This window comes from Ruegeria atlantica (genome assembly GCF_013032505.1).
In the GTDB taxonomy this organism is placed as follows: domain Bacteria; phylum Pseudomonadota; class Alphaproteobacteria; order Rhodobacterales; family Rhodobacteraceae; genus Ruegeria; species Ruegeria atlantica_F.
The window spans coordinates 112,613-168,438 of the sequence record NZ_WQCG01000003.1 but is presented as its reverse complement, the minus strand read 5'-3'; the positions used below and the strand labels follow the sequence as shown (position 1 = coordinate 168,438).

The 55,826-nt window shown below is 56.3% G+C and carries 55 protein-coding genes and 2 tRNA genes (2 of these 57 running past the window's edge); 30 read left to right on the top strand and 27 right to left on the bottom strand.

All coding sequences use genetic code 11. The features are described from left to right. Positions 1–589, bottom strand: the 5' portion of a protein-coding gene (locus GOW92_RS12470) for an MBL fold metallo-hydrolase (protein WP_170561518.1). Its footprint begins 275 nt before the window's first position; 589 of the gene's 864 nt are visible here — the first part of the coding sequence; the start codon lies at positions 587–589; its stop codon lies off the left edge, out of view. Positions 590–834: 245 nt separating this feature from the next. On the opposite strand from GOW92_RS12470, the gene GOW92_RS12465 reads away from it, so the two are divergent. Continuing rightward, positions 835–1,050, top strand: a complete 216-nt coding sequence (locus GOW92_RS12465; protein ID WP_170560932.1) for a hypothetical protein — start codon at positions 835–837, stop codon at positions 1,048–1,050. A gap of 9 nt (positions 1,051–1,059) precedes the next feature. Here the strand turns inward: GOW92_RS12465 and GOW92_RS12460 are convergent, their stop codons facing one another. Further along, the gene (locus GOW92_RS12460; RefSeq protein ID WP_170560931.1) at positions 1,060–1,278 is read right to left on the bottom strand and encodes a hypothetical protein; all 219 of its coding nucleotides are present in this window, start codon (positions 1,276–1,278) and stop codon (positions 1,060–1,062) included. A gap of 160 nt (positions 1,279–1,438) precedes the next feature. On the opposite strand from GOW92_RS12460, the gene GOW92_RS12455 reads away from it, so the two are divergent. Beyond that, entirely contained in the window at positions 1,439–1,705 is a 267-nt protein-coding gene (locus tag GOW92_RS12455; RefSeq protein WP_058272185.1) for a DUF2312 domain-containing protein, read from the top strand. A gap of 12 nt (positions 1,706–1,717) precedes the next feature. On the opposite strand, the gene GOW92_RS12450 is transcribed toward GOW92_RS12455, so the two are convergent. Further along, on the bottom strand, positions 1,718–2,593 hold the full coding sequence (locus GOW92_RS12450) for a hypothetical protein (RefSeq protein WP_170560930.1): 876 nt from the start codon (positions 2,591–2,593) through the stop codon (positions 1,718–1,720). 185 nt (positions 2,594–2,778) lie between these two features. Here GOW92_RS12450 and GOW92_RS12445 point away from each other — a divergent pair. After that, a tRNA-Thr gene (locus GOW92_RS12445) sits at positions 2,779–2,854 on the top strand. Here the strand turns inward: GOW92_RS12445 and GOW92_RS25340 are convergent. Both GOW92_RS25340 and GOW92_RS12435 read right to left on the bottom strand, forming a co-directional pair. Then, complete coding sequence (locus GOW92_RS25340; RefSeq protein WP_368040292.1) at positions 2,817–4,385, bottom strand: recombinase family protein; 1,569 nt, start codon at positions 4,383–4,385, stop codon at positions 2,817–2,819. The two genes, GOW92_RS12445 and GOW92_RS25340, sit on opposite strands and share 38 nt — an antisense overlap. 82 nt (positions 4,386–4,467) lie before the next feature. Then, positions 4,468–4,749, bottom strand: coding sequence for a hypothetical protein (locus tag GOW92_RS12435; protein ID WP_170560929.1), 282 nt, complete (start codon positions 4,747–4,749; stop codon positions 4,468–4,470). 747 nt (positions 4,750–5,496) lie between these two features. Between GOW92_RS12435 and GOW92_RS12430 the strand changes: the two genes are divergently transcribed. From GOW92_RS12430 to GOW92_RS12420, 3 genes are read left to right on the top strand one after another with little or no spacing between them, the layout of a single operon-like run. Next, positions 5,497–5,826, top strand: coding sequence for a helix-turn-helix domain-containing protein (locus GOW92_RS12430; RefSeq protein WP_170560928.1), 330 nt, complete (start codon positions 5,497–5,499; stop codon positions 5,824–5,826). Beyond that, entirely contained in the window at positions 5,810–6,865 is a 1,056-nt protein-coding gene (locus tag GOW92_RS12425) for a hypothetical protein (protein ID WP_170560927.1), read from the top strand. Before GOW92_RS12430 ends, GOW92_RS12425 begins: the two co-directional genes overlap by 17 nt. Before the next feature lie 24 nt (positions 6,866–6,889). Beyond that, entirely contained in the window at positions 6,890–7,855 is a 966-nt protein-coding gene (locus tag GOW92_RS12420) for a hypothetical protein (RefSeq protein ID WP_170529346.1), read from the top strand. 409 nt (positions 7,856–8,264) lie between these two features. On the opposite strand, the gene GOW92_RS12415 is transcribed toward GOW92_RS12420, so the two are convergent. Next, a complete protein-coding gene (locus GOW92_RS12415; protein WP_170560926.1) occupies positions 8,265–8,747 on the bottom strand; it encodes a hypothetical protein in 483 nt (160 codons plus the stop codon). 237 nt (positions 8,748–8,984) lie between these two features. Between GOW92_RS12415 and GOW92_RS12410 the strand changes: the two genes are divergently transcribed. Continuing rightward, positions 8,985–9,070: transfer RNA gene (locus GOW92_RS12410), tRNA-Leu, on the top strand. Between the two features lie 11 nt (positions 9,071–9,081). Here GOW92_RS12410 and GOW92_RS12405 read toward each other — a convergent pair. Then, the gene (locus GOW92_RS12405; RefSeq protein WP_254453020.1) at positions 9,082–9,600 is read right to left on the bottom strand and encodes a hypothetical protein; all 519 of its coding nucleotides are present in this window, start codon (positions 9,598–9,600) and stop codon (positions 9,082–9,084) included. Further along, positions 9,572–10,321, bottom strand: a complete 750-nt coding sequence (locus GOW92_RS12400) for a helix-turn-helix transcriptional regulator (RefSeq protein WP_170560925.1) — start codon at positions 10,319–10,321, stop codon at positions 9,572–9,574. The genes GOW92_RS12405 and GOW92_RS12400 overlap by 29 nt, the downstream gene beginning before the upstream one ends. Before the next feature lie 600 nt (positions 10,322–10,921). Here GOW92_RS12400 and GOW92_RS12395 point away from each other — a divergent pair. The 6 genes from GOW92_RS12395 to GOW92_RS12370 all read left to right on the top strand — a co-directional run bounded on the left by GOW92_RS12395 (position 10,922) and on the right by GOW92_RS12370 (position 20,055). Then, positions 10,922–13,570 carry a hypothetical protein gene (locus tag GOW92_RS12395; RefSeq protein ID WP_170560924.1) on the top strand — a complete coding sequence of 883 codons (2,649 nt, stop codon included), beginning with the start codon at positions 10,922–10,924 and terminating at the stop codon, positions 13,568–13,570. A 128-nt stretch (positions 13,571–13,698) separates the two neighbouring features. Then, complete coding sequence (locus GOW92_RS12390) at positions 13,699–15,645, top strand: type I secretion protein (RefSeq protein ID WP_170560923.1); 1,947 nt, start codon at positions 13,699–13,701, stop codon at positions 15,643–15,645. 251 nt (positions 15,646–15,896) lie between these two features. Then, positions 15,897–17,975, top strand: a complete 2,079-nt coding sequence (locus GOW92_RS12385) for a type I secretion system permease/ATPase (protein ID WP_438826352.1) — start codon at positions 15,897–15,899, stop codon at positions 17,973–17,975. After that, on the top strand, positions 17,972–19,324 hold the full coding sequence (locus tag GOW92_RS12380; RefSeq protein WP_170560921.1) for an HlyD family type I secretion periplasmic adaptor subunit: 1,353 nt from the start codon (positions 17,972–17,974) through the stop codon (positions 19,322–19,324). Before GOW92_RS12385 ends, GOW92_RS12380 begins: the two co-directional genes overlap by 4 nt. A gap of 72 nt (positions 19,325–19,396) precedes the next feature. Continuing rightward, on the top strand, positions 19,397–19,768 hold the full coding sequence (locus GOW92_RS12375; protein ID WP_170560920.1) for a rhodanese-like domain-containing protein: 372 nt from the start codon (positions 19,397–19,399) through the stop codon (positions 19,766–19,768). A 98-nt stretch (positions 19,769–19,866) separates the two neighbouring features. Next, the gene (locus tag GOW92_RS12370) at positions 19,867–20,055 is read left to right on the top strand and encodes a hypothetical protein (protein WP_170560919.1); all 189 of its coding nucleotides are present in this window, start codon (positions 19,867–19,869) and stop codon (positions 20,053–20,055) included. Here the strand turns inward: GOW92_RS12370 and GOW92_RS12365 are convergent, their stop codons facing one another. Further along, entirely contained in the window at positions 20,056–20,814 is a 759-nt protein-coding gene (locus GOW92_RS12365; RefSeq protein ID WP_170560918.1) for an alpha/beta fold hydrolase, read from the bottom strand. 89 nt (positions 20,815–20,903) lie between these two features. Between GOW92_RS12365 and GOW92_RS12360 the strand changes: the two genes are divergently transcribed. Beyond that, positions 20,904–21,278 (top strand): hypothetical protein, encoded by a 375-nt coding sequence (locus GOW92_RS12360; RefSeq protein WP_170560917.1) that lies wholly within the window; start codon positions 20,904–20,906, stop codon positions 21,276–21,278. A gap of 72 nt (positions 21,279–21,350) precedes the next feature. Here GOW92_RS12360 and glyA read toward each other — a convergent pair whose 3' ends face one another. Continuing rightward, complete coding sequence (gene glyA / locus GOW92_RS12355; RefSeq protein WP_170560916.1) at positions 21,351–22,646, bottom strand: serine hydroxymethyltransferase; 1,296 nt, start codon at positions 22,644–22,646, stop codon at positions 21,351–21,353. 168 nt (positions 22,647–22,814) lie between these two features. Here glyA and GOW92_RS12350 point away from each other — a divergent pair, with 168 nt between their 5' ends. Next, positions 22,815–23,576 carry an NAD kinase gene (locus GOW92_RS12350; RefSeq protein ID WP_170560915.1) on the top strand — a complete coding sequence of 254 codons (762 nt, stop codon included), beginning with the start codon at positions 22,815–22,817 and terminating at the stop codon, positions 23,574–23,576. 259 nt (positions 23,577–23,835) lie between these two features. On the opposite strand, the gene GOW92_RS12345 is transcribed toward GOW92_RS12350, so the two are convergent. From GOW92_RS12345 to GOW92_RS12335, 3 genes are all read right to left on the bottom strand, one after another. Then, positions 23,836–25,269, bottom strand: a complete 1,434-nt coding sequence (locus GOW92_RS12345; protein ID WP_170560914.1) for an amidase family protein — start codon at positions 25,267–25,269, stop codon at positions 23,836–23,838. Positions 25,270–25,363: 94 nt separating this feature from the next. Then, positions 25,364–27,253, bottom strand: a complete 1,890-nt coding sequence (gene prpE, locus GOW92_RS12340; RefSeq protein ID WP_170560913.1) for a propionate-CoA ligase PrpE — start codon at positions 27,251–27,253, stop codon at positions 25,364–25,366. 276 nt (positions 27,254–27,529) lie between these two features. Next, a complete protein-coding gene (locus GOW92_RS12335) occupies positions 27,530–29,803 on the bottom strand; it encodes an NADP-dependent malic enzyme (RefSeq protein ID WP_170560912.1) in 2,274 nt (757 codons plus the stop codon). A gap of 186 nt (positions 29,804–29,989) precedes the next feature. Here GOW92_RS12335 and GOW92_RS12330 point away from each other — a divergent pair, with 186 nt between their 5' ends. The 7 genes from GOW92_RS12330 to upp all read left to right on the top strand — a co-directional run bounded on the left by GOW92_RS12330 (position 29,990) and on the right by upp (position 36,389). Then, a complete protein-coding gene (locus tag GOW92_RS12330) occupies positions 29,990–30,694 on the top strand; it encodes a hypothetical protein (RefSeq protein ID WP_170560911.1) in 705 nt (234 codons plus the stop codon). Next, complete coding sequence (locus tag GOW92_RS12325) at positions 30,657–31,760, top strand: cupin domain-containing protein (protein ID WP_170560910.1); 1,104 nt, start codon at positions 30,657–30,659, stop codon at positions 31,758–31,760. Before GOW92_RS12330 ends, GOW92_RS12325 begins: the two co-directional genes overlap by 38 nt. Positions 31,761–31,864: 104 nt before the next feature. Then, positions 31,865–32,257: a cytidine deaminase gene (locus tag GOW92_RS12320; protein ID WP_170560909.1), complete on the top strand. Its 393-nt coding sequence runs from the start codon at positions 31,865–31,867 to the stop codon at positions 32,255–32,257. Positions 32,258–32,261: 4 nt separating this feature from the next. Further along, entirely contained in the window at positions 32,262–33,569 is a 1,308-nt protein-coding gene (locus GOW92_RS12315) for a thymidine phosphorylase (RefSeq protein WP_170560908.1), read from the top strand. Next, positions 33,566–34,777, top strand: a complete 1,212-nt coding sequence (locus tag GOW92_RS12310) for a phosphopentomutase (protein WP_170560907.1) — start codon at positions 33,566–33,568, stop codon at positions 34,775–34,777. Before GOW92_RS12315 ends, GOW92_RS12310 begins: the two co-directional genes overlap by 4 nt. Further along, on the top strand, positions 34,774–35,760 hold the full coding sequence (locus tag GOW92_RS12305; protein ID WP_170560906.1) for an adenosine deaminase: 987 nt from the start codon (positions 34,774–34,776) through the stop codon (positions 35,758–35,760). The genes GOW92_RS12310 and GOW92_RS12305 overlap by 4 nt, the downstream gene beginning before the upstream one ends. Further along, the gene (upp, locus tag GOW92_RS12300; RefSeq protein WP_058274218.1) at positions 35,757–36,389 is read left to right on the top strand and encodes a uracil phosphoribosyltransferase; all 633 of its coding nucleotides are present in this window, start codon (positions 35,757–35,759) and stop codon (positions 36,387–36,389) included. The genes GOW92_RS12305 and upp overlap by 4 nt, the downstream gene beginning before the upstream one ends. A gap of 5 nt (positions 36,390–36,394) precedes the next feature. Here the strand turns inward: upp and GOW92_RS12295 are convergent, their stop codons facing one another. Beyond that, entirely contained in the window at positions 36,395–37,408 is a 1,014-nt protein-coding gene (locus GOW92_RS12295) for a hypothetical protein (RefSeq protein WP_170560905.1), read from the bottom strand. 153 nt (positions 37,409–37,561) lie between these two features. Between GOW92_RS12295 and GOW92_RS12290 the strand changes: the two genes are divergently transcribed. Together GOW92_RS12290 and GOW92_RS12285 are read left to right on the top strand one after the other, a co-directional pair. Further along, the gene (locus GOW92_RS12290) at positions 37,562–38,497 is read left to right on the top strand and encodes a DMT family transporter (protein ID WP_170560904.1); all 936 of its coding nucleotides are present in this window, start codon (positions 37,562–37,564) and stop codon (positions 38,495–38,497) included. Between the two features lie 370 nt (positions 38,498–38,867). After that, positions 38,868–39,575, top strand: a complete 708-nt coding sequence (locus GOW92_RS12285; RefSeq protein WP_170561512.1) for a Hint domain-containing protein — start codon at positions 38,868–38,870, stop codon at positions 39,573–39,575. A 76-nt stretch (positions 39,576–39,651) separates the two neighbouring features. Here GOW92_RS12285 and GOW92_RS12280 read toward each other — a convergent pair whose 3' ends face one another. The 8 genes from GOW92_RS12280 to GOW92_RS12245 all read right to left on the bottom strand — a co-directional run bounded on the left by GOW92_RS12280 (position 39,652) and on the right by GOW92_RS12245 (position 47,482). Next, positions 39,652–41,853, bottom strand: a complete 2,202-nt coding sequence (locus GOW92_RS12280) for a 3-hydroxyacyl-CoA dehydrogenase NAD-binding domain-containing protein (RefSeq protein WP_170560903.1) — start codon at positions 41,851–41,853, stop codon at positions 39,652–39,654. Next, positions 41,846–42,334, bottom strand: a complete 489-nt coding sequence (locus tag GOW92_RS12275) for a cupin domain-containing protein (protein ID WP_170560902.1) — start codon at positions 42,332–42,334, stop codon at positions 41,846–41,848. Before GOW92_RS12275 ends, GOW92_RS12280 begins: the two co-directional genes overlap by 8 nt. Further along, complete coding sequence (locus GOW92_RS12270; protein ID WP_170560901.1) at positions 42,334–43,545, bottom strand: acetyl-CoA C-acetyltransferase; 1,212 nt, start codon at positions 43,543–43,545, stop codon at positions 42,334–42,336. Before GOW92_RS12270 ends, GOW92_RS12275 begins: the two co-directional genes overlap by 1 nt. Positions 43,546–43,556: 11 nt before the next feature. Continuing rightward, entirely contained in the window at positions 43,557–44,195 is a 639-nt protein-coding gene (locus GOW92_RS12265) for a glutathione S-transferase family protein (RefSeq protein WP_170560900.1), read from the bottom strand. Between the two features lie 135 nt (positions 44,196–44,330). Next, positions 44,331–44,543 carry a hypothetical protein gene (locus GOW92_RS12260; protein WP_170417753.1) on the bottom strand — a complete coding sequence of 71 codons (213 nt, stop codon included), beginning with the start codon at positions 44,541–44,543 and terminating at the stop codon, positions 44,331–44,333. Between the two features lie 54 nt (positions 44,544–44,597). After that, positions 44,598–46,379 carry an acyl-CoA dehydrogenase C-terminal domain-containing protein gene (locus GOW92_RS12255; RefSeq protein ID WP_170560899.1) on the bottom strand — a complete coding sequence of 594 codons (1,782 nt, stop codon included), beginning with the start codon at positions 46,377–46,379 and terminating at the stop codon, positions 44,598–44,600. Positions 46,380–46,428: 49 nt separating this feature from the next. Next, positions 46,429–46,830: a MerR family transcriptional regulator gene (locus GOW92_RS12250; RefSeq protein WP_170560898.1), complete on the bottom strand. Its 402-nt coding sequence runs from the start codon at positions 46,828–46,830 to the stop codon at positions 46,429–46,431. 283 nt (positions 46,831–47,113) lie between these two features. After that, positions 47,114–47,482 carry a MerR family transcriptional regulator gene (locus GOW92_RS12245; protein ID WP_170560897.1) on the bottom strand — a complete coding sequence of 123 codons (369 nt, stop codon included), beginning with the start codon at positions 47,480–47,482 and terminating at the stop codon, positions 47,114–47,116. A gap of 117 nt (positions 47,483–47,599) precedes the next feature. Between GOW92_RS12245 and GOW92_RS12240 the strand changes: the two genes are divergently transcribed. From GOW92_RS12240 to GOW92_RS12230, 3 genes are read left to right on the top strand one after another with little or no spacing between them, the layout of a single operon-like run. Continuing rightward, positions 47,600–48,019, top strand: a complete 420-nt coding sequence (locus GOW92_RS12240; protein ID WP_170560896.1) for a PaaI family thioesterase — start codon at positions 47,600–47,602, stop codon at positions 48,017–48,019. Next, positions 48,019–48,537, top strand: a complete 519-nt coding sequence (locus GOW92_RS12235) for a PaaI family thioesterase (RefSeq protein WP_170560895.1) — start codon at positions 48,019–48,021, stop codon at positions 48,535–48,537. Before GOW92_RS12240 ends, GOW92_RS12235 begins: the two co-directional genes overlap by 1 nt. 6 nt (positions 48,538–48,543) lie before the next feature. Next, positions 48,544–49,860 carry an MATE family efflux transporter gene (locus tag GOW92_RS12230; RefSeq protein WP_170560894.1) on the top strand — a complete coding sequence of 439 codons (1,317 nt, stop codon included), beginning with the start codon at positions 48,544–48,546 and terminating at the stop codon, positions 49,858–49,860. Here GOW92_RS12230 and arsC read toward each other — a convergent pair. The 4 genes from arsC to GOW92_RS12210 are packed head-to-tail and all read right to left on the bottom strand — an operon-like array spanning position 49,857 to position 52,016. Next, entirely contained in the window at positions 49,857–50,198 is a 342-nt protein-coding gene (gene arsC / locus GOW92_RS12225) for an arsenate reductase (glutaredoxin) (RefSeq protein WP_170560893.1), read from the bottom strand. The two genes, GOW92_RS12230 and arsC, sit on opposite strands and share 4 nt — an antisense overlap. After that, on the bottom strand, positions 50,195–51,253 hold the full coding sequence (locus GOW92_RS12220; protein WP_170560892.1) for a quinone-dependent dihydroorotate dehydrogenase: 1,059 nt from the start codon (positions 51,251–51,253) through the stop codon (positions 50,195–50,197). Before GOW92_RS12220 ends, arsC begins: the two co-directional genes overlap by 4 nt. After that, a complete protein-coding gene (locus tag GOW92_RS12215; RefSeq protein WP_170560891.1) occupies positions 51,250–51,681 on the bottom strand; it encodes a DUF1330 domain-containing protein in 432 nt (143 codons plus the stop codon). The genes GOW92_RS12220 and GOW92_RS12215 overlap by 4 nt, the downstream gene beginning before the upstream one ends. Next, positions 51,678–52,016: a DUF952 domain-containing protein gene (locus GOW92_RS12210; RefSeq protein ID WP_170560890.1), complete on the bottom strand. Its 339-nt coding sequence runs from the start codon at positions 52,014–52,016 to the stop codon at positions 51,678–51,680. The genes GOW92_RS12215 and GOW92_RS12210 overlap by 4 nt, the downstream gene beginning before the upstream one ends. 108 nt (positions 52,017–52,124) lie before the next feature. Here GOW92_RS12210 and GOW92_RS12205 point away from each other — a divergent pair, with 108 nt between their 5' ends. The 3 genes from GOW92_RS12205 (at position 52,125) to mnmH (ending at position 55,602) form a co-directional block, all read left to right on the top strand. Further along, positions 52,125–53,702: a bifunctional metallophosphatase/5'-nucleotidase gene (locus GOW92_RS12205; RefSeq protein WP_170560889.1), complete on the top strand. Its 1,578-nt coding sequence runs from the start codon at positions 52,125–52,127 to the stop codon at positions 53,700–53,702. 139 nt (positions 53,703–53,841) lie between these two features. Further along, positions 53,842–54,507 (top strand): SOS response-associated peptidase, encoded by a 666-nt coding sequence (locus GOW92_RS12200; protein ID WP_170560888.1) that lies wholly within the window; start codon positions 53,842–53,844, stop codon positions 54,505–54,507. A 42-nt stretch (positions 54,508–54,549) separates the two neighbouring features. Continuing rightward, positions 54,550–55,602, top strand: coding sequence for a tRNA 2-selenouridine(34) synthase MnmH (gene mnmH, locus GOW92_RS12195; RefSeq protein ID WP_170560887.1), 1,053 nt, complete (start codon positions 54,550–54,552; stop codon positions 55,600–55,602). On the opposite strand, the gene selD is transcribed toward mnmH, so the two are convergent. Further along, a protein-coding gene (selD, locus tag GOW92_RS12190) for a selenide, water dikinase SelD (RefSeq protein ID WP_170560886.1) crosses the window boundary here: on the bottom strand, positions 55,593–55,826 show its final stretch. It continues 1,926 nt past the right edge of the window; 234 of the gene's 2,160 nt are visible here — the last part of the coding sequence; its start codon lies beyond the right edge, outside the window; it ends in the stop codon at positions 55,593–55,595. The two genes, mnmH and selD, sit on opposite strands and share 10 nt — an antisense overlap.

Below are 55,826 nucleotides of genomic sequence, written 5' to 3'. Positions count from 1 at the left end.
CATCCGGCAGGCTCAGGATTTTCTGAATCGACTCGAATAACTTCTCCGAAGACCCGCCGGGGAAATCGCATCGCGCTGTGCCGAAATCGGGCATGAATAACGTATCGCCCACAAATGCTGCGTCTCCAATGACATATGTCATGCAGGCAGGCGTGTGGCCGGGCGTGTGAAGTACATCACCGCGCATCTGTCCGACGTGAAAGCTGTCGCCGTCGCGAAACAGGGCATCAAACTGGCTGCCGTCGCGCTGGAACTCGGTTCCTTCATTGAAGATCTTCCCAAAGGTCTCCTGGATCGTAACGATCTGTTCACCGATGCCGATCTTTCCCCCCAGTTCTTGCTGCAGATAGGGGGCAGCCGAGAGGTGGTCGGCATGCACATGGCTTTCCAGAATCCACTCCACCCTCAGTTCATTGTCGCGTACGTAAGCGACGATCTGATCTGCCGAGCTGGTTTTGGTTCGACCCGAAGCGTGATCGAAGTCCAGAACGCTGTCGATGATTGCGCAGGCCGTCCCCTCGGGTTCCTGTACGAGGTACGAGACCGTATTGGTGTCAGGGTCAAAAAACGCTTTCACAATTGGTGTCATCTGGGTCTCCGTCAGCGTGCCTTTAGTCATATATGTTTTTCAGAATATGACGCAACTGGCAATCTTCGATTTGATGCGTGTCAAGGCAAGTTAATCCGAATCCGAGTAGAATTTAATCATTCTGCCTCAGGTTGCCGATGCGGGGTAGGTGGCAGGCAGGTTTCCGCGCGTTTCTTCGTCAGGATAAGCAGGTCTTAAAACCGTTACCTATATCGGCGACAGTGATAGCAATTGGGAGGATTATTATGTCTGCAAGTAGTTTGTACTCCGAAGCCGAACACCTTGAGCAAAAGCTGCAGAATGCCTGTCTTGAGACCCGATTGGCGCTTCAGCCCAGTGTAACCAAAGTGATTGATCGGATGCGTCAACAGGGCGTACATGTGCCTTCGCGACTGCGACATCTGGATGCCGCGCTGTGTGAAGATGTGATGGAAGCGCAGTTCGACAATATGCCTGTCTAAGGCAACGCGTCAGCTGAACGAAATTCCCAGGATCACCAGCATCAGGCCAATCACAGAAAGAAAAAGCGACGCCAGATTCCACGGCAGAACGCTTTGAACAGCAGCGCGCAACTCTTCGTCCGTCAGGCCGGACTTGCGCGCTTTCATCACACGCAGAATACACCAAACCAGGCCTAGTAGGCCGGCAAGCGAAAGGGCGGCACCGCCCCAGGTGATGAATTCGAACATGGTTCCCCACATTTCCTGCAAATGCTGCTTGCGCTTAGCGGATCGGCCGGGCGCACACAAGCCCATCGAGGATTGGATGCTTGCAGCCCACGCGGCGGCAATGTATCCGGCTAACTGCCATTGCTAATGCATCAGATCGCAGCCTTTTGGAGAGATAATTATGGAAGACGTGACCGAAGATCAGGCCGCCGCCAACTACCGTGTAACAGCGGGTGAGCTGCGTCAGTTCGTCGAACGGATCGAACGCTTGGATGCCGAAAAAAAAGATTTGGCGGAACAGCAGAAAGAGGTCATGGCTGAAGCCAAAGCGCGCGGATACGACACAAAAGTGATGCGTAAGGTCATCGCGCTGCGCAAGCGCGACAAGGACGATATCGCCGAAGAAGAAGCGGTGCTTGAAATGTATAAGGAAGCGCTGGGCATGTAAGTCGCCCCGGGGTCAGGGTTTTAGAACCTTCACCCCGGCCATCGTTTCCAGCTTGGTGAGATCCTGTTCGTACAGTTCGGAAAACGCGTCGATGATCTCATCGCTCCATCCGGGCAGGTTCAATTCTTCTTCCATTTTTTCCGGTTGGGCATGGTTTTCCAGAACATCGGAAAGTGTATCCCGAATCTCAGTCCGTGAAAGCGTCGCTTCCTGGTTTAGGACTGCTTGCGCTTCCGCTTGACCTTCCTCGGTCAGCAACGAGATCAGCAGGTCATACTCATCTTTGATCGGAACATCGGAAGATAGTCCGCCGACGCTGCGAACAACGTCACCCCAGATAAGCGGGATGTCCTCATTGCACCACAAGGTGATCTGCACTCCTGGGGCAAAGTCGAGAATGTCTTCGATCATCCTGACCCAGCTGAGGTGACTTATATCATTGTTGCGGATCACGCCCTCGCGCGCCTGTTCTGGCAGGGACATCAGGTGCTTGGGGATAAAACTGCCGGGGTTTCTGAGGGCCAGAAACAATTCCAGCTGACAATCGCCAAAGGACTCTTCCAAAACAGAAAGGCGTTTGCCTGCAAAAGGATAGAATTGCCCATCCGAAAGTACCACGTCTTTCTCGCCGATAAAGTCTTCGCTGACGAATATGGCCCGCTTCACCCAAGGTTGGATTGGCAGATTGCTCCGAATACTTTCAACCTCATCAGGCAACGGGGGGCGTGTATTCAACGCCTGAAATGCTGGTTTGAACACTTGCCGGAAACGGCGAGGACCGAAGACAGCCACGCCATTTTGAGTCAGTAAGTCCCCATTGACTTGCAACGACCTGAGCAGCCGCCCTTCATCGGTAAAAGCCGCACCTGCGTGGATAGCAAACTGCATGTTTGGTTCTTGTCCTTGCATTCCTGAACCCGCCTGTCGAGTTACAGGCTGTGCCGGAGACAGTCAAATCCACACCCACCACTTAAGGGTGAACGGCCGCATCGCAAGGAAAATCCAAAATCCCTAAGTTTGGATGAAAATTGAGGCTTGCAGTCCGTCAAAAGAGAAAGTAATCGACACCCAGCGCCCCTATAGCTCAGCTGGTAGAGCAACTGATTTGTAATCAGTAGGTCCGCGGTTCGAGTCCGTGTGGGGGCACCACTTTCAAATCACTACTCTCAATGAAGCCTAACGCCTTGAAAGGTAAGGTAGTATTTGGAGTTCGAACACCATCAGTTCTGTCAAACTCTATTGGGCCGGAAAATACGAGCCTAAGGACTACTCGTTTCAACGTACAGCTAGCTTTCTCCCATATTTTAAAGGGGTTTGAGAGAAATTGCATGGCGAGTTCGAACATTTCATCAAATGAACGCTCTGGAAATGTCATTCTGTCGATTTCTGCTTCGATTTTGGCCTTTTCAGTTCGCAATCCCATAACTTTGGATTCATATGCCGCAGCAAATTCGTCATTTTGAGTTCGAGCGGCACGACTGAGATAGTTCGAACACTCTTTTTCAATTTGGGTGATGCGTTGCTTTAGCCGTCCGGCTTCTGTCTTTGCCCACGTTCCTCGCCGCTCCCAAGCATCACGAAATACTCTCTCAGCGACTTCAAATGTAGCGGGCGATGGCTCTACAGACTGCAGAAGCGTTTCAAAGTAGCCTTCAAGTCGGTCGCGAGGAACTGACTTTCCCCTCTCTGAGCAGGAACGATATTGGCAAAGGTAATACGGATATCGGACCCCGGTTCCGCTTCTGGACCAACAGGACGTGAGTTTTCGACCGCACTTTGCGCATTTGATGAATCCACGCAGTGGGAAGTCCAAGTCGATGTCTTTTCTTGCTGGCGCGACCGCAGAAGATTTGAGGCGGTCTTGGATGATCAGGTAAGTATCATAGGAGATGAGCGGCTCATGCACTGCTTTGGTCAATGGAATGTTTCTCTCCGGCCGTTCCAGATAACCGGCATACAGCAAGTTCGTCAGAAACTGTTTTACTCTGTCATATTTGACTTCAGTACCCCTGTAGTCCTTCGGAAACTCGCTTTTGGAGTCCAGAAATCGCTTAACTTCGGCTTGGGATTGAAAGCGACCGCTTGCATAGCCCTCAAGCGCTTCGGCAAGAATTGATGCCGTTGGCTCAACACGAACAAGAACTTTGCCCTCAGGACCACGTCTTTTGTATTCGTAGCCAACTGGGGCTGAAAATGTCCAATACCCTGTTTGGAGACGCGCAATGACCCTGTCTCGTGAACGTTCTTTGTTTTTTCCGACTTCCAACTCTCCCAACAGAACGCGAAGCTTCAGTTCGAATATCGAATGTGCTTCCTCAGACATTTTGAACTTTGGGCTTTCAAGGCGTGCACCTGCGGCAACAATTTGCTTGTGCAAATCACTATAGACGGACACGTCGCGCGCAAAGCGATCAATATCATCCACCACCACAACTAGCTTTTCGGATCGATGCATTCTGAGGTACCGAACCAACGCTTTCGTACCGGTACGTTCCCCTGCCGTACCCGAGACTATGTCACTGAAGACTTCTACGACCTCATAGCCGTTCTCTTTCGCGTACGAGCGGCAGCTTTGCTCCTGACTAGATAGACCGGACCCTTCGTTAACTTGTTTCGCAGAGGATACGCGTACGTAGATTGCGCATTTCTGTTTTGTTGGTTCAACATCATTTTTGTCCATAACTCATTCACCCTTTATTGCTTGGAGACGAACAGCAGATTGCGCCCGCTGCTCGTAGGCCTTCGAAACCGATCGTCCGACGCTAAGCCGCATCTTTGAAATGCTGTTCAATTGAACCGACTGTTGTTGCATCAAGGTCATTAGGTATGTCGGGGAACTGGGTCGGGTGCAGTCCGTAGCCCAAGTCGATGAATCCCGAGAGCAGAGTCCAAAGGGCATCAAGAAACTCTTTTCGTTGCTTAGACGTCAGGTCGAAATTGCGAAGATGGTCTTCGTATTGGCTCAAATCAGGCCGGGCGCAGGGATTAACGCCCTTTGCTGTAGGGAATGGGATAACGTTTGAGCTATTGGCGATGTTTGACATGTTCGAACTCTCCTTATTTGCTGACTTCAGTACTCTCTCGGCTGACGTCCGAGGGATACGATCAGAATAGTTCGAAGATTAAGCTACTGAAAAGGTTAGAATAAATGACACGAATTTTGGAAAATAGCACATCGGGGAATCTGGAAAAACGCACATTTTGAGCGTTCGAACTCAACGTTTCTTGAGGCACTCAAGTTGCGAACTGGAAAAACGCACATTTGAAATTTCGGAAAAACTCACATGTCACTTTCCGTGACACTCCTGTTGCAGCGAATCGCTTCATTTTTTGGCTCGAAAATTTAATTATCGCTGAGAGCAATAATTGACTTGAAGTCGACCTCGCCACCGCCTACGTTGAAGGCGTGATGAAACTTGCATGTGCAGAACCCGACAAAGGCTGGGGCCAGAGGCCCTGTGAAGGCTTAGAGCCTTCGTCTAGTTCCTGTGTCTCTGGATGGACCGTGGCAGCGCGCCGCGCCCGCCCGGGACCGGGCGCGGCATGGAAGGGGTCAAACGTCGCTGATCGCATTCCTCGTTCCCACGGGGGCCAACGCTTGTGTTGGCCGGAACAGAGGAGCAGTAAGCATGCGAGAAAAGAAAGTTCATCGCCAGCGGCGGCATCGCAAAAAACCATCTTGGCGGCGATACATTTGGATCGCTGTCGTCAACATCCTTCGGGTCCTGGACCTGTTGATGTCATGGTGGGAGTAAGTGATGACCCCTTTATAGCCCTTACTGGAAACTCAAATGGCTGATCCTCACAAACAGATGATCAACGAAGCACTTGCGCTTGCTCGTATGTATTGGGGCTATTCCCAGCAAGAGATGGCAGACGCCTTGGGTATGTCGCAAGCCATGGTTTCAGAGATAGAGCGTGGAACGAAGTCTGTTACGCTCGAAACACTTGATCGGTATGCCGTAGCCCTCGGAGTCAAGAAATCTCAATTGATGTTCTTCGCAGAGGAGATCGAAGGGCAAGGGCCTGTTCGCAAAGGGCGATTGATAGTCGCTGATGCAGCGTTGCGCGTTCTTCGAAAGCTCAAGCCTGTGGAGCCAGTTGATGCGGAAACGGTATAGGCTCAAGTCCGGAGAGAAATATCCTCTTGAACGATCCCCATTTGCTCAAAAACCCTCGCAACGAGACATTGCTGAGCTGGTTCGGGAAAGCAAGGACGATTTAAATAGACTGGCGACACCGCGTTATAAGGAGCAATTTCTAGTCCGGCGAACTATCGAGACGAATGGAAAAACGCGTGATTTGGTCTATCCGGAAGGAAGGCTACGTTCCGTACACGAACGATTAAAGTACCATCTGTCCAAGATTGCCCAACCTAGTTACCTCATGAGTCCACGTAAGGGACGTGCTCAGCGAGACAATGCAGTTGCACATCTGGAAGCGGCGCAGTTTCTCACACTCGATCTGAAACAGTTTTACCCCTCGACTACACGGCAGATGATCCGAAACTCGCTAATGGAACAGTTTAAGATGGAGGCGGATGTGGCGGGGCTTATCGCACACGTTGCGACAGCAGACGACCGCGCCTGTTTCGGCTCACCTCTAACGCCCGTGCTTGCTTCGCTGGTACACCGCCCGATGTTCGACAGAATTGCGGATCGTTGCGTTGAAGATGACCTAAGCTACACAGTTTGGGTTGATGATTTGACCATTTCTGGTTTGAGGATCACGGGAAACTTTCGTGCCGACGTGAGGAAACTCGTGGCGCAGAGCGGTCTCAAATCTCACAAACTCAGAACCCAGACCGGCAATCGGCCAGTCTTTGTTACCGGAATTGGGATTGTTGGTGCGAATCTGATTGTACCGAAGAGGCTTGAGTTGCGTTCAAAGGAACTTTGGACCGAACTAAAAGCCGCGCAGACACAAGAAGAAATGGAAGCTTGCTCGGTCCGACTTCTTTCGCACTTAGGCGGTATCCGAGCGGTTGTGGGGGCCTCCAGTCATCGCGGTCAAAAACTTGCCAGCGAAATGAACTCCATTCGTCAAAAGCTTTCAAAGGCACGGCGTGAAAACAAAGCAAGACTAGCAGAAGAGAAAGCTGCGGCTCAGGAGATTAGTAGGGTTGATCCCGATAACGAAAAGGAGAATATCCCCTTCTAGTCAAATACCTTACCGGAGACTCAAGTGTCTGCTTTGTTTGAGAATGCCGTTACTTCAATTCGTTTAGGGATAGAGGATTTTGAAACTGGTGAAGACGACCGAATGATTTCGGCGGCTCGCAACTACTACGCCGGTGTTCTTTTACTTGCCAAAGAGTGTTTGGTGCGTGCTGCCCCAGTAGCGGACCCACTGCACGTAATCGGTGCAAAGGTAAAGCCAGTCTCGGACGGCGCTGGAGGTGTGAACATCGCCGTGGTCGGATGGAAGACCGTCGATTTTCAGGAAATGAAGGGCCGTTTCAAGGATTTTGGTCTCAAATGGCCAGAGGGTGACTTTGATAAGCTTCGAAAACTCAGAAACGAAGCAGAGCACCACCACCTTACCCAACCTGTTGAGGCTTTGGCGGAAGCAATTGCCTCTTCATTCCCGATGGTAGTCGATTTCTTCGATATTCTTGAAGAGGATCCGAAAGAAGAACTTGGTGATGCATGGGACGTTATTCTTGAAAAGCGCACAGCATATGAAAAGGTTCAAAAGCGTTGCCTAAGTGAGCTAGCGTCTATCAATTGGCCTAAGCAAGTTACTGGCATTGATAGAATGATTTGCGACAACTGCGGATCATCTCTAGTCGGCCAAGAAGACCCCACCAATAAAAACCCAGAGAACTTCAACGCCAAGTGCGCTCAATGTGGAGAAGTGCATAGCTCTGAGGCCTCTATTGCGATGGCTGTCGTCGCCTCTTTCGGGGCGGATGACTATATCGCCGCAAAAGAGGGCCTAGAACCAGTAATCCACGATTGCCCATACTGTGACTCCAGCAACACCTTCGTGCAGAACAGTGAGGTCAACATGTGTTTCGATTGCGGTTTCGTTCTGGATGAATCCTGTTCGATTTGCGGGACGAGTCTCACGCTGGAAGAGTATACTATGCTCGACAACGGATACTGTGGTTCCTGTTCTTATGGGATGGCAAGGGCTATGCGAGACTAGCCTGCTTGCAAGCCTCGCCTATACACTTTGCAGGCGACAGAAACCTGTCACCAGAACGGACGCCTATCTAGAATTCATAACTAGCGAAAGCGACGCCTCACATCGGGCCAATTCTATGAATAGCGAGTTCGATGTTTCTCCCTTTAGGTGCACCACTAAATCTCCAAACTTAAAAACGCTGAGGCTTACCGGCCTGACCATGCTAACGAACCGGTCCCGGTTGCATAGCGCGAAACATGTTCATTCATGGTGGTTGGTTCTGATCTGAGGTCCCACGGCGCCAAGGCTCCCGGGTTCTGGGAAATTTGCAGGGCATTGACTGACGCGGCGCAACAAATAAATGTATTGCCGCATTGAATTCTGACAGGAGCCGTTTGGCTACAAAGTCGCCCAGTTCGATACTTGCGGATCAGCTTAAGCCTATAGTGATTCCAAAGACGTAAAGACTGGAGGGCTCAGTGATCTTTTGCATGAACTCGACCCAGTCCTCACTATACATCTGTTCGAAATGAACAGGGTAGGCCCAAACCAGGTTGTGAAAAGTGAAGGTTGTCAGCAAGACTCCAACGGTGCTGGCACTTGCGAACTCTTTTTGTTTGTCTCTCAGAAACATAGAAATGACCATCCCCGCCAAGCTGGCCATTGCGATACCGATGAAATCCTGCGCGTTCACGTTGCCAGCTTCCGGCACGCCCACCATTTGAAATTGAATGAAGCGGGTCAGGAAAACCACCACGGACCCTAGTGCAAATGCACCCACGAACGCGCCAGGATACGCGAGGCGTTTCCAGACGCTTTCGGTTTTGGGTTTGGGTCTCTGGCTGGCTGTTTCTTCCGTGCGTTTGTTAATTTGCGCGATACGATCCTCAAAGGACTTGTGCTCGGTGCTCACGATTAGACTCAATTACTTTTCTGCTCTGCGGCACGAACTTAACCGTAAGCGGATGTTAGGCAAGTGTCATGCAACCCAAAAGAAAGTGATCGAGGTGTTATTGGGATGCGTAAGAAGGAAAAAGTCTAGCAATGCCTCAACGTTTTGAATCCGAATTTTCCCGGGCGAAACACATTGTATTCATCACCTGATGGCCTTACTGAGTTCCTGAGGTCCAACGTCGGCCCGGCACGCTGAGCGGGCGTGATGGAATGGTAGACATATCAGACTTAAAATCTGAAGGGCGTACGCCCGTGTGGGTTCGAGTCCCACCGCCCGCACCAGCGCACAACTTTTAGGTCGGAAACCCAAGATCGTTGATTAGTTTCCACATATCCCGGTTTGCCACGGATAGCTGATCGACCACTTTTTCGATTTCCTTCATCGCGACCTCATCAACGGTATCCTGACGACCCAGTTTGATGTCCGTCTTCCGATCTGCAATGCGCATCAGGATGGTTTTGGGGTTCCCGCTGTCGGGGTCGAAGGAATAGATGCAATGGTTGTATCTGTTCCGAATGCCCGACAGCTTGCTGAGGCGCTGCGTGTGCTTAAGGATCGGGTCACGTATGTCTGGCGGGCGACCTTCCATCTTGGCCAGCCGTTCGACCAGATCGATTCTCGCGCGGGTCGTGTTCAGCGTCAGAAAAATGATGACCGAAATATCCTTACTAGTTCGGGTCAACCCGGCAATCAGGTGGATCAACAGGCTTTCCGTGTTGGTCCACATGTAGTTCAACTTGCCGACCATTAGGATCAGGCGGTCAAAACGGGCTTCGAAATCGTCAGTCAACGGGCAATTCTCGCGCTTCATCCGACGCGACCTCGAAATAGAATTGTGCGGCTGCGGTCCGGTTGCTGACACCGATCTTGCCCGCCACATTATGCATATGAAGTTTGACTGTGTGTTCGGTGATGCCGAGGTTTGATGCGATGATCTTGTTGCTTTGACCTTTCGACACCAGTTTCAGCACCTGTTTTTCCCGGCGCGTAAGTTTTGAGTATGTCGGGTGAAGATCGCTTGGAGTAGATGCCGCTGCCGCAACGCTATTTGAAGACGTGGGGGCGTGCGCAACGCAATCTGCAAGAAAACATGGAAGATAAAGCTCTTCATGCAACAGCAGCCGCAATATGGATCGCCACACATCCGGTGCGACGTTCATCGGCAGGTATCCGATGTCGCCGAATTTGCCGCGATCCCATTTTTCAAACGCCAGTCGGGCCGCTTCCTCTTTGCGATAGGCAAAGGCCAGGCTTCCTGATCCAGCAATTTCCGTATAGGCCTTCGGTCGGTTTAGCAGGTCGTCCAGCATCATCTGATCGACGACAACCACCTTTCCGGCCCCTACGTCCGAGCCGCTTGACGCAGGCAGCGCGTCAATTGTTTCGATCCGGCGTGTGATCACGCCGAATTCGGTTTGAACACCATGAATGGTTTGGTCTGAATAGAAGAGTTCTTTGCCGACGAAATTGATCGAGAATTCTTCGGGATTAGAATTGTTTGGAACAGCACTATCCTGAAACGGAATGCCCATTATTCCCCCCTTAATTTACCCACACCGCGAAAAAATGCGGCGAAATTGTAACCAGTACACGTAGTGCAGAATTTGAAGTGATTAACAGTATAGAGCTGTGACTATAGCGGAAAGTACAAGTTTCATCAACGCCGTCGGTAATCGTGTCAAAACAGTTCTAATACTTTCGATTAGGTTACTTATACCGCTTCCCGCTTAAGTAGAAGAAATCGTTAGCTTTCCTAAACTGCTGGTTTCATTCTTGCCGCGCAGGCTGGCAAAGCGGGCTTTTTCATCCACTGAAGTTTTAGGGCAATGAAAACAAGGCACTGAGCGTTCTAGTGCTTTAGGGTAGCTATTCAGCTCGCCCTCGGCCTGCAAACATGAGGCTGCTTCTATTTTGAAGTCATAATTCCTGAAGTGTCGGCGAATCGCGCATTAACGCGAGCCATTTCTGCAGACACGAAGTCGGCTAAGCCGAGAAAGGAGGGTGGGAGATACTTCACTAAACGAGACCGCACCAAGCGCGTTTTGCGCCTGTGTGTTTTTCCTAGTTCAACCGCGCCAGTAGCCGTTTTGTAGATGAATGATGGCCCGTGCGCTTTATAAGTGGAAAATAATATGTCACGTGGACGTAACAACAATCAGAACAACGTTGTAGACGTAGAAGAAATTAACACCGGCGATGTCTATATTCCGGTAGAAGATGTCAACATTAAAGAAGCCGACATCGAACTTGAAAACACCGAACAGAAGACCAAGGTCGACAACGAACAGGGCCAAGGTCAGGATCAAGAGCAAGCTCAGAAGACCAAGGTCGACAATGAGCAAGGCCAAGGTCAGGACCAGGAACAAGGCCAGGGTCAGGATCAAGGCCAGCACCAGGGTCAAGGTCAGACCAACGGTGACAACGAAAATGACAACTCAAACTGGGTTCACATCGATTTCGGCGAAGAAGGTATGCCGAGCGATGATGATGTCGTTGACATCGACGCTAACGGTTCAGAATTTGGTGATGTGATCACCGCTGGTGGCGATATCGACTACGATCCCGGCGATGATCTGAACCTGAACATCGACATGAGCGGTACAACAACCGCAATGTCGGCGATCAACAGCCAGTATGCCAACCTGAGCGATGACGATACTCTTGAAAACGCCGAAGTGAACAACGACGGTACCTTCAAGCAGATGGGCGATGCCAAAGGCGGCGACGCAACTTCTGGCGACGGCATCAGCGCAGGTGCTGATGGCGGAAACTCTGGCGATGGTGGCGAGACCACTGCCGGTGACGCTTATGGCGAAACCTACGGCGGGCACACAGCGGCCTTTGGTGGTCATAGCGGTGATGCCGACGGTGACGGCGATGGCGGAAACGGTGGTGACTCCGGTGACGCACTGAACTTCGGTCTGGGAGTCGGACATTCTGCAGCAGATGCGGATGGCGACAGCACCGGCGGTGAAGGTGGCGACGCAGACGCTGAATCGGATGCCGAAAATGAAAGCGAAACCGAAGTCGACATCGATAGCGATGGTGGCGACGGCGGCAACGCTGGTTCGATCGGACTTGGCGTTGGGCTTGGTCTCTCCGGAGCAAGCAATGACGGTTCTTCGGAAGGTGGAGACAACGACTCCGAAGCCGACACTGAAGTCGATTCCGAAGCTGACAATGAATCGGAAGCCGATGACGCAAACGGCGGAAGCGGTCTGGCTGGCAACCTTGGCGGTGCTTTGAACGAAAGCGAAACCGAAGCCGAAAACGGTGACTCCACATCTGGTGGTAACATCGGTCTTGGCCTTGCGGGTGCAGGTTCGGAAGCAGATGCAGATGCTGACGGTGGTGACGCTGATGGCGGCGACGGCGACGGCGGGGACGGCGATGGCGACGGCGGTGACGGCGGTGATGCCGACAGCGGCAACGGCGACGGCGGCAACGGCGGCGACGGTGACGGCGGCAATGGCCCAGGTGGCGACGGCGACGCTGGTGAAGTAACTGCCGGTGAAGGCGATGGCGGCGACGGTGACGGCGGCGACGGTGACGAAGGCGGCGACGGTGACGGCGGCGACGGTGACGGCGGCGACGGAACTGGCGGAACGTCCGGTCAAGTCGACGGTGCGCTTGCAGCTCTGAACCAGCAGAACGGTCTGATTGGTCAGAACAATGGCGCAGCTGGCGCAAGCAACGGCGGTGGTGACACCAATGGTGGTAACCCTGGTGTTGGTGGTGCTGGTGACGGCGGCAACGGCCCTGGTGGTGATGGCGGCGACGGCGACGGTGGTGACGGTGCTACTGGCGTTGGCGGCGCTGCCAACGGTGGCAACGGCCCAGGCGGTACGGGTACCGGTGGTACTGGTGTCGGCGGTGCCGGTGCTACAGGTGTCGGCGGTGCAGCTGACGGTGGCAACGGCGACGGTGGCGACGGCACAGGCGCAGCTGGTGTCGGTGGTGCCGGAGGCGATGCTGGTGCAGACGGCGGTGAAGCTGACTCGCAAGCCGATGCTCAGGGCGTAGGTGATCAGGACGCCAAAGGTCCGGTCGTTACACAATCGCCAGGCGACGCCAACGGTGAAGCCGACAACAACCAGAGTGCGGAAAACAATGCCGGTGACGGTGGAACCAACGATGTCGATGGTTGGGCACAGTCCAATGGTACCGGTACTGCGACCGCTGACGGTGTTGGTGGAGGCGGCGGTGCTGTCCAGCAGGACGCGACGTCCACGGGCACAGGTGCCGGTTCTGCAGATGCGGTGAACACCGCCGGTGACGGTGGAATGTCCGACGTCTTCTCGGAAGCTGACACTGATGGTTCGGCTGACAGCATGGCAGAGGCCATTGCCGGGTATGGCGGTGACGCGATGTCCGACAACGACGCAACCTCGACCGGAACGGGCAGCGCCACTGGTGCAGCACAATCAGGTGTCGGTGGCGGCGGCGGTGCCGGTGCCGGATACGGTGGAACCTCTGGCAGTGCAGCAGGCACGGCTAACGGTGGTGAAACCTACGGCGCTGACGTCGATGGTGGCGCGGCCTCGGGTGCATACTCGGGTGCTGGCGGTGCTGGCGGTGACGCTGGATCGTGGGGCTCGGGCAATGCCGGAGACGGTATCGTCAACGGTGAGTCCTATGCTTCGGCAGCGGCCGTGGTGGACACATCGGCATTCAACCAGTCGATCGTCATGGGTGCCAACGTGCTTGGTAACTCGGTCGATACGACCATGGTTGGTGGCGCGATGACCGCAACCCACAACAGCGACGACACTGACGTGTAAGTTGCAGTCAGGGCCCGAATTATCGGGCCCCGACCATCTGACGAAACTGCCGAGGCCGCGACAGGCGGCCTCGGTACAACAAACCCAAAGCGGAAATTTTAGGCCGGGGCGGGGAAAAGGAAACCGATATGTCTCTCGACAGTATTACAGAAACGATTGCGCATTTTGTTGGAACCTTTGAGCTTACTATTGAACAAGTCCGTCTGCGGGAGCAGTACGAAGAATTTACCGCGCTACGGCGCAAGAACGATCTGGACGAACTCGAAGACCCGATCACCATCAAGGTCAAGGCAGATCTGAAACTCGATCCGGGTCAGTACGAACCACTTCCGTATAAACTTCTGCCGCCGCCTCCTGATCTTCCCCTGCCGCCCATACCTGATGGGCCACTTGAAACGAGCGAGATGTTTTCCGGTCAGGCTTTTGGACCAGCCTCATACATCCCCGATGCGCAGTTTGGTGAAGCGCAGACAGCTATATTGATTTTGGACCCACAGGTCCCGCCGCTCATCATCGGATCAGCCGTAACCTATAACTTCCAGACAATTGTCATGAGCGACAACGACGTGGTTGGGCATGGCGATTTCCGCGATGTCGAAATCCAGATTGCGCAAGGCCAGCAGATGCTGGATGTCGCCTTGTCGATGCATGCAATTGCAACGCCATCTTTGAACATTGAAGACTATAAGTCGCTGGAATACCTCGAAAGCCTGGCTGATCAGATGCAGTCGCCGATGATTTCTCAAATCGAAGGCGTAACCATCCACCAGTTCCACGGCGAGGACGCGCTGGGCGTTATCGTGAATGGCGAAGTCGTCGAAGAAATCCCGGACTGGAACGACCTTCTGCCGGCGCACCATCAGACTGAAGATGAAGACGAAGAAGAGAATGATGCGCCGGACATGATGCCGGCCGAATGGGATCGTTCGGATGACGATGAGTTCGGCGAGGGCCACACAGTTATCGCGGGCGGAAACCTCGCCGTGAACCAAGTCGCCATCACGGTGGCATGGGTGGATGCTCCTGTTATCGCAGTGGGCGGAAAATCCGTTAACCTTACGGTGGTCAGCCAGGTGGCAGTCGTTTCTGACATCGATCAGGGTGGCCCCGGCGTTCAAAGCGATACCAATGTGGTTCAGGCCTCATATATCGGGACGGAATCCAGCGAAGAATGGTGGCAAGACGACAGTGTAGCGGAGCCGGGTGCGGATCCGATTGTCTCGGTTACATGGATACAAGGCGATTTATGGGTCACGAACTTTATAAAGCAGGTGATCGACGCCACTGATATCGACAAAATCAGCACGGAAATCTCAGCTTCGACCAGCTTGTTCACGCTGGGTGACAACGTCTTGTCCAACGTGACCAACATCGTTCAGTTGGGTAACTTCTATGATCTGATCATGATCGGCGGAAACATGGTTTCGGTCGATATGCTGCACCAGACCATCGCGTTGTTGGATGACGACGTATATGGAAATGGCAACACGCCGGAAGAAGGTGACGACAATCTGGTCATGAACCAGGCTTCTCTGACGACGACCGGCGAAGACACGGTTGAAGAGCTGGACATGGCCCATGCCGAGGCCATGCCGCTGCAGCAGATTGATCGCGAAGCGTTTGAGGACGCTCTGACATCCAATCCCGACTATGCCGGTATGGAATTGATCCGCGTACTGAAGATCGAAGGGGATCTGGTGCAGATCAACTCGGTCGAACAGGTTACATTGCTGCAGGATCAGGACGATCTTTCGGTTGATGGTGCTGCCGCCGTTGATGCGGTGGTCAACGGTGCCGGAAACGCGCTGTTGAATGCGGCCAACGTCACCAAGGTTGGTGTCGATTCAACCGTCATGGCGGCTGGTGGCGAGTATTCGGAACTGCTGTTGCACCAGGCTGAGTTGCTGGACATCCCTGAAGTGCCAGACGCTTCTGAGTTGGCCAATGAAGCCATTGCCATACTTATGGAAGAGACAGCAGCGGCTGGCGAAAACGCTATTGCTCAGGCCCAATCGGACCTTACGCCTTCCGAGATTGCAAGCACCGATGATGCGATGCAAAGCATGTTGGCGTGAATTTTCTATCCGTTTTGGTCAATCCGTGTTAGCGTAAAGATTGTATTTGTTACGAGTGCTCCGAAAGTTTTAAAATGTCGATTGTTTTTTCGTCGCGTCGTTCTCTTGATGCCAGCCCGCTTGATATTGAGGGCGTTGGTGCACCAACGCAGCCAAATGGCAGCGATGGCCCCCAACCAAAAACAGCTAAAGCGCAATGTTTGCGTCTGAACAAAGAAATGCGTGTGCCAGATCCAAAGGACAGTCCCCAGATGACTGCGAAAAAGGATGATGCGGTCGCCGCAAAAGCTGTGAAGCCCAATAAGTCGGCGACCAAACCCAGATCGGAACCACCAATTCGTGCCGCAGCTTCCCCCCGGCGCGAACAGTCGCAGCCCGCTCAAGATCAGAATGCCCAGGGCCGCGACGCTGGGGTGGCCGAAGAAGCCCAAAGCCCCGATCCTAACACCGCCACGGAGACGACAGCGCGGGTGACCCCCCAAACGCGCTCGAAGGGTGGTGAACGCATAGGTGCCACTATCGAGGCTAAGGCGAACGAGCCGATGCAACTCCGAAAAACGGGCGGAGGTGACGGCAACGGGCCACCCCAGACATTTCACAAACGCACGCCGCCAGAGGATTTTCAGAACACTCTGCGTACCTCTTTAAAGGCGATTTGGCGCAATTTAGCATTTGTTTTAGTTCTGACCTGTGCAACCAACATCCTGATCCTTGCGATCCCGATCTACCTGTTTCAAATCAGCGACCGGGTGCTGACCAGCCGGTCACTGGATACGCTCATCATGCTGACCGCTATTGTTGCGGGGGCAGTGATCTTCCAGGCGGCCTTTGACGCGGTGCGTCGCTTTATTCTGATGCGCACAGCGGTCGAGGTTGCCGCGCGGTTGGGTGCACCCGTGTTGAGTGCGGCAGCCCACGCGTCGCTACATGGCAACGGCCGCGAATACCAGACGCTGGGCGATCTGCAGCAAGTGCGCGGGTTTCTGGTGTCAGGTACGCTGATCTCATTTCTAGACGTGCCATTCGCGCCGCTGTTCATCCTGATGATCTTCCTGGTGCATCCGCAGCTGGGATCAATCGTTATTGTCACGGCGCTGTTGCTGATGATTATCGCGTTGATTAACCAGAAAATGACCGCCAAACCATTTGCTGAGGCGAACAGGTCCCAATCCATGGCGAATCTGCACCTCGACTCTATGGCACGTAACAGCCAGATCATTAATGCTCTGGCAATGATCCCAGAGGCGGTGCGCATCTGGGGTCGCGACACGGCTCAATCCCTGACATGGCAGGTGCGGGCGCAGGACCGTAACGTGATTTTTGCGGCCATCTCACGCGCTGTTCGCCTGTTGACACAGATTGCCATCCTGGGCTGGGGCGCGTTTTTAGCTCTGCAGGGTGAGATAACAGGTGGTATGGTAATTGCTGCCTCGATCATCGCCGGGCGCGCATTTGCACCCATCGAAGGGTCGATCGAAGGCTGGAATACATTCCTACTGACGCGCGCAGCCTTCGGGCGCATCAAGAACCTTCTGTCCAATTCGGCGCTGCAGTTTGAAAAGCTGCGCCTGCCGCGTCCCGAAGGACGCATGGATGTGGAACGTTTGCTCTATGTTCCGGGTGGCACCAAACGTGTTGTCCTGAACGGGATTAGCTTTTCGCTCAACCCTGGTGAAACACTTGCCGTAATCGGTAATTCCGGGGCCGGCAAAACCACATTGGGCAAAACGCTGGTTGGGTCGATCCTGCCGACATCCGGCAGTGTCCGTCTGGATCTGATGGATATCCGAAATTGGGATCCGCGCCAGTTTGGTGAAAGTATCGGTTACCTGCCGCAGGACGTTCAACTGTTCCCCGGGACGATCAAAGACAATATCGGTCGGATGCGTGCAGATGCGACAGATGAGCAAATCCACGACGCCGCTGTTCTGGCTGATGTACACAACATGATCGCCACGCTGCCGCAAGGCTATGAAACCGTTGTTGCGGCGGATGGTTCGCCGTTGTCGGGCGGCCAAAAGCAACGGATCGCACTGGCGCGCGCGTTCTTTGGCAATCCGCGCATGGTGGTTCTGGACGAGCCGAATTCGAACCTGGACGTTGCCGGTGATCAGGCGCTGTCGCGGGCAATTGCACAGGCCAAGGAAAACAAGATTACCGTTGTGGTGATCACTCAGAAACCGACGCTGCTGAGCGTCGTCGACAAGATCATGCTGCTGACGGATGGTCGCGTGGCGCTGTTTGGTCAACGTGAACAGGTGCTGCAACAGTTGAATGCCTCTCGCGGGAACAGACCCGGCATTCAGTCACAGCAGGGGGGACCGGCATGAACGAACTTGTACCCGTAAACAACGATCCCAAGGACCCAACTGTTTGGTATGCCGAGGTACCGCGTACGATCCACCGCTTTGTTGTCATCGGAATAATCATGCTGGTGGTTTGCTTTGGCGGATTTGGCATCTGGTCCTTCCGTGCGCCGTTGGCTGCGGCGGTGATCGCACAAGGCAGCTTTGTTGCGACAGGCCAGAACAAGATCGTACAGCACCTCGAAGGTGGGATTATCGAGGATATCAAGGTTATTGAAGGTCAGTCCGTTATCAAAGGGCAGGTGATTATGACCCTCGACCAGACCTCGGCCGAGTCAAATGAACGCGAACTGTTCATCCGCATGACCCGTCTGCAAGCCATGTCTGAACGCCTGTCCGCTGAAAACAATGAGCTTGATCGGCTTGAGTTTTCTCCTGAACTGATTGAAGCATCAGACGATGTCGAAGTGATGGCAATCCTGGACGGGCAAAAGATCAGCTTTGATGTATCCCGCAAAACATTGTTGAACGATATCGCTTTGTTGCAACGCAATATGGAAGCGCTAAAAATACGCTCAAGCGGGTTTGAAGCACAGCTGGAAAGCATGGTGCGGCGCTCGGAAATCCTGCAGGAAGAGTTTGAAACCAAACAAGCCCTGTTCGAAAAGGGATTGGTGCGCAAGGGCGATATCAACACGATTCGCCGTGTGCAGGCCGAGGCCGAAGGCCAGCAGGCGCGATTGACGGCTGAAACGGCTGAAATCAATCAGATGATCCTAAAATACGAAGAACAGATTTCCCGCACACGGTCCGCCTATCGCGAGGCGGCGCTGGACGAATTGGGCGTGATTGCCGCTGATTTGGAAAGCGTTCGCGAAAAATCCCGGCAAGCCCGCAGCGTTTTGAACCGTGCGGTTGTACGGGCTCCGGTGACAGGCACTGTAGTGCGATTGCACTATCACACTGCTGGTGGCGTAATCGAAACTGGTGAACCGATCGCGGAAATCCTGCCTAAGGATGCGCCGCTGATTATCGAAGCGCAGATCCCCCGGACCGAAATCGACAGTGTCGTGACCGGTCAGCAGGCAACGGTTCGACTGGTCGCACTGAATCAGCGAACCACTCCTGTACTCAGCGGCGAGGTCTACTATGTCTCGGCGGACGCGTTGGTCGAAGATTCGGCAGGCGTCATCCAAGAGGTCTATCTGGCACGCATCTCGTTGGAACCCGACGAGATGGACCGTGTACGTGGGTTTGTTCCCACACCCGGCATGCCTGCTGAAATCATGATCCAGACCGAGGAACGCACCTTTGCGGCCTATATCGCAAAACCTGTGACAGACAGTATGTCGCGCGCGTTCCGCGAGCATTGACCGCCTTATCGGTCTGCTCTTTCCCGAATAAGCGTGTTAGCCTCTGGTGAAATTCACCAAAGGGGGCACTTTATGCCATTGACCGTAAGTCAGATGATGGAAGCAGCAAACGCTGCCGTTGAACGGATCGATACAAACACCGCAAAAGACCTTATCGGCCAGGGCGCGTTGTTGCTGGACGTGCGCGACGCGGTCGAGCTGCAGCAATCGGGCCGCGCACAGGGCGCGTATCATATCCCGCGCGGTATGCTCGAATTCCGCGCAGATGACGCCTTGCAGTCTCATGACCCTGAGTTACGAAAAGACCGCGCAATCGTGCTGTATTGCGCGGCAGGTGGTCGAGCGGCGCTGGCGGGCAAGTTGTTGAAAGATATGGGGTATGAAAACGTCTATAACGTCGGTGGTCTGGTGGATTGGGTCAATGGCGGCGGCGAAGTATCCTGATTTTTGGCCTCGTACCGTCAAATTCTGACGCAGATCAAGGCGTATCAATTCCCAGTTGTTTAATGTGATCGTCAGGCTTCAACAAAGAAAGACGGACGATGATACGCCTTGCCTCTATTCTGTATACTTTGATCGCAACTGCTTTGGCCGGGTCAGCCGTAGTTGCGGTGTTGTCGGCGGGCCTGATGTCGACAGTCGCGATCGTATCAGCAGCCGCTGCGGGCAGTGTGGCCGCTATACCGGTGTCCTGGTTGATCGCGAAGCGACTGTACCAGAACGCGGCCTGATCAGGCGTTCAGATAGGTCCTGACAGCGGCTTCAAACTCACGAGGTTTCTCGGCGTGCAGCCAATGGCCCGCGCCGGGGATTTTCGCAAATCGTGCCGCGGGAAACAGTGCGCGGATTGTGCTGCGATACTCGGGTAGGACGTAATCGGAGTCTCCGCCCGACAAAAACAGGGCCGGGCCTTCCCAGGTCGCGTCCGTTTCCGGAAACCCCATGATCTTTGGCATCTCGGTCGCCAGCGTGTCGAGGTTCAGAAGCCAGCGTTTGCCTTTGATATCCAAAGATTGGGTAAAAAAGCTCTGCAGTGCCTTTTCCACGCCCTGCGCGGCCAACTGTCCCTCGGCGTCCGAGCGCCTTGTGATCGTTGAAAAGTCTACGGCGCGCATGGCTTCGATGAACTGTATTTGACTGTGCGAATATGTGACCGGCGCGATGTCGGCCACGATCAGTTTTCGCACCAAGTCGCCGTGACGCAGCGCCAGCGTCATCGCTGCTTTGCCGCCCATTGAATGGCCGACAATATCTGCCTTGCCGCCATGGTGTCGGATTACCTCAGCCAGATCCTCGGCCAGGTCGGGGTAGCCATGCTGATCGGTCCACTCGCTGTAGGCGTGATTACGCATATCAACTGCAATGACCTGCCTCTCATCAGATAACCGGCGCGCAATAACTCCCCAGTTTCGGGCTGATCCATACAGCCCGTGGGCGATCAGCAGAGGAGGGTTCGAGGTCGGTTCACCGTGAATAATCGTGTTCAGCATTTTGGTTTGATACCTGCGCGCGTTTCAAACGACCAGCCCCATTGTCGCCCCTGCGGGCTGAGGTTAGATTGCGCCGACAGGAGGCCGTTATGTCGCAAAACACAGATATCCAAAGCCAGATCGCGCAGACGGTGGAATTGTTGCGTCAAAAGCTGGGTGTAAAGGACCAGACGCTGACAGCTTCGGTGCGCAAGGCCAAGCGCCGGTTGCCACGCCGAATCTACAAACAGGCAATGATGCTGGCCGGTGCCGAACAGATGGCCTCACATCCCAAATTGCGGTTGGTGCTGGACACACCGAAATTGGTTAAAGCTTCTGAAGAGGTTCAGACACATTTGAGCGGCATTAACCTGGCCGATCGCCGCTGGGGCTGGTTCCTGAGCTTTCTGGCTTCGCTGGCATTGGGTTTTTTGGCGCTGGCAGCGTTGGCGGTTATTGTCCTGCGCTGGCGCGGCTATATCTGATCGCGTTTGCGGCAATCCCAACGAAAAACGGCGCCCATTGGACGCCGTTTTGATTTGTGATCATCGTGTAGACTACAGGTTCGGATAGATCGGGAACTTCGCGCAAAGGTCTGCGACTTCGGCTTTGACCTTGGCTTCGACCGCGCCGTTGCCGTCTTCGCCATTGGCAGCCAGACCGTCGACCACTTCGATGATCCAGTCCGCGATCTGACGGAACTCGATCTCGCCAAAGCCGCGCGTGGTGCCCGCGGGGCTGCCCAGACGGATACCGCTGGTGATGGTTGGTTTTTCAGGGTCAAACGGCACGCCGTTTTTATTGCAGGTGATATGCGCCCGGCCCAGAGCCTTTTCGGTCGCGTTGCCCTTGACGCCTTTGGGGCGCAGGTCGACCAACACCACGTGGGTGTCGGTACCGTGGGTCACCGTGTCCAGACCGCCCTTGATCAGCTGATCCGACAACGCCTGCGCGTTGGTCACAACCTGCTGGATGTAGCTTTTGAATTCGGGACGCAGCGCTTCGCCAAAGGCCACCGCCTTGCCTGCGATCACGTGCATTAGCGGGCCGCCCTGAATGCCAGGGAAGATGGCCGAGTTCACTTTCTTGGCGATGTCTTCATCGTTGGTCAGGATCATGCCGCCACGTGGACCGCGAAGTGTCTTGTGCGTGGTGGTGGTTGCCACATGCGCATGCGGGAAGGGCGAGGGGTGTTCACCTGCTGCAACCAGACCAGCAAAGTGCGCCATGTCCACGTGCAGGTAGGCACCGACCATATCGGCGATCTGACGCATGCGGGCAAAGTCGATCTGGCGGGGGATGGCCGAACCACCGGCGATGATCAGCTTGGGCTGGTGCTCTTTCGCCAGCGCCTCGACCTGATCGTAGTCCAGCATGTTGTCTTCCTTGCGGACGCCGTATTGCACCGCATTGAACCACTTGCCCGACTGGTTGGGGCGGGCGCCGTGGGTCAGGTGACCGCCTGCGTCCAGCGACATGCCCAGAATGGTGTCGCCGGGTTGGATCAACGCCTGAAATACACCCTGATTGGCTTGGCTGCCCGAGTTTGGCTGTACGTTGGCGAACTCGCAGCCGAACAGTTCCTTGGCGCGGTCGATGGCCAGATTTTCGGCGATGTCCACGTACTGGCATCCGCCATAGTAGCGACGCCCGGGATAGCCTTCGGCGTATTTGTTGGTCATAACCGAGCCCTGCGCTTCCATCACGGCGGCAGAGACGATGTTCTCGGATGCAATCAGTTCGATCTCGTCGCGCTGACGACCCAGCTCGGATGTGATCGAGCCGAACAGCTCGGGATCACGGTCGGCGAGGGACTGGGTGAAAAATCCGGTATCACGGAGATTGGCGTTCATGGGCGCTCCACATGGCTGGGTAACAATATTGCGGATTTCCTATCGGAAACGGCACATGCGCAAAAGCTGTAAAGCGACGATTTGGCCCGCTGCGGCGTCAAGTCTGGCCTATCGGGGAAAGGTATGGTTGTTTCGGAACCAAATGTGCAAGACCGGAAACCACAACAAATGATTCAGAGAATCGCTTTTCTTGCCAGTGACGTCAAAGTGGCCCAAACCGCCCGCGACGTTTTGGTGAAACGTTATGGCAACGCCGCTCCGCGTGATGCAGATGTAGTTGTGGCCTTGGGCGGTGACGGGTTCATGTTGCATACGCTGCACAACATGCAACACCTGGATACGCCGGTTTATGGCATGAATCGTGGCACGATCGGCTTTCTTATGAACGAATTCCACGAAGAGGACCTGATGGCTCGTCTTGGTGAAGCCGAAGAAGAAGTCATCAACCCACTGGCCATGCGCGCAATGGATCAGTCCGGCAAGACGCACGAGGCGCTGGCGATCAACGAGGTGTCGCTGCTGCGCGCCGGGCCACAGGCAGCGCGCCTCAGGATTAGCGTTGATGGACGGGTGCGCATGGATGAACTGGTCTGCGATGGTGCTTTGCTGTCCACGCCCGCCGGATCGACCGCCTACAACTATTCGGCCCACGGCCCGATTTTGCCGATCGGATCGGATGTTCTTGCCTTGACGGCGATTGCCGCGTTCAGGCCGCGCCGTTGGCGCGGAGCGCTGTTGCCCAAGATTGCCAAAGTACGTTTCGACGTTCTGGATGCGGACAAACGCCCGGTAATGGCAGATGCAGATTCGGTGTCTTTTGCGGATATCGACTGGGTCGAGATTCGTTCTGAACCTTCAATCCAGCATCGCATCTTGTTTGACCCCGGCCATGGGTTGGAAGAGCGCCTGATTTCCGAGCAATTCACCTAAATTATCGGACTTACGAAATTTTTAGAACTTGTGTGAAGCAGTTCACATGAGGTTCATTAACTTTCCGCTAACCTGATCTTGCCTGGAGAACACGTCTCGGTGGGAGTGAGTGGCCACCAAACGGCGTTTTCGAACGACTGCGCAGTTTTAGCGCTGGCGAGGGTAGGTGGTGCTACGCTCGTTAATGATATCCAGGCATATTTTAGTATGCGGACCCCGGGCACAATAACCCGGGGTCTATTTTCGTTCAGGAGTCGGTTTACACGCCCATCTTCTCCCACAATGGCAGGCACATCTGACCGACACGCACCTCAATCGCGGCGGCAGCGTCTACGGCCATGTCTTCGCGCCAGCGGCGGGCCGCGATCTGAACGTTGATCGGTTGCGGCCCCTTGGGCAAATCCGCCAGTCTGGCCGGAACACAAGCAGCAGGCAGCCCAAGGAAGTTCATCGCATAGGAGTAGACGGCGCAGCCAAGTACCTCATGTACGCCTTCAGCGCCTTCCGTATCCCGATCCGGCTTGAAGAACGGTTGCGGCAGGAAAGGCGACAAAACCAAAGCATAGTCTTCCATAAATAATGACCATTCACGGGCGAAATGGCTGCGCCTGGCCAACATCCGGATCAGGTCGGTTTCCACTATCGGCGGAAACTCCTGAAAATAGACGTCAAAGATTTCGCGGATGGTCTCGGACCCCGCTGCTTTGATGTCTTTTTGCATCAAGGTCAGCACTTCGCCCATCAGGGCGCGATAGCCTGACCGCCCGCATTCGAAGACGTCGGGCGGGTCGATCTCTTCCACCTGATAACCTGCGTCGACCAATGCGTCACGGGCCGTATCCAGCGCTTTGTCGACCTCGGGGTGCAGCGCATAGCCGAAAGTGTTCTTGGTGAATGCCACTTTGATCGGGGCTTCCGCGGCCTCTCCGCGCCACGGCCTTGAAACATGGAACGGATCGCGCGGGTCGGGTGCGATCAGGCTGGGCATAGACAGATGCAGGTCGGCAGCTGATCGTGTGATCAGCCCTTGCACCGACATTGATTGAGCCAGAATTCCGCGCTCGGCTTGCTGGCTGGGGTTCCACGCAGGGACACGCCCCAATCCGGGTTTCACCGTGACCGCACCATTGGCCGCCGCTGGAAACCGCAGGCTGCCGCCGATGTCGTTGCCATGCGCCAGCGCGCCGATCCCGGCCATTACTCCTGCACCAGCCCCGCCCGAAGACCCGCCGGGAGAGATATGTCGTCCCCAAGGGTTGTGTGTCCGGCCATGCAGCGGGTTGTCAGTATCGGCACGGAATGAGAATTCGGGCGTGTTGGTCCGCCCGATCACGATGGCCCCGGCATTCTGCAGATTGCGCACAACCGGCGCGTCGTCGGGTGCGATCACATCCTTCAGGGCAACAACACCGTTCGAGGTCGCATGCCCCTTTTGGTCGACGTTGATCTTGATAGTGACGGGAACGCCATGCAACGGCCCTGCAGGTGCACCGCCCGCCACGGCCGTATCCAGTTCCCGCGCACGCTCCAGCGCCTCGGTGCTCAGGTCTTCGACCACCGCGTTCAGGTCTGGGTTGGCCTGATGCATTCGGTCGACTGCATTCTGAGTGACCTCCAGCGCGCTCAACTCACCGCTGCGGGTCAAGGCGGTCAGGTCGGTGGCGTTCAAACGCCAGATATCGGTTTGTGTCATGGGCCCTCGCTGTCTTGGGACGACAGTAGGGGGCTTGTTTCAGGTTGCAAGAGAAAGACAGGCGGCGGGCGACGGATCGTCGCCCGCTGATCTGTTATTGCGCGTAGCCAATAGATTTCAACGCGTCAGTGATTTCATCCAGAATGGCGGGATCATCAATGGTCGCTGGCATCTTGTATTCCTTACTGTCTGCAATCGATACCATCGTTCCACGCAGGATCTTGCCTGACCGTGTCTTGGGAAGGCGGTCGACCACAACGGCCAGTTTGAACGCTGCAACTGGTCCGATCTTTTCGCGCACCAGTTTGACCACGTCCTGAACGACTTCGCCATGGTCGCGGTCGCAGCCCGCGTTCAGGCAAAGAAAGCCCACCGGCATTTGACCTTTCAACTGATCCGTCACGCCGATCACTGCACATTCAGCGACGTCGGGGTGAGCAGCCAGAACCTCTTCCATCCCGCCGGTCGACAGACGGTGACCCGCGACGTTAATCACGTCATCGGTGCGCGCCATAATGTAGAGATACCCATCCTCATCAATCATGCCTGCGTCGCCGGTTTCGTAGAATCCGGGGAACTGATTCAGGTACGAACTTTTGAACCGCTCCTCGGCATTCCAAAGCGTCGGGAGAGTGCCGGGGGGCAGGGGAAGCTTTACGGCAATCGCACCCAGTTCGCCGGGTTTCATCGGGTGACCGCCCTCATCCAAAATCTGCACATCATAGCCCGGCATCGGTTTGGCGGGTGAGCCCAGTTTGATCGGCAGTTCCTCGATGCCCAGCGGATTGCCGGCGATGGTCCAGCCGGTTTCGGTTTGCCACCAGTGGTCGATCACCGGAACCTTCAAAGCGTCCTGAGCCCATTCGATCGTGTCGGGGTCGGCGCGCTCACCTGCCAGATACAAGGCGCGCAGACAGGACAGGTCATACTTCGCCAGCATTTCGCCTTTTGGGTCTTCGCGTTTGACCGCGCGAATTGCGGTCGGGGCCGTGAAGAAGCTTTTGACCTTATGCTCGGAAATCACCCGCCAGAACGTGCCTGCATCGGGGGTGCCGACGGGCTTGCCTTCAAACACAATCGTCGTGTTGCCGTGGATCAGCGGAGCGTAGCAGATATAGGAATGCCCTACGACCCAGCCCACGTCTGAGGCCGCCCAGAAGACATCGCCCGGATCGACGTCGTAGATGTTCTTCATCGTCCAGTTCAGAGCGACTAAATGGCCTGCGGTTGGGCGCACGACGCCTTTGGGCGCTCCGGTCGTGCCGGACGTGTAGAGGATATACGCCGGGTGATTGCCGTCGACCGGTACGCATTCTGCTGGTTCAACACCATATTGAAAGCCGTGCCAGTTATAGTCGCGGCCTTCGACCAGCTGGGCCACTTCCTGTTCGCGCTGAAAGATCACGCAGAACTCGGGCTTATGGTTGGCCAAATCGATGGCCCCGTCCAGCAGTGGTTTGTAGTGCACCACCCGGCCCGGTTCCATCCCGCAGGAGGCTGCGATGATAGCCTTGGGCTTGGCGTCGTCGATCCGTACGGCCAGTTCGTTGCTGGCAAAGCCGCCGAATACGACCGAATGTATGGCGCCCAGTCGGGCACAGGCGAGCATGGCCTCCAGCGCTTCGGGGATCATCGGCATATAGATGATGACACGGTCGCCTTTTTGAACGCCCTTGGCTCGCAATGCCCCAGCCAAGGTGGCGACACGATTGCGCAGCTCCACGTAAGAAATCTCGCGCTTGGTGTGGGTGATAGGGCTGTCATAGATAATGGCGGTCTGCTCGCCCCGCCCATTTTCAACATGTCGATCCACTGCGTTCCAGCAGGTGTTGACCTTGGCATCGCTGAACCACTCATACAAAGGGGCGTTGTCGTCAAACAGGGCCTTGGTCGGCGGCTGGACCCAGTCAATCGTCTTTGCAGCGTCCAGCCAAAACGCCTCCGGGTCCGATTTCCAGCCTTCATAGATGTCCTGATATGCCACGGTGAACTCCTCCTGAAACTTCTTGAGAAGTGTGTTAGGTGGCTAAAAGACACCGCACAAGCGAGCGCTGTGACGGAGCGTCACTTTATCGCGAAAAATTTGCAAGAATCCGCGTTTGAGCCTGCAAATTTTTGCAAATCATCACTTTTTGGCTGCTTTTTTTGACTATTTTTGCGTTTTTGCAAAGTTGAATAATTTGACGTGCAAATTTTCCTGTCGGCTTTGAAGCGAGCAGGGCGCCGATGCTAGCGCCCTGAATAGCGTGTTTCGGTTAATTTAGCCGTAATGCGCGACGGGGGTGCCTGCGATTGCCGCCATGTTCAGTAATCCACGCGCTGTTATCGACGGAGTCACGATATGCGCCTTATTGCCCATGCCCATCAGGATCGGTCCAACTTCCAGACCATCAGCCTTCATTTTCAGGATATTGCGCACTCCGCTCGCCGCATCTGCGTGAGCAAAGATCAGAACGTTTGCCGTCCCTTTCAAGCGCGAATTGGGGAAAATCCGCGAACGCAGCTCGGGATCGAGCGCCAGATCCAGGTTCATTTCACCTTCATACGTGAAATCACGAGGCTCGGCGTCGAGGATCTCAAGCGCGGCTCGCAACCTTTTTCCGGATCCTTCGGCCTGATTTCCAAACTGGGACTGAGAACAGAAAGCGATATTGGGTTCGATTCCAAACCGCCGTACATGGCGCGCAGCGCCAATAGTCGACTCGGCCAGCTCTTCCGGAGTTGGTAGCTGTCGAACATGGGTATCGGCGATGAACAGGGGGCCGTCCTCGAGGATCATCAGCGACAGCGCTCCATGTGGACGCAGATCGCCATCGCCCAGAACCTGATTGACGTAGTTCAGGTGCCAACGATACTCGCCAAAAGTGCCACAGATCATGCTGTCTGCCTCGCCCCTTTGCACCATGATCGCGGCAATTGCGGTGTTGTTCGTGCGCATGATGGCCTTTGCCAGATCGGGCGTAACACCGCGGCGCTGCATGATTTCGTGATACGAGTTCCAGTAGTCATAGTAGCGCGGGTCGTCTTGCGGGTTCACGATCTGGAAATCTTTGCCGGGACGGACGGTCAGCCCCAACCGCTCGCACCGGGCGTTGATCACCTCGGGGCGGCCAATCAGGATCGGGGTTTCAGTTGTTTCTTCGAGAATGGCCTGCGCAGCACGTAAAACGCGCTCGTCCTCGCCTTCGGCAAACACGATCCGGCGCGAGGCCACGGCCGCAGCCTCAAAGACCGGGCGCATCAGCAGGGCAGACTTGAATACGGACTGATTCAACCGCTCTTTATATGCCTCGATGTCATCGATCGGGCGCTTGGCCACATCACTTTTCATCGCGGCTTTGGCAACGGCCGAGGACACGACACCAACAAGACGTGGATCAAAGGGTTTGGGGATCAGATAGTCGGGGCCAAAAGTCAGTTGTTCGCCCTTATACGCCGCAGCCGCTTCGGCGCTGGTGGTTGCGCGTGCCATTTCAGCAATCCCATCCACGCAGGCGATCTGCATTTCGTCGTTGATCTCAGTCGCGCCCACATCCAGTGCGCCCCTGAAGATAAAGGGGAAACACAAAACGTTGTTGACCTGATTGGGAAAGTCGCTGCGGCCGGTGGCGATGATGGCATCCGGTGCAACTTCACGCGCCGCCTGCGGCAGGATTTCCGGTGTCGGGTTGGCCAGAGCGAAGATGATCGGGCTCTTGGCCATTTTCTCGACCATCTCGGGTTTCAGGACGTTCGGTCCGCTGAGGCCAAGGAACAAGTCTGCATCGTCAATCACATCGTCCAATGTACGCAGGTCCGACTTTTGCGCGAATTGGTCTTTGTGCGGGTTCATATCCTCTTCACGGCCTTCGTAGACAAGCCCGTGAATGTCGCACAGCCAGATGTTCTCGCGCTTGACGCCCAGTTTAACCAGCATCATTAGGCAGGCAATTCCCGCTGCGCCACCACCGGTTGAGACCACTTTGACGTCTTCAAAGTTCTTGCCCGCAACGTGCAGCGCATTCTTGGCCGCAGCGCCTACGACAATGGCAGTCCCATGCTGATCGTCGTGAAAGACCGGGATGTTCATCCGTTCCCGGCACAGCTTTTCTACGACAAAACAATCGGGTGCCTTAATGTCTTCAAGGTTGATCGCGCCAAAGGTCGGTTCAAGCGCGCAAACGATATCTGCCAGTCTCTCGGGGTCGGGTTGGTCGACCTCGATGTCAAAGCAATCGATCCCGGCGAATTTCTTGAACAGAACGGCTTTGCCCTCCATCACAGGTTTAGAGGCAAGCGCGCCGATGTTTCCCAACCCCAGAACAGCTGTCCCGTTTGAGACGACCGCTACCAGGTTCCCGCGGGCGGTATAAAGCTCGGCATTGGCCGGATCCGCTTTGATTTCAAGGCTGGCCTCGGCTACGCCGGGCGAATATGCGCGCGCCAGATCGCGACCGTTCGCCATTGGTTTTGTCGCTTTGATTTCAAGCTTACCGGGCTTTGGATGAGCGTGATATTCAAGCGCGGCCTGCCGCAGGCTGGGTGTATCCGACATCGGCGATTCAACTCCTCAGAAAATTTGATTTAGTGTTAAACTATTTCTCTGACCTTGGCTACGCTACGTCATTTTGCAACAGTTTCGCTAAAACTTCGCAAGCCATCCTTTGAAACGGAGCACAAAGATTTTATGTTCCGGAAACTTTGGAGCCAGCCTAGACCTGTCGAGCAGCGAAAACCATATATGAGCTATAAAGATGAATTTCAGGCCGGGGCCGTTTTCCCGGCGGGTCAGGTTTCACTTGGCCCGAAGCGTGCCGTTTACGTTTCGGTCTTGCTGATTGCCACCCTTGTCCTTGTCGCCGTTAGTATTTGGCCCGTTCAAGCCCTTGCATTGAACGATGAAGGAGGCTTGTTCGAAACGATCTCGGCCGCTGCACTAATTGCCTCGGGCGTGGCCGCGCTGTGGCGTTATCCCGGGATAACCCGCCTTTACATCGCGCTGGTCTGTCTGTTGCTGGCAGAACGAGAACTTGAGGCCGAAATTTACCCAGTGGATAGCCTGCCTTATTGGGCTCTGAATGGTCTGGACAATTTGCTTGATATGACGCTGGTCCGGATCGTTTTGGCCGTCGTCGTGATTGGAGGTGCTCTGTGGCATGGCATTCCGACCGCTTGGCAGGCGGTAAAGCGCCGAGCGCCCTATTTCGTGATTTTCGTACTGGCAGGACTGCTGGCGGTGATCGCCCAACTGCTTGAGGAAGTTTCCGGAATCTATCAAGCCGACCTGTCTGCTATCATGGCGGTGCGGTTTTTTGTTCTCGAAGAAACGCTTGAGATGTTCTTTTCGATTGGCATTTTGGCGTCTGTTCTGATCGGATGGCCAAAAACCGATGCCGAAGAGACTCTGAATGACCTCGACCTTGAACAACAGCCAGACGCGCGCTGAAATCCGCCTGCCGACAAGCGAACTGCGCGACGACATCCCATTTTACACGAAGGTGCTCGGTATGAGGATGGATATGATCTATCCCGCCGACGATCCGCGTGTTGCCGTGTTTTCCGGCCACGGGTTGCGCCTTCGGGTCGAGAAGGACGCGCCCGAGGCTGCTGGTTCGATCCGCATCCTGACAGAGGACCCTGACGGTTTTGCTGAAGGGCAGCGAATTTTGGTCGCGCCCAACGGCACGCGGGTTGAGATTGATGAACTGAACCCGCCGATGGTGATGCCCGAAACGGTGCATTCCTTCGTGGTGCGCAGGCTCAAAGATCAGGCCCCCTGGATCATCGGGCGGGCAGGGATGCATTACCGCGATCTGGTACCGGATCGGCTGGGTGGTTCGATCATCGCCAGCCATATCCGCATCCCCGATGGCGGCCCGGTGCCGGATATGGTGCATTTTCACAGGGTCGGGTTTCAACTGATTTTCTGCATTCATGGCTGGGTCGACGTAGTTTACGAGGATCAGGGTGACAAACTGCGCCTGACGGCCGGGGATTGCTTTATTCAACCCCCTGAAATTCGCCACCGTGTTCTAGAAGCATCGGACAATGTTCAGGTGATCGAAATTGGTGTTCCTGCCGAACACGTCACCGAAATCGACCACGATATGAAGCTGCCGACACCACACCTCCGTCCCGAGCGTGAATGGCAGGGGCAGCGGTTCGTCTATAACAAAGGTGATGATGCGGAATGGGTCGCGTTCCGCCTGCCGGGTTATATCTGCCGTGATACAACGATTGCCGAGAATACAAAGGGTGTTGCGGGCGTGCAGGTCGTGCGCAAAGGGCAGGGTGATCCGGTTTGGGCGACACATGACACGGATATCCATTTCACTTTTGTCATGGCGGGCGAAGTGACGCTGGAAGGTGAAGGGCGCGATCCTTACCCTCTGGAGCAAGGGGATGCCTTCGTGATCCCGCCGGGTATGCGCACCAAACTGTCCGATCCTTCGGATGATGTCGAATTGCTTGAGGTCACCCTGCCGGGTGTCTTCAACACCAATCTGGATTAAGTGCGTTTTTGCCTAGGAAACTTGTACACCGGGGGTTCAACTCTGCGGGCAGTTTCATTTAGGGTATGGTTTTCTGACCAGTTGATCAAAAATGGGGATTCGTCATGACTTTGAAAGATGCAGCTCTGTCTGTCCGGGAAAATGCGTATGCGCCTTATTCCAACTTCAAAGTTGGGGCCGCAATCCGGTCTGCCAACGGCGAGGTATTCTCGGGCTGCAACGTGGAAAACGTGGCTTATCCCGAAGGCACCTGTGCCGAGGCCGGGGCAATCGCCGCGATGGTGGCCGCGGGCGAACAGGAACTGTCCGAGGTTTATGTCGTCGCCTCAAGCCCGCAACCCGTTCCCCCATGTGGCGGGTGCAGACAGAAACTGGCCGAATTTGGCAAGCGGGACGTCAAGGTGACCCTTGCGACCGTTGACGGCGCTGAGTTCGAAACCACGATTGGACAATTGCTGCCGGGCGCATTCGACGCCTCCCATATGGAGGACGTGTGACCTCATGGACGCCCGTTCGATCATTGCAAAACTGCGTAGGAACGAAGTGCCGACTGGCGATGAGCTAAGCTGGTTCGCGCAAGGTTTGGCAGATGGCGGTGTCAGCGACGCGCAAGCGGGCGCTTTTGCCATGGCCGTTTGCATGGGCGGATTGGGGGCGCAGGGACGCGCCGATTTGACGACCGCCATGCGTGACAGCGGCGATGTGCTGAACTGGGATTTCGATGGCCCGGTCATCGACAAACACTCGACCGGCGGCGTGGGGGACAGCGTAAGCCTTGTGCTTGCACCTGCACTGGCCGAGTTGGGAGCATACGTTCCCATGATCTCGGGTCGGGGGCTGGGTCATACCGGTGGGACACTGGACAAGCTCGAGTCCATTCCCGGTGTCAGCACTCAGATCGGTCAGGATCGCCTGACGCAAATTCTGCGGGAAACGGGTGCGGCTATTGTCGGGGCCACAGGACAGATCGCCCCTGCGGACAAACGCCTTTATGCGATCCGCGACGTGACGGCGACCGTTGAAAGCCTGGACCTGATCACAGCCTCGATCTTGTCCAAGAAACTGGCCGCCAGCCCCGAGGCTTTGGTGCTGGACGTCAAAGTCGGCAGCGGGGCGTTCATGAAAACGCTGGACGACGCGCGCAAACTGGCGCGCGCCCTTTCGGAAACTGCGAATGCGGCAGGTTGCCGGACCTCAGCGGTGATCACCGATATGCACCAACCTTTGGCTCCTGCGCTGGGGAATGCACTGGAAGTGGCCGAGGTGATGAAAGTCATGACGAAAGACCACTACGCGCCCCTGGCTGAAATTTCGGCCGAGTTGGGTGGAGTTCTGCTAGTGGATGCGGGGATGTTTGCAACCGCCGAGGAAGGGCGCGACAAAATCACAGATGTCATCCGCGATGGTCGCGCGGCTGAACGCTTTGGGCGCATGATGGCGGCTGTGGGCGCGCCTTTGCAGTTCGTCGACAACTGGTCCCGCTATCTTCCAGAGGCCAGCGTGATCCTTGAGGTCACAGCACCGACCAACGGACACGTTACTGCGATTGACGGCGAAGCGCTGGGCTTGACCGTTGTTGCACTGGGCGGCGGACGACAGGTCGAAGATGACGTGATCGACCCGGCGGTTGGGTTGTCCGGCATCGTTCGTCTGGGCGACAAAGTCGAGAAGGGTGCACCACTGGCCGTGGTTCATGCCGCGCGCGAAGACGCTGCGCGACAGGCCGCAGATGCCGTTTTGAAGGCGATTACAATTGGTGACGACGCCCCGATGGAACCTATACTCATCCACGAAAGGATCACGCCGTGACCCGCGCGTTCTTGGTGGTGATGGACTCGGTCGGTATCGGGGGTGCGCCGGACGCGGATCGCTTCTTCAATGGCGAGATACCGGATACTGGCGCAAATACGCTGGCCCATATTGCACAGGCCTGTGCCGAGGGGCGCGCCGAAAAGGGGCGCTCAGGTCCGCTGCACCTGCCAACCTTAGATGCGCTTGGGCTAGGGGCCGCAACGCGGTTGGCATCGGGGGCCACAACACCGGGATTGGATGCCGAGCCGGCTGGGCTCTGGGGCAGCGCACGCGAATATTCGCCGGGCAAGGATACGCCTTCGGGCCATTGGGAGCTGGCCGGATTGCCGGTGCCGTGGGATTGGCATTACTTCCCCGATACGACGCATGCTTTCCCTGCCGAATTGCGTCGCGCTGCGGCTGAGGCCGCCGGTACAGACGATATACTGGGCGACTGCCACGCCTCGGGCACGACCATCATTGCCGAATTGGGGGCCGAGCATATGCGGACCGGCTGGCCGATCTGCTATACTTCGGCCGACAGCGTTTTCCAGATCGCCGCGCATGAGGAAAGCTTTGGCCTGGACCGTCTCCTGAACATGTGCAAGGCACTTGCCCCACATTTGCATGAGATGAAAGTGGGCCGAGTCATTGCGCGACCCTTTGTAGGTTCAGTCAACGATGGCTTCACCCGCACGACCAACCGCAAGGATTTCGCCATACTTCCCCCCGCGCCGGTCCTGACCAACTGGGTGCAGGATGCGGGGCGTCGGGTCCACGCGGTGGGTAAGATTGGCGACATCTTCTCGATGCAAGGAATCGACACGTTGCGTAAAGGCTCGGACGCTGAGTTGATGGGACACTTGTCCGATCTGGTCGAAGAGGCCGAAGAGGGTAGCCTGACCTTTGCCAATTTTGTTGAGTTCGACAGTCTTTATGGCCATCGCCGCGATATCAGCGGCTATGCCAGCGCCTTGGAATGGTTCGACCGTGAAATTGGAAAGATCCTGAATAAGCTGCGCCCTGGTGATATGATGTTGCTGACCGCCGATCACGGCAACGACCCCAGTTGGGTTGGCACCGACCACACACGTGAACAGGTGCCTGTTCTAATTGCTGGGCAAGGCTCTGGCCAAATCGGGGCCGTAGATTTCGCCGATGTCGCCGCCAGTATCGCACACCACCTGAATGTTCCGGCACAAGGGCCGGGAAAGAGTTTTCTATGACCGTCGCAGACCTACCCAAGATCGAACTGCACCTACACCATGAAGGTGCAGCGCCGCCTGATTTCATCCGTCAGCTTGCGCATGAAAAGCGCATCGACCTGAGCGGAATTTTCAAAGCGGATGGAAGCTATGACTTCCGTGATTTCGCCCATTTCCTCAGCGTGTATGAGGCGGCCTGCGAGGTGCTCAAATCGCCCGAGGATTTCCGTCGCCTGACTTTGGCCATTCTGGAAGAAAGCGCTCAGAACGGGGTGGTCTATTCGGAAACCTTCCTAAGCCCTGATTTCTGCGGTGGCGGTGACGTGCACGCCTGGCGCGACTATTTGAACGCGATTCAAGACGCCGCGGATGAGGCCGAGCGCAAGTTCGACATTACTTTGCGCGGGGTTGTCACCTGTGTTCGTCATTTCGGGCCCGAGCAGGCAAAACAAAGCGCGCATTGCGCCGCCGAGACTGCGGGTGACTGGATCACCGGATTTGGAATGGGCGGAAACGAAGGCGTCGGCACGCAGGGCGATTTCAAATGGGCCTTTGACTGCGCTCGCGAAGCGGGGCTGAGCCTAACCACCCACGCCGGAGAATTTGGCGGCCCCGAAAGCGTTCGCGATGCTGTTCGGGACCTCGGTGTTGAACGGGTCGGTCACGGCGTTCGGGCCATCGAGGACGACGACCTGATCCGGGAACTTGTCGATCGTGACGTCACGCTCGAGGTCTGCCCCGGCTCGAACGTGGTTCTGGGCCTGTTCCCCGAATTTTCTGCACATCCGATTGCCCGGTTGCGCGATCACGGTGTGAAGGTCACAGTATCCACTGACGATCCGCCGTTTTTCCATACCACCATGCGGCGTGAATATGAGATGCTGAACCAGGCCTTTGGCTGGGACGCCGAAGACTTTGCAGCCCTGAACGACACCGCCTTGAACGCGGCGTTCTGCGATGATGAAACCCGCGAACGGGTTAAGAAAAGACTGGAGAGAACATGAGCGAACACCTGACCGTCGTTGATCACCCGCTGGTGCAGCACAAACTGACGCTCATGCGAGACAAAGGCACCTCGACCGCCGTGTTCAGACAGTTGCTGCGTGAGATCACGTTGTTGCTGGCCTATGAAGTCACACGCGAACTCAAGCTGACCACCCGCCACATCGAGACACCGATGGAGGAGATGGACGCTCCCATTCTGGCCGGTAAGAAGCTGGCGCTGGTGTCGATCCTGAGGGCGGGCAATGGAATGCTGGACGGGGTGCTGGAACTGGTCCCATCGGCTCGTGTGGGCTTTGTTGGCCTCTACCGGGATGAAGAAACGCTGAAGCCTGTGCAATACTATTTCAAAGCGCCGGAGGGCTTGAAGGATCGTCTGGTCATTGCGGTTGATCCGATGCTGGCAACCGGCAACAGCTCGGCCGCGGCGATTGATCTGCTGAAAGAGGCCGGGGCGACCGATATTCGCTTTCTCTGCCTGTTGGCCGCGCCCGAAGGTGTCGCCCGCATGAAAGAGGCGCATCCCGACGTGAACATTGTCACCGCGTCTCTGGACCGTGAATTGAATTCTAAGGGCTATATCATGCCGGGTCTGGGCGATGCCGGTGACCGGATGTTTGGGACAAAGTAATCGGTCTATTCGCCACAGATATTCTGAAGTCGGACCCAATCGCGGTCCGGCAGCACTTGTGATAGAGGGCGCCCGGCCATCGGGTCGGCCTCGATCAGGCCCAGAGTGGTTTCTCCGGTAACATCCACCGCATAGGCATATGGCGTTGACGGCAGCGCCGCCTGCGCGAATACTTCTAGCAATTCCTGATCGGATATGGACGGGCGCGGTTCTGACAGGACCTGTTCGCTATAACTGTCAACGATCTGGGGCGTCAGCTCTCCAGTCGTTAGCAGTCGGAACGCCGTGGTTGGTCCGGTTCGGTCCAGCACTTCATCCAAAGGATCCTTTGCGGCGGCCCGCGCGCGTTCGGCGATGATGTAACCGGCAGCTACGGACGGGTCTTCGTGATCTTCAACCAAAGAGCGGTTCAGCAGAATGATCCCACCGGGCAAGCTAAGGCTGGTTTGCACTCCAGCGGGTAGGATCACGACCTCACGCACTCCGGTTCGGGTCGCCAGTTGGTCCAACGCGGCTTGCGCATCCTCTGATGTACACGCGACCCCCGAAACCCGTTCGATCCGGTGCAGGATCGCGTCCCCGATGTCGTATCGCTTAATCTCGGGTACAACGGAAACGACGTGGCTTTGCAACGCGACGGGAACCCAGAGCAGCAATAGCGCGGCAACTGCAGCCACTACACCCGCAACACTTAACCAGCGCAAACGTCCGGGATGCGGGCGCGACCGGTCAATCGCTTTTTGCAATCGATCAATGGCTGCGATCATTGTGGTTTCAGATTCTTCCAGCTCGAGCGTCTCGTCCGGGTCGCCATCCGGGTTGAAGATGGCGGGATAGCTTCCGGGATTCTGACGCTCCAGCGCAGCCAGAGACCAATGGGTCAGGGCCCGGTCGTTGAAATCCGAAATCGTCAGCGTAGCTTCGCCAATCGACACTACGACCTCTCGCCTCTGCACGTCGGGCGAGGGGCGCCACAGACCGGTGGCTTCGATCCGCTGGAACTGTTTCAGAGCCGTCATCAAGGTGAGGTTTGCTCGTTATTATTTTGTCTCAGCTTAACATGGTAATTTCCAAGGGCGCAAACCAGTTGCGCCATCTACGGTAAATGTGCTGGATACAACGGCGCGCAAGGGGACGTTCTTTTGCGCCGAACCGAACTACCGAGGCGAAAGATGCAGGCGGACAATCAGACCTCACCCATATTGGCGTCGGTGCTGATGATCAGCGCGATGGCGATTATTGGGGTGATCGACAATGTAGTGATCCTGCTGGCCGAACAAATTGGCCTTTGGCAGTTTCATCTGAGTCGCGCGTTGCTGATGTTGCCGCTGATTTTTGGCCTGTCGCTTTTGGGGCTGGGCGAAATGCGTCCGAAACGATTTGGTCCGGTGATTCTGCGCAGCGTGCTGATCACCCTGGCTATGTTGTTCTATTTCGCGTCGCTTGCTGTCATGCCAATTGCGCAGGCGCTGGCGGGTTTGTTTACGTCGCCGATCTTTGTTCTCTTGATCTCAGCCGTTGCAATGAAACAGCGGATTGGTCCCTGGCGAATTCTTGCGGTTCTGCTGGGTTTTGTGGGGATCCTGTGCGTGCTGCAACTTGATCCCTATGATTTCGATACCCGCAGTCTACTGCCCGTCGCAGGTGGTCTTTTCTATGCGCTGAGCGCAGTTATCACGCGCAGCCATTGCTCTGAGGAAAGTACCGTCGCACTGCTGGCCGCAATGATCATAACGTTGGGATCGGCCGGGGCGATCGGCCTTTTGGTGCTCGAACTGTTCCCGATGATCTCGCCAGACGGTCCCGACGGCTTTGCCACGCGCGGATGGGTCTGGCAAATGCAACCCGCATTGCCGTGGATTGCGGTACAGGCCGTTGGTTCCACGATTGCGGTATTCATGCTGATCAAGGCCTATCAGGTGGGCGAGCCGTCTTATGTCGCGGTCTTTGAGTACTCGGTCATGATCTTTGGCCCGTTGTTCGCGTTCGCGGCCTTTGGACAGGCGATTGGGCCCATGCAGATCGGCGGTATTGGTTTAATTGCCGTTGCCGGTGCCCTGTTGGGGTGGCGTGCCGGACGCGAGGCTGCCCGGCCAGAACCGATTTAGCCAATTCCTGTTGCCAATAGTTAGTTTGGGTGGGCCTGCACGGATCATTCAGTCCAGAGACCGATTGGCACTACGCCGCCCAAGCGGTTTCAGTCAGGAGTTCAGACAGATTCGGCGCCACAGGTGATCGTAAATGTTGATTATAGTTTCCAAAATTCTGCCAATTTTGCATTTTTGCGCGGTGTTGTTCAGGGAAATGTTGTTTTTTACTGCTTTAAGAGCCCAAATCGGGCCGTAATGTGTCTAAATTAAGTCGCCCATGCTTACGTTGTGCTAGCCGTTATGAGTAGTTGTTTTGTGTCAGAAGTGGGTGCGACACGTGTTAAAAGTACAGAGTGTTCTGAGTTATGAAGACGTTCCGAGCCGTGAAATGCGGAACAACCCTACTGTTTCGCTGAATGCGCGTCGTGGCGGTTTTGTCCACGGTACAAAGATCTCGACAGATCGGGGATGGCAAACAGTTGAAAACCTTCAAGCCGGTGATTTGATCCGAACATTGGACAACGGGTTCAAGGCTGTCTCGCGGGTTTCGACGGATTGCATCGCAATCCCGGCCAGTGAAACGAAACCGGAAAACTTGCCCGTACGGGTGCCATCAAACACTTTGTATAATGGAGCCCCGGTTTGGTTGATGCCAGAGCAGGGCGTCGCATTGGACAACACCAAATTCAACAGCGGTCCAATCACACTGCCCATCAGCATGCCTGTCGTGCCTGCACGGGTACTTAGTGGTACGTTCCGGCTATCGTCCAGCGCGCCGTCGCTTCTGTTTGAGGTTTGTTCGCTGTTCTTTGAACAAGACGAAGTGATTTATATTGAGGGTGGACTGCGGGCCTTCTGTCCTGCGGGACGCTTCGGGTCGAACAGCCGGCCAGCAAACGCCTCATATAAGGTGGTCGATGCAGAGCGGACCGAGGATCTAATCGATATGGTCGCGCATTGCAGGGACATTGCTGTTCTGGCGAATTCACTGGGCGCAGTACCGGCACCGATCATGGAGCACCCGATATTTCCGGTGCGGCCTGTAAAAGGCGCGCGTCGACCTGGTCGGCCGGGACGGCCTGCCCCGATATTCTAATTTTTTAAAGTCGTTGGTTAAAGATCATTGGTTAAAGAATGGCGCTGGCGCGGTTTCCCGCACCAGCGTCAATTTTTTAAGCAGCCTTCGCTTCGGGATCAAAGCGGCCATAGAAGCTCTGACCTTTGTCGGCCATCTCGCGCAGCAGCGGCGGGCAGGCGAAGCGTTCGCCATACTGCGCAGCCAACTGATCACAGCGCTCGGCCGCGTAGGGCGTACCGATGATGTCCAGCCAGCTGAGCGGCCCACCTGACCAAGGGGCAAAGCCCCAGCCAAGGATCGCGCCCACGTCACCTTCGCGGATATCTTCCAGAACGCCTTCTTCGAGCGCGCGGACCGCTTCCAAAACCTGAGCGAACATCAGACGTTCCTGAACTTCGATCAGATCAGGCTGGTCTTCTGCATGCGGGTATTTCTCTTGCAGGCCTTTCCAGTATTCGGTGCGCTTGCCCTTTTCGTCGTAGTCAAAGAAGCCCGCGTTTGCTTTGCGTCCCAGACGACCCTCTTCCTCCATCCAGAAGATCAGATCGTCGCCCGGGTTTTCCGGATAAGCATCGCCCATCGCGGCTTTGGTCGCGCGAGCAATCTTGGCACCCAGATCAATCGAAGTCTCATCATTCAGCTGGATTGGCCCAACGGGGAAGCCCAACTGACGCGCGGCGTTGTCGATCAACACTGGGCTGACGCCCTCGGTGATCATGCGCAAACCTTCGTTGATGTAAGGAATGATGCAACGGTTGGCATAGAAAAAGCGTGCATCGTTGACCACGATCGGCGTCTTGCGGATCTGGCGCACATAGTCCAGCGCCTTGGCCACCGCGCGATCACCGGTTTCCTTGCCCTTGATGATCTCGACCAGGAACATCTTCTCGACCGGCGAGAAGAAGTGGATGCCGATGAACTGATCCGGACGCACGGATGCTTTGGCCAGATCGGTGATCGGCAGAGTCGAGGTGTTCGAGGCAAAGATGCAGTCCTCGGGGATGATCGCCTCGACCTTCTTGGTCATTTCGGCCTTGACGCCCACGTCCTCGAAGACAGCTTCGATGATCAGGTCACAGCCTTTGAGGTTGTCCAGATCCGGGGTCGCGGTGATGCGGGCCAGCATGGCCTCTTTCTTCTCAGCCGTGACTTTGCCGCGCTTCATGCCCTTGTCCAGATAGGTCTCGGTATAGGCCTTGCCCTTGTCAGCAGCTTCCTGGTCGCGGTCCACAAGAACCACTTCCATACCGGCCTGAGCCGACACCAGCGCGATACCAGCCCCCATCATGCCCGCACCCAGAACACCGATCTTCTTGACCGACTGATCCGGAACACCCGCCGGACGCACAGCGCCTTTTTCCAGCGCTTCCTTGTTCAGGAACAGCGAACGGATCATCGCACCCGAAGAGGGGTTCATCAGCACGGAGGTGAACCAACGCGCTTCGATCTTCAGCGCCGTGTCGAAATCGACCAGCGCGCCTTCGTAGACCGCGCTCAGCAAAGCTTTGGCAGCAGGGAATGCGCCTTGGGTCTTGCCGTTCACCATCGCCGAGGCACCGACGAAGTTCATGAAGCCTGCAGGATGGTAAGGGGCACCGCCGGGCATCTTATAGCCCTTCGCGTCCCAAGGTTTGACCAGATCGGCATCCTTGGCGTTCAACACCCATTCCTTGGCTGCGGCCATCGGGTCGGCTGCGATCTCGTCAATATAACCCGCGCCCTTGGCTTTTTTGACGTCCAGCATCTTGCCTTCCAGCAACAGCGGAGCTGCCGCAATCGCGCCAACCTTGCGAACCATCCGCGTGGTGCCGCCTGCGCCGGGGAAGATGCCAACCATGATCTCGGGCAGGCCGTATTTCGCCTTGGGGTTTTCGGCCGCAAAGATGCGGTGCGTGGACAGCGGCAATTCCATACCGATGCCCGCTGCAGTGCCGGGCAGAACGGTGGCAATCGGCTTACCGCCTTTCTTGGTCTTGGGATCCATGCCCGCCATCTCGATCTTGCGCAGCAGGGCGTGCATTTGCATCGTGCCCTCGAACAGACCTTTTGCCGGGTTGTCGCCCGCCTGTTCCTTCATCACTGCCAACAGGTTCAGGTCCATGCCCCCAGCAAATGACCCTTCCTTGCCTGACGTGATGACGATGCCTTTGACATCTTCATCCGCCAGCGCCTGATCAATGCAATCGCTCAGTTGCGCCAGCCCATCAAAGGACATCACGTTCATGGTTTTCCCGGGCACGTCCCAGGTAATAATGGCGACGCCGTCTGCGTCTTTGCTCAGAGTGAAATCAGTCATTGTCATCTCCAATCTGGTCAGCCGTCAGCGGGCTGCCATCCTTGCGGGTGAAGGCGAATCCGTTCTCGTCATCCTTCACCATCATGTCTATGTCGCTGTAGTAGCCGGTCTCGGTCGGGGTCCGTGTGCCCACTACCAGAAAGGTCGCGGGCGCATCGGTTTTGTTCACAAGGTGGTGACCATTGGCCTCACCTGCGGGCCAAGCGGCGCAATCGCCGGGCTGCATCTCATGCTCACCATCGTCATCGATCAGCACGCAGGTGCCGCTGAGCATGATGGCAAATTCGTCCTGCTCCATATGGTAATGGCGCAGCGAAGACATGCCCTGCGGCTCAAGCCGCACGATGTTGACCCCGTATTGGGAAAGTCCGCCTGCATCACCCACACGCTGCACAAAACGACCCGCGGTCGCCTCGGCCAGTTTGCCGGGATAGGCCGAGCCGCCCTGAAACGGGATCTGAGAGAGATCCAGCTTGGGCATCAGACCCGCTCGATAATGGTTGCCGCACCCATGCCGGATGCGATGCAGAGCGTGGCCAGACCGGTTTCCTTGTCCTGACGCTCCAGCTCATCCAGCAGCGTGCCGATGATCATCGCACCGGTTGCGCCCAGCGGGTGACCCATCGCGATCGAGCCACCATTGGGGTTGACCAGCGCCGGATCCACGTCAAACGCCTGCTGGAAGCGCAGCACGACCGAGGCGAAGGCTTCGTTGACTTCGAACAGGTCCAGGTCGCCGATCTTCATGCCGTTGTCGGCCAGGATCTTCTCGGTCACCGGAACCGGGCCGGTCAGCATGATGGTCGGGTCGGTGCCAATCTTGGCGGTTGCCTTGATGCGCGCGCGCGGCTTGAGGCCGTACTTCTCACCAAATTCCTTGTTGCCGATCAGAACAGCCGCCGCACCGTCCACAATGCCTGAGCTGTTGCCGGCATGGTGGATGTGGTTCACGCGCTCAAGATGCGGGTACTTCAGCATCGCAACCTTGTCGAAGCCGGGCATCTGCTCGCCCATCATTTGGAAGGAAGGGTTCAGGGCTCCGAGGCTCTGCATGTCAGTGCCGGGGCGCATGTATTCGTCGCGGTCCAGAATGGTCAGGCCGTTCTGGTCTTTAACGGTGATGACCGACTTTTCGAACCGGTTGTCCGCCCATGCTTCTGCGGCGCGTTTTTGCGATTCAACCGCCAGAGCGTCGGCGTCATCACGCGAGAAACCGTACTCGGTAGCAATGATGTCGGCCGAGATGCCCTGCGGAACGAAATAGGTATCCATCGCCAGCGAGGGGTCAACGGCAATTGCAGCACCATCGCTGCCCATGGCAACGCGGCCCATCATTTCGACGCCACCTGCGATGTAAGCCTCACCTGCGCCGCCTTTGACCTGGTTCGCCGCGAGGTTCACAGCTTCCATGCCTGAGGCGCAGAAACGGTTGATTGCGAGACCGGGGATCGACTGATCCAGATCAGAGGCCAGAACCGCCGAGCGCGCAAGACAGCCGCCTTGCTCCATCACTTGGGTGACGTTGCCCCAAATCACGTCTTCTACGGCGTGGCCTTCGAGGTTGTTACGCTCTTTCATCGCGTTCAGGGTCAGGGCGGACAGGCGCACCGAGGTTACCTCGTGCAGGCTGCCATCCTTGCGGCCCTTGCCGCGCGGAGTGCGCAGGGCGTCATAAATATAAGCTTCGGTCATGGGTCTTCTCCTCAAGCTCGATCCGACGGGTTGCCGGGCATCAGGTCATAGGGGTGTTTCCAGCCAGGTTGCTCGGACAAGCGAGACAGCCAGGCGTCGATGTGGGGCCAGTCGGCGCGGTCAAAGCCGAATGGTTCGGGGTAATACAGATAGCTGCAGCAACTGAGATCAGCGTTCGTGACATCGTCGCCAACAATCCAGTCGCGGCCGTCCAGATGATCGTTCAGCACTTGGTACGCGGCCTTCAGGCGCCCTTGATTGAAAGCGATTACATCGGGATTGCGGTGCTGTTCCGGCAGGAAATTGATCAGGAAGCGGGTCAGGCCGGCCATCGAGCTGAGTTTGTGATTATCCCACAGCACCCAGCGCAGAACATCGTAATTCTCTTCCCGGTTCTTGCCACCAAACTTGCCCGACTTCTCGGTCACATAGGTCTGAATGGCGCCAGACTGGCTCGTGCGGAAATCACCATCGATCAGGACAGGTGCTTCGCCCATTTCATTCACTTCGGCGCGAAACTCGGGCGTGCGAGTTACACCTTTGAAGAAGTCGACAAAGACCGGTTCCCACTCCAGCCCGGACATTTCCAGCGCCAGCGCAGCCTTGTAACTGTTTCCGCTTTCTCCGAAGCAATGAAGCTTGATTGTCATGTGATCGCCCCTCCCAAGGCGCATGGTGCGAAGTCGAATTTCGCGTATCTCAAGAAAGACGAACCATAAGGCTAAGTGCCATTGGGGTTTGTCTTTCTGAAAACACGCCCACCTGATTGAAGGTGGCTGATGTTTTTACCGTTTGCGATCATCCAGCTCCGAATTGAAGATACGCAGGCGGTGGGTCAGGTTGTCCTCGTTGATCACGCTGTTGAAATTCTCGAACAAAAACGACAGTGCTTCTCCTTCGTCCAATCCAGCCTCACGCGCGAATGCTTTGAGCTTGCGATACCCGTCCTCGGTCATTGCGACGGGAAAGCGGCGAGTCAGTCGAAAACGTTTTGGCATATGGTTCCTCCGGTAAGTTGGGTCCGGGCAATGTTACCCGGACCCAGACTGTGATCAGAAGTTCGCTGCGTCCAGAGCCATGACCGTGTCGGCGCCCGTCTGGATCCGCGACAGGTGCATAGCGGTCGCGGGCAGGCGACGAGCCATGTAGAAGCGGCCGGTGTTGATCTTGGTCTCGTAGAACTCTTTGTCCGAGGCACCGCTGTCCAGCGCTTCCTGAGCGGCTTTAGCCATCTGTGCCCACATCAGGCCCAGGCAGACATGGCCGAACATGTGCATGAAGTCATAAGAACCGGACAGAGCGTTGTTCGGGTTCTTCATGCCTTCCTGCATGAAGTACATGCCAGCGGATTGCAGGTCCTTGGACGCTGCTTTCAGCGGTTCGATGAACGCTTTGTCATAGGTTTCGTCATTGCCACCGTTTTCCTTGCAGAAGGATTTGACCATTTCGAAGAAGGCCATGACATGCTTGCCGCCATCCTGTGCCAGTTTACGGCCGACAAGGTCCAGCGCCTGAACGCCATTGGCGCCTTCATAGATCATCGCGATGCGAGCGTCGCGGGTGTATTGTGACATGCCCCATTCTTCGATATAGCCGTGGCCACCATAAACCTGCTGAGCCTGCACGGTCATGTCGTAGCCTTCATCCGTCAGGAAGCCTTTGATGACCGGGGTCAGCAGTGAGATCAGCCCGTCTGCGTCCTTGTCACCTGAACGGTGCGCTTTGTCGATCATGGTCGCGCCCCAAAGAATGAATGCACGTGCACCTTCGGTGAAGCTTTTCTGATCCATCAGGTTGCGGCGGATGTCGGGGTGCACGATCAGCGGATCGGCGGGGCCGTCCGGGTTCTTTGCACCAGTCACATCACGACCCTGCAGGCGGTCCTTGGCGTATTCGACGGCATTCTGGTAAGCGGCCTCGGCCTGAGACAGACCCTGCATGCCCACACCCAGACGCGCTTCGTTCATCATGGTGAACATGGCACGCATGCCTTTGTGCTCTTCACCCAGCAGCCAGCCGGTGGCTTCGTCATAGTTCATGACGCAGGTCGAGTTGCCGTGGATACCCATCTTTTCTTCGATCTTTCCGACCGAGACACCGTTACGCTCACCCGGTGTGCCGTCTTCATTGACGATGAACTTGGGCACGATGAAGAGTGACACGCCTTTGATGCCCTCGGGCCCGCCGGGGATCTTGGCCAGAACCAGGTGGATGATGTTATCGGCCATGTCGTGATCACCGGACGAGATAAAGATCTTCTGACCAGAGATTTTGTAGCTACCGTCGTCCTGCGGTTCCGCCTTGGTGCGCATCAGGCCCAGATCGGTGCCGCAATGCGGTTCGGTCAGGTTCATTGTGCCGGTCCATTCACAGCTGACCATGTTCGGCAGGTACTTATTTTTCTGCTCGTCGGTTCCGTGTGCCAAAATCGCCGACGCCGCGCCGTGCGTCAGGCCCTGGTACATCACGAATGCCTGGTTCGCGGCCGAGAACATCTCGCCAACAGCCGTACCCAGGACGTAAGGCATATTTTGGCCGCCATACTCTTCCGGCATGTCGAGGCCAGTCCAGCCACCTTCCTTCATCTGCTCGAAGGCGTCTTTGAAACCGTTGGGGGTATAAACGATACCATTTTCCAGACGGCATCCTTCGGTATCCCCGACCACGTTCAGCGGGTGCAATACGTTGGTGGCGACCTTGCCTGCTTCTTCTAAAACAGCGCCGGTGAAATCGGCTTCGAGTTCGCTGTACCCCGGAACGTCAGAGTCCGAGATTTTCAGAACATTGTGCAGAATGAACTGCGTGTCTTTGGTTGGCGCGTTGTAGACGGGCATGTGAAGCTCCCTTTAATTCATATGTCCGGGTGGCAGGCAGGCGAGGGGGTTACTCGGCAGCCTTTTTGTCTTGTTTCATCGAGGCGATTACTTTCTCGCCCCAGCGCAACTGTTCTTTCAGGTCGTCGATCGCCTGCGTCAGTTCCTCACGACGCGCTTCCATGTCCTCCAGACGTTCGCACGCAATCTCATAGGTGCGGGACATCTGTGTCAGCTGTTGGTCGCCCACATGATACAGGTCCAGAAGCTGGCGGATTTCTTCAAGGCTGAAGCCAAAGCGCTTGCCGCGCAGGATCAGTTTCAGGCGTGCACGGTCGCTTTTGGTGAACAGCCGTTTCTGGCCTTCACGGATTGGAAACAAAAGCTCTTTGGCCTCGTAGAACCGTAAAGTGCGGGGTGTGACATCATATGTCTCGCACATTTCGCGGATGGTCATCAGATCTTCGGTCATGGTCTTAGCACTCTCGTCACTGGCGTCTATGAAAGTCAGGTGCGCAGTCGATGCGCACGTTACAACACGTAGATGACGTTCACGTAATGTGAACGCTGCGTCACAAAATAAGTTTACGTAACTTCCGCATGCGTCAAGTCGCGGATTGCTGACTTTTTAGCGTTTAACGTAACGGAATTTGGATGTGTCAAACTCGAAAGTGCAGCCCGACACGCACTAAGGTACGCCCGGAAATTGCGGAGCTCGCGTCATTTTTTGGGTGTGCGACGGCACGCCGGCGGAATCACTTGAGTGATTTGGCCGTCTGGTCGCGCATCTGGGTCAGGGCATCAATTGCCTCATCCAGTTGCTGCTTTTGCTGGTTCAGTTCGACGATCTGCTTGTCGGCGACGTCGACAAAAGCACGCATCTGAACCTCGTTGCCCTCGTTTTCATAGATCAACAGCCACTGGCGGATATCTTCCAGCGAGAACCCATATTTGCGGCCACGCAGGATCAAAGTCATGCGTGCGCATTCCCGCGGACCATAATATCGCGACCTGCCTTCTCGGTCAGGTTGCAGCAATTCGATGTATTCATAGTAGCGCAGGGTACGCGGAGTCACATCGAACTCGGTGCACATCTCTTTGAATGACAAACGGTTGTCGGACATTCCTGATCTCCTCTGGCGCAGACTATGTTTTGTCAGCGGCAAGCGCAACCGGCGGGCTTGCTCTTTTGGCGGACACGGGCTCATAAAGGGATAAACCAAAAGAACGGATTCAAGTACATGGTCGACAAAGCCGCAATTGCGCGCCAGTTCATCGAGGCGATCCCGCATGCAAAGGCGCTGGGTCTTAAACTGACCTCAATCGGAAATGGCGAAGCGGGTATAACAATGCCCTACAGCAAAGAGCTTGTTGGCGATCCGCGCACCGGGGTGATCCATGGCGGCGCTGTTTTCGCTGCGTTGGATACCTGCTGTGGCGCCGCTGTCATGAGCCATCCGTCAGCTCCCGGCGGTACGGCGACGATTGACCTCAGGATCGACTACATGCGGGTCGCAACACCAGGGCAGACCATTACAACCCAGGCGACCTGCTATCATATTACGCGGAACGTCGCCTTTGTCCGCGCTACGGCGATGGACGAAGACCAAGGTCTTCCAGTGGCTACTGCTGCAGGCTCATTCACAGTGGAGGGTCTGTAATGGCGCGTTCTCGTCCCGAACCCGTCCAGGTCGTGAAACAGCGCCGGGATGCGGCACTAAATGCGATTGTCGATGGTGTGCCTTACATCCGGTTCCTCGACATCGGCTTTGACCGCCGCGGTGATGAGCTGACCGGTGTGCTGAACTTCGACAAGAAGCTGATCGGTAACCCGTTACTGCCCGCGTTGCACGGCGGTGTCACAGCGGCGTTTCTGGAGGTCACAGCCGTCATTACCCTTAGCTGGGATTTTTTGTTGCCGAAGATCGAAAGCGGAGAGCTGGATGCCAGCGATATCGCTGACTACGAAAAAGTACGATTTCCCAAAACTGTCGATTTTACCGTTGATTACCTGCGGTCTGGTCTGCCGCGGGACGCCTATTCACGCGCGTTCATCAGCCGGTCGGGACGTCGGTATGCCTCGGTTCGGGTTGAGGCTTGGCAGGACAATCACGCGCGGCTTTTTGCGCAGGCTTCGGGGCATTTCCTGATGCCGCAACCCAACGCAGACGGAAAATAACCCGCAATGCAGGACACTTCGGCACCCATTACACATAAGCGGGTGCTCAGGATTGCAGCTCCGATTGTGCTGTCCAATGCAACGGTCCCAATCCTGGGGGCGGTGGACACCGGTGTTGTGGGGCAGTTGGGGCAAGCAGCCCCAATCGGCGCCGTTGGCATGGGCGCTGTTATTCTGGCCACGATCTACTGGGTGTTTGGTTTCCTGCGTATGGGAACAACAGGTCTGGCGGCTCAGGCGCGCGGTGCAGGGGACACGGCGGAAACCGGCGCCTTGTTGATGCGTGGGTTATTGCTGGGCGGCGCGGCGGGTCTGTTCTTTATCCTGACACAGGTCTGGGTGTTCTGGGGGGCATTCGCCCTGTCGCCGGCCAGCCCAGAAGTTGAGTCGTTGACCCGTGCCTATCTGGAAATCCGTATCTGGGGGGCTCCGGCGACGATTGCGTTATATGCCGTGACCGGTTGGTTGATCGCGGTTGAACGCACGCGCGGAGTGTTCGTTCTGCAGGTCTGGATGAATGGGCTGAACATCGTTTTGGACCTGTGGTTTGTTCTGGGCCTTGGCTGGGGTGTCGAAGGTGTAGCCATCGCCACGCTGATCGCTGAATGGACTGGACTGGCGCTGGGTCTATGGTTGTGCCGCGACGCGTTTGCAGGAAATCAATGGCGCGACTGGCCGAGAATATTCGACGCCACACGTCTGCGCAGGATGATGCAGGTGAATGGCGATATTATGGTCCGCTCAGTTCTGTTGACCGGGGCGTTCACCACCTTCCTGTTTGTCGGGTCAGACTTGGGCGACGTCAATCTGGCGGCCAATCAGGTGCTGCTGCAATTCCTTGAGATCACCGCGTTTGCCTTGGATGGCTTCGCCTTTTCTGCAGAGGCACTGGTGGGCAGTGCGGTCGGGGCGCGAGACCGCGCTCAGGTCCGGCGCGCGTCGATCATGGCCTCGCAATGGGGCGTTGGCGGTGCCTTTGCACTGGGTCTGATCTTCTTTTTCGCGGGGCCCGCGCTGATTGATCTGATGTCGACTGCGCCCGAAGTGAGGGTGGCCGCGCGCGAATTCCTGTTCTGGGCCGCGCTTGCGCCGGTGATCGGCGTGGCAAGCTGGATGTTCGACGGCATCTATATCGGTGCCACGTGGACGCGCGCCATGCGGCAGGCGATGATACAATCGGTCGCGATCTATGTGGTCGCCCTGTTCCTGCTGGTGCCTGCCTTTGGCAACCACGGTCTATGGGCTGCGCTGATGGTTCTGAACATCGCACGGGGGCTTACGCTTGGGTGGCGTTACCGCAAGCTGGAAATGCAAATCGCCTAAAGCAGTGACAGCAGGTTTTCGGGCGGACGACCAATAGCGGCCTTATTGCTGGCCACAGCCAAAGGGCGTTCGATCAGGATGGGGTTTTCCGCCATGGCTTGAATCAAGTCATCGTCTGATGTCGTTTTCGTCAGGCTCAGTTCTTTGAAGCGCTTTTCGCCCGTCCGCATCATCTCGATGGCCGGAATTCCCAATTGGGACAGCACGGCGCGCAACTCTTCGACTGACGGCGCATCCTCCAGATACTTTCGAACCTCGACCGTCGCACTGTTTTCTTCCAGCAATGCAAGTCCGGCGCGGGATTTTGAACAGCGCGGGTTGTGCCAATACTTGATCACAGCCAGTCCTCTCTTTTGCTGCCAACGGCCTGATCGACCGACGTGAAACCGTCCTGCCTCAGCAGGTCATCCAGGCCTTGGGCAATCTCTGCTGCCAGCGAAATGCCGCCGTAGACCATAGCTGTATAGAACTGTACGGCTGAAGCCCCGGCGCAGATTTTGGCATATGCCTGCTTTGCTGACCCGATCCCGCCAACGCCGATCAGCGGGATTTTCCCGTCAGTCAGTTGGCTGAGCCGCGCCAGCACGTGGGTTGATTTCTGGAACACAGGTGCGCCGGACAGCCCGCCCGCTTGGCCTTTGTGGGCACTGCGCAGGCCGTCGCGCGACAGGGTGGTGTTGGTTGCAATCACCGCATCGACGCCGGTTTCGCGGGCCACTTCGGCGATGTCCTGCAATTCGGTCTCGGTCAGGTCGGGGGCAATCTTTAGAAAGATCGGCAGCGGACGGGGCAGAGCGTCGCGGGTTTCAATCACGCCGGTTAACAGGGCAGATAGCGCCGCTTTGCCCTGCAGATCCCGCAGCTTTTCCGTATTCGGGGATGAGACATTGACCGTTGCAAAATCCAAATGCGCGGCGCAATGAGCCAGAACTTTTGCGAAATCACCTGCGCGGTCATCACTGTCCTTGTTGGCACCCAGGTTCAGGCCGATCACCGCGTCCTTTGGACGGTCAGCCAAACGGCGGGCCATGACGTCCATGCCTTCGTTGTTGAACCCGAACCGGTTGATGGCGGCCATGTCCTGGGTCAGGCGGAACAGACGTGGTTTCGGGTTGCCGGGCTGCGGGCGCGGGGTCACGGCACCGACCTCGATAAACCCGAACCCTGCGCGGGACAAAGGCGCAAGAACCTCACCATTCTTGTCGAATCCTGCGGCCAGGCCAACGGGATTCGGCAGGTCCAATCCCGCCACTTCGGTGCGCAACCGATTGGAGGTCACTGGACCCGGCGCGGGGGCCAATCCGGCCTTTAGCGCCTTGATCGATAATCCGTGAGCTGTCTCAGGATCCATGCGGTGCAGGGCTGCCAGCCCCAGTTTTTCAGTCAGTTTCATCCGAATACCTCTCCGCCAGCGGTAGGGGCGCATCGTATAAGGCGCGAGGTTTCGACGGCGGCTTGGCGGTGCACCACGGCCATTTGGTAAACCGGGTCCGTCACCATTTCCAGAAACGCGTGCGCTGTGGGATAGCGGGCGATGAATACTGCGTCCCAGTTTTCGTTTTGCGGGCCGATCAGTGTCGTCTGAAACACGCCGCGCCACAGGATCGAAGCGCCAAGGCGCGCTATGATCGGAGCGGTTTCCGAGCCGTACTTGCCGTAAGCCTGCGCGCCGGTCAGCCCGGCATCCACGAGTTTGTGCCCTGCGGGATACTCAGCAGCGTCGCGGAACTTCACCAAGTTCAGCATCTCGATCGGGTGGTCCCGATCAAGGTCCTTGAAGGCCTCAAACTGGGCACGCTCCGGATCGACAAATTCGGTCATTTCATTTCCTTCGGAAATTGGTGAACCGTTCCATCAAAAGGGAGGGCGTGCGACCAAACGATATCGCTCATACGAATTTGCCGGTAGAGATGCGGGAACAACGCATCACCGCGTGAGACTTCCCATTTCAGGTCGTCGCCCATCGCATCAACGTCACAGGCCAGCAGGGTCAAACCTTCGACCCCGGCAAAATGTTTGGCGGCTGTTTCTGCGGCCTGTTCGGCGGTTGAGAAGTGGACATATCCATCAGTGACATCAATTGGCGCGCCATCCGATGCACCTTGCGCCTGTAACGTGGCCCATTCGTCGGCCCTAAAAATTTTGTAAATCAGCATGCGGTCGTGATGCACCGGGCCACGGGTAGAATCAAGCCGGATTTCCCCCTTTGACTCTCGGCGTCGCGCGTCGCAACATCTCCGCAATTAACAATAGGGAGTTAAACTATGCTCACCCGTCTTTTGACATCTGCCGCGGTGCTCAGCCTGACCGCAGGCATGGCATTTGCCGAGTACAAACTGACGATTCTGCACACCAACGATTTCCACTCGCGTTTTGAGCCGATCAACAAGTACGACAGCGGTTGCGGTGATGAAGACAACGCCGAAGGCAAGTGTTTCGGTGGTTCCGCACGCCTGGTCACTGCGGTCGAAGAAGCACGTGGCCGTGCCGAAAACTCGATTCTGGTGGATGGTGGAGACCAGTTCCAGGGATCGTTGTTCTACACCTACTACAAGGGCAAGGTTGCGGCTGAGTTTATGAACAAGCTGGGCTATAACGCAATGACCGTGGGCAACCACGAATTCGACGATGGCCCCGAAGTTCTGCGCGGCTTTATCGACTCGGTCGATTTCCCAGTTCTGATGTCCAATGCGGATATTGCTGACGAAGAACTGCTGACCGATAAGATCAAGAAATCGACCGTGATCGAAGTTGGCGGCGAAAAGATCGGTCTGATCGGCCTGACACCTATCGACACAGATGAGCTTGCCTCGCCCGGTCCGAACATCTCGTTCTCGGACCCGGTGCCTGCGGTTCAGGCCGAGGTGGACAAGCTGACCGGTGAAGGCGTCAACAAGATCATCGTTCTCAGCCACTCGGGCTACGGTGTGGATCAGCGCGTCGCCCAGGAAACCACCGGCGTTGACGTGATCGTTGGCGGACACTCAAACACATATCTGTCGAACACGTCGGACAAGGCCGCTGGCCCGTATCCGACCGTGGTCAACGGCGTTCAGATCGTTCAGGCCTACGCCTACGGCAAATTCTTGGGTGAGCTGAATGTGACCTTTGACGATGACGGCAACGTGGTTGAGGCTGCCGGCGAGCCGCTAATCATGGACAACACCGTTACCGAGGATCAGGCGGCTCTGGATCGTATTGCCGAACTGGCGGTACCTCTGGATGAAATCCGCAACAAGGTGGTTGCAAGCTCTGCCGATGCCATTGAAGGCGACCGCGCTGTTTGCCGCGTTCAGGAATGCCAGATGGGCAACCTTGTAGCTGACGCCATGCTGGCTCGGGTTGCGGATCAGGGCGTCAAGATTGCGATTGCCAACTCAGGCGGTCTGCGGGCCTCGATTGATCCGGGCGACGTGACCATGGGCGAAGTGCTGACCGTTCTGCCGTTCCAGAACACGCTGTCGACCTTTGAGATCAGTGGCCAGGGCGTCATCGATGCGCTGGAAAACGGCGTCAGCCAGGTGGAAGAGGTCAAAGGTCGCTTTCCGCAGGTTGCTGGCCTGACCTTCACCTGGGACCCGGCCGTTGCGCCGAACGAAGGGCGTATCGCTGAGGTCATGGTTGCCGACGGAGACGGGTTTGTTCCCATCGATCCGGCAGCGACTTATCTGGTGGTCACCAACAACTATGTCCGCAATGGCGGCGACGGCTATAAGATGTTCTCGGGCGACGACAAGAACGCCTATGACTTTGGCCCCGATCTGGCAGATGTTACGGCGGAATACCTGGCCGAAAACGCGCCATACACGCCCTATCTGGATGGGCGGATCAAGCAGAAGTAAATCTGCTTCGATAAACAAACAAAAGGCCGCGTTTGACGCGGCCTTTTCAGTCTTATGGTCAGAAACGGCTTGGTGGCGCTCCACTCGGTGTCGGCAAAAAAGTCATTAACCTACAGTTTCTGAAGAAGGGGCAAGGCCTATGTGCGGACGGTTTGCCGTAACACTTCCCAACGATGCAATGGCGCAGCTTTTTTCGGCGCGCCCGGCTAACACTTTGCCACCGGTCCCGAATTTCAACGTCTGCCCGACCAATCAAGTGCACGTGGTGCGCGCGGGCGAAAACGGACGCACGCTCGACCCGCTGCGCTGGGGGTTTTTACCCCATTGGTACAAGGCCGAAAACGCGGGGCCTTTGCTGATCAATGCCCGGGCTGAAACGCTGGCTGAAAAGCCCGCCTTTCGCGCTGCATGCCGGGAACGCCGCTGTCTGATGGCCGCTACAGGGTTTTATGAATGGACCAAGACGGAACAGGGGGAAAGGTTGCCGTGGTATATTTTCCGAAAGGACGGTGCACCGATTGCCTTTGCCGGCGTCTGGCAGGATTGGGGTCCTGAGGAGGCGCGGCAGGGTACTTGCGCCATCGTGACAACAGCCGCCAACCGAAACCTCAGCACGATCCACCACCGCATGCCTTTGATTCTGGAACCCGATGACTGGCCGCTGTGGCTGGGTGAGGCCGGAAAAGGTGCGGCGCGTCTGATGCAGCCGGGGGCCGAGGATATCCTCCGCTATCATCGGGTCGATCCGGCCGTGAATTCTAACCGCGCCAGCGGGCCGGAGTTGATTGAACGGTTCGAAACCTAGGCCCGACTTTCCATTCTCAGCTTTGCGGGATAGACCTCTGACATGGTTCTGAAATTCGACAGCCTGCCCGATCTCTATGCGCATGAATTCGACACGGTGATCGACGTGCGCAGCCCGGCGGAATTTGGCGAGGACCATCTTCCCGGCGCCATCAGCCTTCCCGTTTTGGACAATGAGGAACGCGCCCGTGTCGGCACGATCTATGTTCAGGAAAGCCCATTTTTGGCGCGCAAACTCGGGGCTGCACTCGTGTTTCGAAATGCAGCCAATCACATCGAGAACAGCCTGTCTCATCACGAAGGCGGGTGGCGGCCGCTGGTGTATTGCTGGCGTGGCGGGCAAAGATCAGGGTCATTCACCTGGATGCTGCAACAGATCGGCTGGCGGGCCGAAGTGGTCGAAGGTGGCTATCGAACCTATCGCCGGTTAGTGAATCGGTATCTTTATGATGACCCGCTATCTCATCGTCTAGTCGCGTTGGACGGCTATACCGGCACGGCCAAGACCGAATTGTTGGCGCACCTTGCCGTACGTGGCGTTCAGGTTCTGGATCTGGAAGGGTTGGCTAACCATCGCGGATCCTTGCTAGGTGAATTGCCCGGCGGCCAACCCAGCCAAAAAGCGTTCGAGTCCGCGCTTGCTGCTGCGCTTTGCCGTCTGGACACGTCGCGCCCGGTTTTGGTCGAGGCAGAGTCTTCGAAAATCGGGTCCTTGATCCTGCCGCCAACGTTATGGACGGCCTTACGCCAAGCCCCGCGCATTCAGATTACAGCGTCCATTCAGGCGCGTTCGGATTACTTGGTGTCCGCTTATAACGACGTTTTGTCGGACTATGAACGCCTCCGTGATCGTCTCTCCCCGCTGCGGTTTCATCGAGGGCATGACGTGGTGGATGGTTGGCTTGACCTGATTGATGCGGGCGACAAACGGGGGCTGACTCATGCGCTGATTGAACAGCATTATGACCCTGCATACTCAAAATCCAGTCGCGTGCGCACGGCGGACGTCATCGCAAATGTCCATGCACCAACGCTGGATGAAGCCGGTTTGACCCAAACTGCTGCGCAGATCGAAGCCATTGTGGGTCAGCTTTGAATGTTAAGCCCCGGTGCTTCGGTCATGTACCCAATGATTGCGGCCGGATATCCTGCCTCGCGCAACGCTTCGCAAATAGTCTGCCCTTGATCCACCGGGATCGCGGCCAGTAGGCCCCCAGCGGTCTGCGGGTCGAAAAGCAGGTCGGCTTTGCCGCCCGTTGGCAACTCGGGCGTAATTGCGCGATTGTCATCAAACAGGGTTGACCGGACGCCTCGGGCAGC

Excerpts from the sequence above, each read along its gene's own strand:
- GOW92_RS12465 (WP_170560932.1), top strand. The coding sequence starts at position 835 with ATGTCTGCAAGTAGTTTGTACTCCGAAGCCGAACACCTTGAGCAAAAG.
- GOW92_RS12460 (WP_170560931.1), bottom strand. The coding sequence starts at position 1,278 with ATGTTCGAATTCATCACCTGGGGCGGTGCCGCCCTTTCGCTTGCCGGC.
- GOW92_RS12455 (WP_058272185.1), top strand. The coding sequence starts at position 1,439 with ATGGAAGACGTGACCGAAGATCAGGCCGCCGCCAACTACCGTGTAACA.
- GOW92_RS12450 (WP_170560930.1), bottom strand. The coding sequence starts at position 2,593 with ATGCAGTTTGCTATCCACGCAGGTGCGGCTTTTACCGATGAAGGGCGG.
- GOW92_RS25340 (WP_368040292.1), bottom strand. The coding sequence starts at position 4,385 with ATGGACAAAAATGATGTTGAACCAACAAAACAGAAATGCGCAATCTAC.
- GOW92_RS12435 (WP_170560929.1), bottom strand. The coding sequence starts at position 4,749 with ATGTCAAACATCGCCAATAGCTCAAACGTTATCCCATTCCCTACAGCA.
- GOW92_RS12430 (WP_170560928.1), top strand. The coding sequence starts at position 5,497 with ATGGCTGATCCTCACAAACAGATGATCAACGAAGCACTTGCGCTTGCT.
- GOW92_RS12425 (WP_170560927.1), top strand. The coding sequence starts at position 5,810 with ATGCGGAAACGGTATAGGCTCAAGTCCGGAGAGAAATATCCTCTTGAA.
- GOW92_RS12405 (WP_254453020.1), bottom strand. The coding sequence starts at position 9,600 with ATGAAGCGCGAGAATTGCCCGTTGACTGACGATTTCGAAGCCCGTTTT.
- GOW92_RS12400 (WP_170560925.1), bottom strand. The coding sequence starts at position 10,321 with ATGGGCATTCCGTTTCAGGATAGTGCTGTTCCAAACAATTCTAATCCC.
- GOW92_RS12395 (WP_170560924.1), top strand. The coding sequence starts at position 10,922 with ATGTCACGTGGACGTAACAACAATCAGAACAACGTTGTAGACGTAGAA.
- GOW92_RS12390 (WP_170560923.1), top strand. The coding sequence starts at position 13,699 with ATGTCTCTCGACAGTATTACAGAAACGATTGCGCATTTTGTTGGAACC.
- GOW92_RS12385 (WP_438826352.1), top strand. The coding sequence starts at position 15,897 with ATGACTGCGAAAAAGGATGATGCGGTCGCCGCAAAAGCTGTGAAGCCC.
- GOW92_RS12380 (WP_170560921.1), top strand. The coding sequence starts at position 17,972 with ATGAACGAACTTGTACCCGTAAACAACGATCCCAAGGACCCAACTGTT.
- GOW92_RS12375 (WP_170560920.1), top strand. The coding sequence starts at position 19,397 with ATGCCATTGACCGTAAGTCAGATGATGGAAGCAGCAAACGCTGCCGTT.
- GOW92_RS12370 (WP_170560919.1), top strand. The coding sequence starts at position 19,867 with ATGATACGCCTTGCCTCTATTCTGTATACTTTGATCGCAACTGCTTTG.
- GOW92_RS12365 (WP_170560918.1), bottom strand. The coding sequence starts at position 20,814 with ATGCTGAACACGATTATTCACGGTGAACCGACCTCGAACCCTCCTCTG.
- GOW92_RS12360 (WP_170560917.1), top strand. The coding sequence starts at position 20,904 with ATGTCGCAAAACACAGATATCCAAAGCCAGATCGCGCAGACGGTGGAA.
- glyA (WP_170560916.1), bottom strand. The coding sequence starts at position 22,646 with ATGAACGCCAATCTCCGTGATACCGGATTTTTCACCCAGTCCCTCGCC.
- GOW92_RS12350 (WP_170560915.1), top strand. The coding sequence starts at position 22,815 with ATGATTCAGAGAATCGCTTTTCTTGCCAGTGACGTCAAAGTGGCCCAA.
- GOW92_RS12345 (WP_170560914.1), bottom strand. The coding sequence starts at position 25,269 with ATGACACAAACCGATATCTGGCGTTTGAACGCCACCGACCTGACCGCC.
- GOW92_RS12335 (WP_170560912.1), bottom strand. The coding sequence starts at position 29,803 with ATGTCGGATACACCCAGCCTGCGGCAGGCCGCGCTTGAATATCACGCT.
- GOW92_RS12330 (WP_170560911.1), top strand. The coding sequence starts at position 29,990 with ATGAGCTATAAAGATGAATTTCAGGCCGGGGCCGTTTTCCCGGCGGGT.
- GOW92_RS12325 (WP_170560910.1), top strand. The coding sequence starts at position 30,657 with ATGACCTCGACCTTGAACAACAGCCAGACGCGCGCTGAAATCCGCCTG.
- GOW92_RS12320 (WP_170560909.1), top strand. The coding sequence starts at position 31,865 with ATGACTTTGAAAGATGCAGCTCTGTCTGTCCGGGAAAATGCGTATGCG.
- GOW92_RS12315 (WP_170560908.1), top strand. The coding sequence starts at position 32,262 with ATGGACGCCCGTTCGATCATTGCAAAACTGCGTAGGAACGAAGTGCCG.
- GOW92_RS12305 (WP_170560906.1), top strand. The coding sequence starts at position 34,774 with ATGACCGTCGCAGACCTACCCAAGATCGAACTGCACCTACACCATGAA.
- upp (WP_058274218.1), top strand. The coding sequence starts at position 35,757 with ATGAGCGAACACCTGACCGTCGTTGATCACCCGCTGGTGCAGCACAAA.
- GOW92_RS12295 (WP_170560905.1), bottom strand. The coding sequence starts at position 37,408 with ATGACGGCTCTGAAACAGTTCCAGCGGATCGAAGCCACCGGTCTGTGG.
- GOW92_RS12290 (WP_170560904.1), top strand. The coding sequence starts at position 37,562 with ATGCAGGCGGACAATCAGACCTCACCCATATTGGCGTCGGTGCTGATG.
- GOW92_RS12285 (WP_170561512.1), top strand. The coding sequence starts at position 38,868 with ATGCGGAACAACCCTACTGTTTCGCTGAATGCGCGTCGTGGCGGTTTT.
- GOW92_RS12280 (WP_170560903.1), bottom strand. The coding sequence starts at position 41,853 with ATGACTGATTTCACTCTGAGCAAAGACGCAGACGGCGTCGCCATTATT.
- GOW92_RS12275 (WP_170560902.1), bottom strand. The coding sequence starts at position 42,334 with ATGCCCAAGCTGGATCTCTCTCAGATCCCGTTTCAGGGCGGCTCGGCC.
- GOW92_RS12270 (WP_170560901.1), bottom strand. The coding sequence starts at position 43,545 with ATGACCGAAGCTTATATTTATGACGCCCTGCGCACTCCGCGCGGCAAG.
- GOW92_RS12265 (WP_170560900.1), bottom strand. The coding sequence starts at position 44,195 with ATGACAATCAAGCTTCATTGCTTCGGAGAAAGCGGAAACAGTTACAAG.
- GOW92_RS12260 (WP_170417753.1), bottom strand. The coding sequence starts at position 44,543 with ATGCCAAAACGTTTTCGACTGACTCGCCGCTTTCCCGTCGCAATGACC.
- GOW92_RS12255 (WP_170560899.1), bottom strand. The coding sequence starts at position 46,379 with ATGCCCGTCTACAACGCGCCAACCAAAGACACGCAGTTCATTCTGCAC.
- GOW92_RS12250 (WP_170560898.1), bottom strand. The coding sequence starts at position 46,830 with ATGACCGAAGATCTGATGACCATCCGCGAAATGTGCGAGACATATGAT.
- GOW92_RS12245 (WP_170560897.1), bottom strand. The coding sequence starts at position 47,482 with ATGTCCGACAACCGTTTGTCATTCAAAGAGATGTGCACCGAGTTCGAT.
- GOW92_RS12240 (WP_170560896.1), top strand. The coding sequence starts at position 47,600 with ATGGTCGACAAAGCCGCAATTGCGCGCCAGTTCATCGAGGCGATCCCG.
- GOW92_RS12235 (WP_170560895.1), top strand. The coding sequence starts at position 48,019 with ATGGCGCGTTCTCGTCCCGAACCCGTCCAGGTCGTGAAACAGCGCCGG.
- GOW92_RS12230 (WP_170560894.1), top strand. The coding sequence starts at position 48,544 with ATGCAGGACACTTCGGCACCCATTACACATAAGCGGGTGCTCAGGATT.
- GOW92_RS12220 (WP_170560892.1), bottom strand. The coding sequence starts at position 51,253 with ATGAAACTGACTGAAAAACTGGGGCTGGCAGCCCTGCACCGCATGGAT.
- GOW92_RS12215 (WP_170560891.1), bottom strand. The coding sequence starts at position 51,681 with ATGACCGAATTTGTCGATCCGGAGCGTGCCCAGTTTGAGGCCTTCAAG.
- GOW92_RS12210 (WP_170560890.1), bottom strand. The coding sequence starts at position 52,016 with ATGCTGATTTACAAAATTTTTAGGGCCGACGAATGGGCCACGTTACAG.
- GOW92_RS12205 (WP_170560889.1), top strand. The coding sequence starts at position 52,125 with ATGCTCACCCGTCTTTTGACATCTGCCGCGGTGCTCAGCCTGACCGCA.
- GOW92_RS12200 (WP_170560888.1), top strand. The coding sequence starts at position 53,842 with ATGTGCGGACGGTTTGCCGTAACACTTCCCAACGATGCAATGGCGCAG.
- mnmH (WP_170560887.1), top strand. The coding sequence starts at position 54,550 with ATGGTTCTGAAATTCGACAGCCTGCCCGATCTCTATGCGCATGAATTC.